46 protein-coding genes (1 of these 46 running past the window's edge) are annotated in these 55,231 nt (G+C 72.0%); 29 read left to right on the forward strand and 17 right to left on the reverse strand.

The features are described from left to right. A protein-coding gene (locus BGP73_RS18275) for a formimidoylglutamate deiminase (RefSeq protein ID WP_069816224.1) crosses the window boundary here: on the forward strand, positions 1–1,123 show its 3' portion. 236 nt of this gene lie to the left of the window's left edge; 1,123 of the gene's 1,359 nt are visible here — the last part of the coding sequence; the start codon falls outside the window, past its left edge; its stop codon occupies positions 1,121–1,123. A gap of 78 nt (positions 1,124–1,201) precedes the next feature. After that, on the forward strand, positions 1,202–2,452 hold the full coding sequence (gene hutI / locus BGP73_RS18280) for an imidazolonepropionase (protein WP_079127643.1): 1,251 nt from the start codon (positions 1,202–1,204) through the stop codon (positions 2,450–2,452). 117 nt (positions 2,453–2,569) lie between these two features. On the opposite strand, the gene BGP73_RS18285 is transcribed toward hutI, so the two are convergent. Further along, a complete protein-coding gene (locus tag BGP73_RS18285; RefSeq protein ID WP_069816226.1) occupies positions 2,570–3,496 on the reverse strand; it encodes an RNA polymerase sigma factor SigF in 927 nt (308 codons plus the stop codon). Positions 3,497–3,737: 241 nt separating this feature from the next. Between BGP73_RS18285 and BGP73_RS18290 the strand changes: the two genes are divergently transcribed. Continuing rightward, entirely contained in the window at positions 3,738–4,118 is a 381-nt protein-coding gene (locus BGP73_RS18290; protein ID WP_069816228.1) for an STAS domain-containing protein, read from the forward strand. A gap of 174 nt (positions 4,119–4,292) precedes the next feature. Next, on the forward strand, positions 4,293–4,775 hold the full coding sequence (locus BGP73_RS18295) for an ATP-binding protein (protein ID WP_069816230.1): 483 nt from the start codon (positions 4,293–4,295) through the stop codon (positions 4,773–4,775). 115 nt (positions 4,776–4,890) lie between these two features. On the opposite strand, the gene BGP73_RS18300 is transcribed toward BGP73_RS18295, so the two are convergent. Further along, positions 4,891–6,414, reverse strand: coding sequence for a peptide MFS transporter (locus tag BGP73_RS18300; RefSeq protein ID WP_069816232.1), 1,524 nt, complete (start codon positions 6,412–6,414; stop codon positions 4,891–4,893). Between the two features lie 332 nt (positions 6,415–6,746). On the opposite strand from BGP73_RS18300, the gene BGP73_RS18305 reads away from it, so the two are divergent. Both BGP73_RS18305 and BGP73_RS18310 read left to right on the forward strand, forming a co-directional pair. Then, on the forward strand, positions 6,747–7,427 hold the full coding sequence (locus tag BGP73_RS18305; protein ID WP_069816234.1) for a response regulator transcription factor: 681 nt from the start codon (positions 6,747–6,749) through the stop codon (positions 7,425–7,427). A gap of 52 nt (positions 7,428–7,479) precedes the next feature. After that, positions 7,480–8,718: an ATP-binding protein gene (locus BGP73_RS18310; protein WP_069816236.1), complete on the forward strand. Its 1,239-nt coding sequence runs from the start codon at positions 7,480–7,482 to the stop codon at positions 8,716–8,718. A gap of 38 nt (positions 8,719–8,756) precedes the next feature. Here BGP73_RS18310 and BGP73_RS18315 read toward each other — a convergent pair whose 3' ends face one another. Then, on the reverse strand, positions 8,757–9,272 hold the full coding sequence (locus tag BGP73_RS18315; protein ID WP_079127644.1) for a GtrA family protein: 516 nt from the start codon (positions 9,270–9,272) through the stop codon (positions 8,757–8,759). Positions 9,273–9,567: 295 nt separating this feature from the next. On the opposite strand from BGP73_RS18315, the gene BGP73_RS18320 reads away from it, so the two are divergent. The 3 genes from BGP73_RS18320 (at position 9,568) to BGP73_RS18330 (ending at position 12,535) form a co-directional block, all read left to right on the forward strand. Next, complete coding sequence (locus BGP73_RS18320) at positions 9,568–10,707, forward strand: 5-(carboxyamino)imidazole ribonucleotide synthase (protein WP_374701163.1); 1,140 nt, start codon at positions 9,568–9,570, stop codon at positions 10,705–10,707. A 31-nt stretch (positions 10,708–10,738) separates the two neighbouring features. After that, positions 10,739–11,266, forward strand: coding sequence for a 5-(carboxyamino)imidazole ribonucleotide mutase (purE, locus tag BGP73_RS18325; protein WP_069816238.1), 528 nt, complete (start codon positions 10,739–10,741; stop codon positions 11,264–11,266). An 81-nt stretch (positions 11,267–11,347) separates the two neighbouring features. Then, entirely contained in the window at positions 11,348–12,535 is a 1,188-nt protein-coding gene (locus BGP73_RS18330; RefSeq protein ID WP_079127657.1) for a dipeptidase, read from the forward strand. A 104-nt stretch (positions 12,536–12,639) separates the two neighbouring features. On the opposite strand, the gene BGP73_RS18335 is transcribed toward BGP73_RS18330, so the two are convergent. Further along, positions 12,640–13,980: a UDP-glucose dehydrogenase family protein gene (locus BGP73_RS18335; RefSeq protein WP_069816242.1), complete on the reverse strand. Its 1,341-nt coding sequence runs from the start codon at positions 13,978–13,980 to the stop codon at positions 12,640–12,642. Positions 13,981–14,145: 165 nt separating this feature from the next. Between BGP73_RS18335 and BGP73_RS18340 the strand changes: the two genes are divergently transcribed. Further along, the gene (locus BGP73_RS18340; RefSeq protein WP_069816244.1) at positions 14,146–15,315 is read left to right on the forward strand and encodes an acyl-CoA dehydrogenase; all 1,170 of its coding nucleotides are present in this window, start codon (positions 14,146–14,148) and stop codon (positions 15,313–15,315) included. Between the two features lie 231 nt (positions 15,316–15,546). On the opposite strand, the gene BGP73_RS18345 is transcribed toward BGP73_RS18340, so the two are convergent. Both BGP73_RS18345 and BGP73_RS18350 read right to left on the reverse strand, forming a co-directional pair. After that, the gene (locus tag BGP73_RS18345) at positions 15,547–16,035 is read right to left on the reverse strand and encodes a hypothetical protein (protein ID WP_069816246.1); all 489 of its coding nucleotides are present in this window, start codon (positions 16,033–16,035) and stop codon (positions 15,547–15,549) included. 148 nt (positions 16,036–16,183) lie between these two features. Continuing rightward, entirely contained in the window at positions 16,184–16,678 is a 495-nt protein-coding gene (locus tag BGP73_RS18350) for a potassium channel family protein (RefSeq protein WP_069816249.1), read from the reverse strand. Between the two features lie 352 nt (positions 16,679–17,030). Between BGP73_RS18350 and BGP73_RS18355 the strand changes: the two genes are divergently transcribed. Next, positions 17,031–18,038: a C40 family peptidase gene (locus BGP73_RS18355; RefSeq protein WP_069816251.1), complete on the forward strand. Its 1,008-nt coding sequence runs from the start codon at positions 17,031–17,033 to the stop codon at positions 18,036–18,038. A 121-nt stretch (positions 18,039–18,159) separates the two neighbouring features. On the opposite strand, the gene BGP73_RS18360 is transcribed toward BGP73_RS18355, so the two are convergent. Continuing rightward, positions 18,160–19,413: an LCP family protein gene (locus BGP73_RS18360; RefSeq protein WP_079127645.1), complete on the reverse strand. Its 1,254-nt coding sequence runs from the start codon at positions 19,411–19,413 to the stop codon at positions 18,160–18,162. A 139-nt stretch (positions 19,414–19,552) separates the two neighbouring features. On the opposite strand from BGP73_RS18360, the gene BGP73_RS18365 reads away from it, so the two are divergent. Continuing rightward, complete coding sequence (locus tag BGP73_RS18365) at positions 19,553–20,089, forward strand: acyl-CoA thioesterase (RefSeq protein WP_069816350.1); 537 nt, start codon at positions 19,553–19,555, stop codon at positions 20,087–20,089. 66 nt (positions 20,090–20,155) lie between these two features. Here the strand turns inward: BGP73_RS18365 and BGP73_RS22285 are convergent, their stop codons facing one another. Then, positions 20,156–20,338 (reverse strand): hypothetical protein, encoded by a 183-nt coding sequence (locus BGP73_RS22285; RefSeq protein ID WP_374701164.1) that lies wholly within the window; start codon positions 20,336–20,338, stop codon positions 20,156–20,158. Here BGP73_RS22285 and BGP73_RS18370 point away from each other — a divergent pair. Then, entirely contained in the window at positions 20,319–20,531 is a 213-nt protein-coding gene (locus BGP73_RS18370; protein WP_069816253.1) for a DUF397 domain-containing protein, read from the forward strand. The two genes, BGP73_RS22285 and BGP73_RS18370, sit on opposite strands and share 20 nt — an antisense overlap. A gap of 443 nt (positions 20,532–20,974) precedes the next feature. On the opposite strand, the gene BGP73_RS18375 is transcribed toward BGP73_RS18370, so the two are convergent. Beyond that, entirely contained in the window at positions 20,975–22,441 is a 1,467-nt protein-coding gene (locus BGP73_RS18375) for an LCP family protein (protein WP_069816254.1), read from the reverse strand. 150 nt (positions 22,442–22,591) lie between these two features. Here BGP73_RS18375 and BGP73_RS18380 point away from each other — a divergent pair, with 150 nt between their 5' ends. Continuing rightward, positions 22,592–23,620, forward strand: coding sequence for a glycosyltransferase family 2 protein (locus BGP73_RS18380; protein ID WP_069816256.1), 1,029 nt, complete (start codon positions 22,592–22,594; stop codon positions 23,618–23,620). Between the two features lie 141 nt (positions 23,621–23,761). Here BGP73_RS18380 and BGP73_RS18385 read toward each other — a convergent pair whose 3' ends face one another. From BGP73_RS18385 to BGP73_RS18400, 4 genes are all read right to left on the reverse strand, one after another. Then, a complete protein-coding gene (locus tag BGP73_RS18385; RefSeq protein WP_069816258.1) occupies positions 23,762–25,408 on the reverse strand; it encodes an LCP family protein in 1,647 nt (548 codons plus the stop codon). A gap of 50 nt (positions 25,409–25,458) precedes the next feature. Continuing rightward, positions 25,459–27,174 (reverse strand): LCP family protein, encoded by a 1,716-nt coding sequence (locus tag BGP73_RS18390; protein WP_069816260.1) that lies wholly within the window; start codon positions 27,172–27,174, stop codon positions 25,459–25,461. Positions 27,175–27,388: 214 nt separating this feature from the next. Continuing rightward, positions 27,389–28,612: an LCP family protein gene (locus tag BGP73_RS18395; protein ID WP_069816262.1), complete on the reverse strand. Its 1,224-nt coding sequence runs from the start codon at positions 28,610–28,612 to the stop codon at positions 27,389–27,391. Positions 28,613–28,884: 272 nt separating this feature from the next. Then, positions 28,885–29,640: a TIGR03089 family protein gene (locus tag BGP73_RS18400; RefSeq protein ID WP_069816264.1), complete on the reverse strand. Its 756-nt coding sequence runs from the start codon at positions 29,638–29,640 to the stop codon at positions 28,885–28,887. Between the two features lie 118 nt (positions 29,641–29,758). Between BGP73_RS18400 and BGP73_RS18405 the strand changes: the two genes are divergently transcribed. The 3 genes from BGP73_RS18405 to BGP73_RS18415 all read left to right on the forward strand — a co-directional run bounded on the left by BGP73_RS18405 (position 29,759) and on the right by BGP73_RS18415 (position 33,260). Continuing rightward, positions 29,759–31,024 (forward strand): peptidoglycan recognition protein family protein, encoded by a 1,266-nt coding sequence (locus BGP73_RS18405; protein ID WP_069816266.1) that lies wholly within the window; start codon positions 29,759–29,761, stop codon positions 31,022–31,024. 120 nt (positions 31,025–31,144) lie between these two features. After that, positions 31,145–32,227 carry a sugar phosphate nucleotidyltransferase gene (locus BGP73_RS18410; protein ID WP_069816268.1) on the forward strand — a complete coding sequence of 361 codons (1,083 nt, stop codon included), beginning with the start codon at positions 31,145–31,147 and terminating at the stop codon, positions 32,225–32,227. Positions 32,228–32,336: 109 nt separating this feature from the next. After that, entirely contained in the window at positions 32,337–33,260 is a 924-nt protein-coding gene (locus BGP73_RS18415; RefSeq protein WP_069816270.1) for a DNA-3-methyladenine glycosylase family protein, read from the forward strand. Between the two features lie 82 nt (positions 33,261–33,342). Here BGP73_RS18415 and BGP73_RS18420 read toward each other — a convergent pair whose 3' ends face one another. Further along, positions 33,343–34,743 carry a coenzyme F420-0:L-glutamate ligase gene (locus tag BGP73_RS18420; RefSeq protein WP_069816272.1) on the reverse strand — a complete coding sequence of 467 codons (1,401 nt, stop codon included), beginning with the start codon at positions 34,741–34,743 and terminating at the stop codon, positions 33,343–33,345. After that, complete coding sequence (locus BGP73_RS18425) at positions 34,740–35,762, reverse strand: 2-phospho-L-lactate transferase (RefSeq protein ID WP_069816275.1); 1,023 nt, start codon at positions 35,760–35,762, stop codon at positions 34,740–34,742. The genes BGP73_RS18420 and BGP73_RS18425 overlap by 4 nt, the downstream gene beginning before the upstream one ends. Positions 35,763–36,312: 550 nt before the next feature. On the opposite strand from BGP73_RS18425, the gene BGP73_RS18430 reads away from it, so the two are divergent. From BGP73_RS18430 to BGP73_RS18440, 3 genes are all read left to right on the forward strand, one after another. Further along, positions 36,313–36,576: a WhiB family transcriptional regulator gene (locus tag BGP73_RS18430; protein ID WP_004952403.1), complete on the forward strand. Its 264-nt coding sequence runs from the start codon at positions 36,313–36,315 to the stop codon at positions 36,574–36,576. Positions 36,577–36,797: 221 nt separating this feature from the next. Further along, on the forward strand, positions 36,798–40,586 hold the full coding sequence (locus BGP73_RS18435) for a glycosyltransferase (protein ID WP_069816276.1): 3,789 nt from the start codon (positions 36,798–36,800) through the stop codon (positions 40,584–40,586). Then, a complete protein-coding gene (locus BGP73_RS18440; protein ID WP_069816277.1) occupies positions 40,583–42,124 on the forward strand; it encodes a DUF5719 family protein in 1,542 nt (513 codons plus the stop codon). The genes BGP73_RS18435 and BGP73_RS18440 overlap by 4 nt, the downstream gene beginning before the upstream one ends. A 243-nt stretch (positions 42,125–42,367) precedes the next feature. Here BGP73_RS18440 and BGP73_RS18445 read toward each other — a convergent pair whose 3' ends face one another. Continuing rightward, a complete protein-coding gene (locus BGP73_RS18445; RefSeq protein WP_079127646.1) occupies positions 42,368–42,835 on the reverse strand; it encodes a metallopeptidase family protein in 468 nt (155 codons plus the stop codon). A gap of 820 nt (positions 42,836–43,655) precedes the next feature. On the opposite strand from BGP73_RS18445, the gene BGP73_RS18450 reads away from it, so the two are divergent. From BGP73_RS18450 to BGP73_RS18485, 8 genes are all read left to right on the forward strand, one after another. Beyond that, complete coding sequence (locus BGP73_RS18450) at positions 43,656–44,036, forward strand: DUF3499 domain-containing protein (protein WP_079127647.1); 381 nt, start codon at positions 43,656–43,658, stop codon at positions 44,034–44,036. Between the two features lie 217 nt (positions 44,037–44,253). After that, the gene (locus tag BGP73_RS18455; RefSeq protein WP_069816280.1) at positions 44,254–45,867 is read left to right on the forward strand and encodes an L-lactate permease; all 1,614 of its coding nucleotides are present in this window, start codon (positions 44,254–44,256) and stop codon (positions 45,865–45,867) included. A gap of 123 nt (positions 45,868–45,990) precedes the next feature. Continuing rightward, entirely contained in the window at positions 45,991–47,349 is a 1,359-nt protein-coding gene (locus BGP73_RS18460; protein ID WP_069816281.1) for a phosphomannomutase/phosphoglucomutase, read from the forward strand. Between the two features lie 313 nt (positions 47,350–47,662). After that, positions 47,663–47,902 carry a Trm112 family protein gene (locus BGP73_RS18465; RefSeq protein ID WP_069816283.1) on the forward strand — a complete coding sequence of 80 codons (240 nt, stop codon included), beginning with the start codon at positions 47,663–47,665 and terminating at the stop codon, positions 47,900–47,902. A gap of 96 nt (positions 47,903–47,998) precedes the next feature. Further along, on the forward strand, positions 47,999–49,156 hold the full coding sequence (locus BGP73_RS18470; RefSeq protein ID WP_069816352.1) for an SIS domain-containing protein: 1,158 nt from the start codon (positions 47,999–48,001) through the stop codon (positions 49,154–49,156). Between the two features lie 95 nt (positions 49,157–49,251). Beyond that, on the forward strand, positions 49,252–50,448 hold the full coding sequence (gene manA, locus BGP73_RS18475) for a mannose-6-phosphate isomerase, class I (protein WP_069816285.1): 1,197 nt from the start codon (positions 49,252–49,254) through the stop codon (positions 50,446–50,448). 239 nt (positions 50,449–50,687) lie between these two features. After that, positions 50,688–52,145, forward strand: a complete 1,458-nt coding sequence (gene ahcY, locus BGP73_RS18480; protein ID WP_069816287.1) for an adenosylhomocysteinase — start codon at positions 50,688–50,690, stop codon at positions 52,143–52,145. Between the two features lie 67 nt (positions 52,146–52,212). Then, positions 52,213–52,875: a hypothetical protein gene (locus BGP73_RS18485; RefSeq protein ID WP_069816288.1), complete on the forward strand. Its 663-nt coding sequence runs from the start codon at positions 52,213–52,215 to the stop codon at positions 52,873–52,875. On the opposite strand, the gene BGP73_RS18490 is transcribed toward BGP73_RS18485, so the two are convergent. Further along, the gene (locus BGP73_RS18490; protein WP_069816289.1) at positions 52,876–53,844 is read right to left on the reverse strand and encodes an RDD family protein; all 969 of its coding nucleotides are present in this window, start codon (positions 53,842–53,844) and stop codon (positions 52,876–52,878) included. It lies immediately after the preceding gene. Between the two features lie 123 nt (positions 53,845–53,967). Between BGP73_RS18490 and BGP73_RS18495 the strand changes: the two genes are divergently transcribed. Then, positions 53,968–54,975, forward strand: a complete 1,008-nt coding sequence (locus BGP73_RS18495; protein ID WP_069816291.1) for a stage II sporulation protein M — start codon at positions 53,968–53,970, stop codon at positions 54,973–54,975. Positions 54,976–55,231 lie beyond the last annotated feature (256 nt).

Genomic DNA, 55,231 nt, shown 5'->3' on the forward strand with positions numbered 1-55,231 from the left:
CTGGACCTGGCGCGAGGAGATGTACCGGGTCGCCGCCCGGCTCACCCCCGACAGCTACCACGCCCTGGCACGAGCGGTCTACGCCGAGATGGCGCTCGCCGGCATCACCGCCGTCGGGGAGTTCCACTACCTGCACCACGCGCCCGACGGCAGCCGCTACGACCAGCCCAACGCCATGGGTGAGGCGCTCGTCCAGGCCGCCGCGGACGCCGGGATCAACATCACGCTGCTGGACGCCGCCTACCTCGCCTCCGGCTTCGGCCGAGGGCGGGCCGGGGAGCCCCCGAACGACCGCCAGGCGCGGTTCAGCGACGGCACCGCGGAGGCGTGGGCCGAGCGGGTCTCCGCCTTCAAGACCTCCGCCCCGCACGCCCGGATCGGCGCCGCGGTGCACTCGGTCCGGGCGGTCCCGGCGAGCCAACTGCGCACCGTGGCCGAGTGGGCCCGGCAGCACAGCGCCCCGCTCCACGTCCACCTCTCCGAGCAGACCGCGGAGAACGAGGCCTGCCGCAGGGCGCACGGCTGCACCCCGACCAGGCTCCTCGCCGACCACGGGGTGCTCGGCCCCGGCACCACCGCCGTCCACGCCACCCACCTCATATCCGACGACATCCGGCTGCTCGGCGGCAGCGGCACCGGCGTCTGCATGTGCCCCACCACCGAACGCGACCTCGCAGACGGCATCGGCCCGGCGACCCGGCTCCAGGCCGCCGGCACCCCACTCTCGCTCGGCAGCGACAGCCACGCCGTCATCGACCTGCTGGAGGAGGCCCGGGCGATGGAGCTGAACGAGCGGCTGAGCAGCCACACCCGCGGCCACTGGAGCGCGGCGCAGCTGCTGCGGGCCGCCACCGCCGACGGACACGCGGCGCTGGGCAGGCCCGAGGCGGGAACCCTGGCGCCCGACGCGCCGGCGGACTTCACCACCATCGCCCTGGACTCGGTCCGCACCGCGGGCGTCCCGCCCCGGCTGGGGGCCGAGGCGGCGGTCTTCGCGGCCACCGCCGCCGACGTCAGGCACACCGTCGTCGCCGGGCGGCAGATCGTCCGCGACGGCGCGCACACCCTGGTCGACGACGTGCCCGCGGCCCTCGCCGAGGCGATCGCCGCGCTGCGCGACTGAACCGGCGCACCGCCGTCCCGAGCAGCTTTCGAGAACCGCGCCCCCTCCCGCACCACCGACCGACCGTAGGGACCCGCCATGTCATCCGTGCCCACCAGGACCGCCGCGAGCCAGCCGAACCACCCGGGCGCTGAGGAGGAGGCACCGAGGAGCCAGGCCGTCGTCAACATCGGCGCCCTGGTGACCAACGACCCCGCACAGGGGGACGGCGGCCCGCTGGGGCTGCTCACCGACGCCGCGCTGGTCATGGCCGGCGGCCGGATCACCTGGGTCGGGCCCGGCGACCGGGTGCCGGCCGCCGACACCCGCTACGACGCCGCCGGCCGGGCCGTCGTCCCCGGTTTCGTCGACTCCCACTCGCACCTGGTCTTCGCCGGTGACCGGACCGCCGAGTTCAACGCCCGGATGTCCGGCCGGCCCTACACCGCGGGCGGCATCCGCACCACCGTCGCCGCCACCCGGGCCGCCACCGACCGGGAACTCGCGGCCAACGTCGCCCGGTACGCGGCGGAGGCGCTGCGGCAGGGCACCACCACCCTGGAGATCAAGTCCGGATACGGCCTCACCCCGCACGACGAGGCGCGCTCGCTGCGCATCGCCGCCGAGTACACCGCGGAGACCACCTACCTGGGAGCCCACATCGTCGCCCCCGAGTCCGCGGAGGACCCGGCCGAGTACGTGGCGCAGGTCACCGGCCCGATGCTGGAGGCGTGCGCACCGTACGCGCGCTGGATCGACGTCTTCTGCGAGCAGGGCGCCTTCGACGGCGACCAGGCGCGGGCGGTCCTCACCGCGGGGGCGGCCCGCGGCCTGGTCCCCCGGGTCCACGCCAACCAGCTCTCCTACGGCCCGGGGGTGCAGCTGGCCGTGGAGCTCGGGGCGGCCTCGGCCGACCACTGCACCCACCTCACCGACGACGACGTGGACGCCCTCGCCCAAGGGGAGACGGTCGCCACCCTGCTGCCCGGCGCGGAGTTCTCCACCCGCGCCCGCTACCCGGACGCCCGGAGGCTGCTCGACGCCGGGGCGACCGTGGCGCTCTCCCCGGACTGCAACCCGGGCTCGTCCTTCACCAGCTCCATGGCCTTCTGCGTCGCGCTGGCCGTCCGCGAGATGGGGATGACGCCGGACGAGGCGCTCTGGGCGGCCACCGCGGGGGGCGCCGCGGCCCTGCGCCGCGAGGACGTGGGGCGGCTGGCGCCGGGCGCGGTGGCCGATCTGGCGCTGCTGGATGCGCCCTCGCACGTCCATCTCGCCTACCGCCCCGGGGTGCCGCTGGTCACCGAGGTCTGGCGGGGCGGCCGGTCGGTGAGCGGTGCTCGGCCGTGACCGGACCGGCCGCGGCGGAACGGGGCATGCGGGCGGCCGGCAACGTGACTGTGCGCGTGACCGCCGGCAGCTCCGGCGGTCACGCGCACAGTCCACGGCGCTGAGGGATGGCCCTGCTCAGCCGTCGATCATCAGACCCTTGCGTAGTCGGCCCAGTGTCCGCGACAGCAGCCGGGAGACGTGCATCTGGGAGATGCCCAGCTCCTCCCCGATCTCCGACTGCGTCATGTTGGCCACGAACCGCAGCGACAGGATCTTCCGGTCGCGCGGGGGCAACTCCGCTATGAGCGGTTTCAGCGACTCGACGTACTCGATGCCCTCGAGCCCGTGGTCCTCGTAACCGATCCGGTCGGCGAGCGCGCTCTCGCTGCCGTCCTCCTCGGGCTGGGCGTCCAGCGAACTCGCGGTGTAGGCGTTGCTCGCCGCCATGCCCTCGACGACCTCGTCGTGGGTCAGCTTGAGCCGTTCGGCGAGTTCGGCCACCGTCGGCGTCCGGTCCAGCTGCTGGGCCAACTCGTCGCCGGCCTTCGCCAGGTCGAGTCGGAGCTCCTGGAGCCGGCGCGGGACCCGTACCGACCAACTGGTGTCGCGGAAGAATCGCTTGATCTCGCCGATGATGGTCGGCATCGCGAAAGTGGGGAACTCGACGCCCCGGCTGAGTTCGAAGCGGTCGATGGCCTTGATCAGCCCGATGGTGCCGACCTGGACGATGTCCTCCATCGGTTCGCTGCGCGAGCGGAACCGGGAGGCGGCGAACTTCACCAGCGCCAGGTTGAGTTCCACCAGGGTGTTGCGGACGTACGCGTACTCGTGCGTGCCTTCTTCGAGCGTTTCCAGACGGCTGAAGAGCGTCTTGGACAGTGCCCTCGCATCCAGCGGCCCGACCTCGTCGTAGGGCGGGATCTCCGGCAGTTCCGCGAGGATGTCCTCGAGCGAGCCGTCGACCTCGTACTCGATCTGCTGGGGCGGGATTGTCGACGCCGCTGCCGGTGCGCTCTCATAGGAGTCGTACTCGGTATGCGGTTCGTCGAGCTGGGGTGACATGGAAATCCTCCGTCGTTCTCGGCGTATGGCCGCCGATGCCGATATCTCCTTCTTGCGGTGTGCGGCGCCTCCAAAGCCGGCGGGGTTGAAACGGGTCTCTTCTAGCCCTACCCGCTCCACCCTGACCGAAGCAAGGTCATATTCTGATAGTATGTCCGGTTTGTGGTCATGTTCGGCTACCGAGTGACGTACCGAAGGCGTATTGTTCAAAGAGCGTCACAAGCAACCAGAAGGGGTGCGCATGGACCGCGGGATGGTCGGCAGAGCCAATCGGGGCCGACTCCATGTCGAGGTTCGACACCACGGTGCCAGTGCGGTCTTAACGCCCGTCGGTGAGCTTGACCACCACACCGCGGAGCTGCTGCGAGAGCCCCTGGAAGCCTGTGTGGACGAGGGGTACCCGCGACTGGTCGTGGACTGCACCCAGCTGGAGTTCTGCGACTCCACCGGCCTCAACGTGCTGCTCGGCGCCCGGCTGAAGGCCGAGGCCGAGGGGGGCGGCGTCCACCTGGCCGGGATGCGTCCGGTCGTTGCCCGGGTGTTCGAAATCACCGGGGCCGAGGCGGTGTTCAGCGTCCATGAGAGTGTTCAGGCGGCGCTCGCCGACTCCGCCACGGAGTGATCCGGGTCCTCCTTGTCACCCCTGCGTGACCCTGACGTTATGTGCGTCACACCAACCACATCGAAGAAGTGGGTGTTCTCACGGTGCGGCAGGGCAGGAGACAGCTGAATCCGCAGAATCCGTCGGATGTCTACGTCGAGCTGTCTATGGGCGAATCGGTGAGGTGAAGCGTTGATGAGCACCGCGCGGCCGTACTCGCCGGGTGACCGTGGCCCGGATCAGAGTGTGCAGGCGGTCGTGTCCGGACTCGCCCAAGTGCGCAGGCTGCACCTGGTGGGTGTGAGCGGCATCGTGCCGGCGGCCCGCGACTTCACCCGGCAGGCGCTGTACGACTGGGGCTGGCTACCCGCGCAGGGTGCCGACCAGCGCGCCGCCGCCGAGGACGTCCTCCTGGTGGTCTCCGAGCTGGTCACCAATGCCTGCCTGCACGCCGAGGGACCCGAGGAGTTGCGGGTGGGGCACGCCAACAAGCTGCTCCGGCTGGAGGTCGTCGACCTCGGATCCGGGACCCCGGCGCCGAGGACCCCGCACCGGGCCGGACGGCCGGGCGGGCACGGCATGTTCATCGTCCAGCGGCTCTGCCTCGACTGGGGCGTTATCCGCAACCCCGGTGGAGTCGGCAAGACCGTGTGGGCGGAGCTGGCCGCCCCGGTCTGAACCCGCGGCGGGCCGGCAGGAGGAGCGCCGCTGCGGCGAGAGCGGACGACACCAGTACGAGCCGCCGCCCCGTGGTCCACGAGGACCACGGGGCGGCGGCTCGCGCCGTGTCGGTTCAGTGCACGTCGCCCGTCAGCGTCTCGACCCGCTTCCGGAAGAAGAAGACCGCGACACCCGCCAGTACCGCCAGGCCGGCCTCCACCAGAACGGCCCCCGGCCCGCTGAGGTCCACACCGCCGGTGGACAGCAGGCTGGTGACGCAGTCCCCGGCGGTCACCGCGAGGAACCAGACCCCCATCATCTGGCTCGCGTACTTGGCCGGAGCCAGCTTGGTGGTGATCGACAGCCCCACCGGCGAGAGGCAGAGCTCACCGATCGTCTGCGCCAGGTAGATCGAGAGCAGCCACATCGGGCTGACCTTGCCGCCGCCGTCCGACAGCAGCATCGGCACCACGAAGATGAAGAAGGAGACGCCGATCAGCAGCAGCGCCATGGCGAACTTCACCGTGGTGGACGGCTCCCGGTTCCGCCGGGCCAGCGCCAGCCAGGCCCAGGCGAAGAGCGGTGCCAGCGCCATGATGTAGAGCGGGTTGACCGACTGGAACCACGACGAGGGGAAGTGCACGCCGAAGACCGAACCGGCGGTCTTCGTCTCGGCGAACGCCGCCAGTGTGGAGCCGCCCTGGTCGTAGATCATCCAGAACGCCGCAGCGGCCACGAAGAACCAGATGTAGCCGTTCATCCGGCTCTGCTCGTCCCCGGACAGCTCCTTGTCCCGCTTGATCCGCACCAGCACGGCCACCGGGATGACCAGGCCGAGCACGGTGATGGGCAGCACCACCCAGTTCATCGAGAAGTGGCCGCTGAAGGCGACGGCACCGTAGAAGGCGGCGGCGACCGCGAGCCAGAGCAGGCCCTTCCGCAGCCAGCTCCGCCGCTCCTCGGCGGCGAGCGGGGCCGGGACGTGGCTGCTCCGCGGGCTCAGGTGCTTGGAACCCAGCAGGAACTGGATCAGGCCCAGCCCCATGCCGACACCGGCCGCGGCGAAGCCGAGGTGCCAGTTGATCTGCTGGCCGATGGTGCCGATCACCAGTGGTGCGGCGAAACCGCCGAGGTTGATGCCGATGTAGAAGAGGGTGAAGCCACCGTCCCGCCGCGGGTCCTGCGGGCCGTCGTACAACTGGCCCACCATGGTCGAGATGTTGGCCTTCAGCAGACCGGAACCCAGCGCCACCAGGCCGAGGCCGACGAAGAACATCGCCTCGCCGGGGACGGCGAGCGAGAAGTGGCCGAGCATGATGATCCCGCCGGCGATGGCGACCGTCTTCCGCGGCCCCCAGAGCCGGTCCCCGAACCAGCCGCCGGGCATGGCCAGCAGGTAGACCATGGCCAGGTAGACCGAGTAGATCGCGATCGCGCTGGCCTCCGGCATGGCCAGCCCGCCGCCCTGGTTCTCCGGGTTGGCGTCCGGGCCGCCGGATATCAGGTAGAGCACGAGCAGCGCCCGCATGCCGTAGAAGCTGAAACGCTCCCACATCTCCGTCATGAAGAGGGTCGCCAGGCCTCGAGGATGGCCGAAGAAGGTGCTGCCGCCGGTGGTCTCCGGCCAGGCACCGTCCTTGGTCGCGGTGGGCGCCATGTCGTTCCTCGCTCGCTCGGGACGCGTGCCACGGTGGGGTGTCCGCGCGCCGCTGTGTGGGGGGTGTGCGCGGGAACCACCGGTGGTGACCGGTCCCGCGCGTAGCCGGGCGGAGTCCTGGGCCCACGAAAGAGCGGCGGGCTTACGTCCGGCTATGGATGATTTGCCACCCTACGGCAGGATTTGGGAGTCCCGGCAGGCTTGAGAGATACCTCACAAGCCGCTCGCGCCATCTCCCATCTGCGGTTTCGTGGCCACCCTCCAGCTTCGCACAGCGGCGCCGACCCCTTCGTCCAGGACTGGCCGGGAGGCGCGCGGACTACCATCGGTGCATGACCCGTGTACTGCTCGCCGAGGATGACGCGTCGATCTCGGAGCCGCTGGCCCGTGCCCTGCGGCGCGAGGGATACGAGGTCGAGGTGCGGGAGGACGGCCCCGGCGCGCTCGAAGCCGGCCTCCAGGAGGGCACCGACCTGCTCGTCCTGGACCTCGGGCTGCCCGGTATGGACGGCCTCGAAGTGGCCCGCAGGCTGCGTACCGAGGGCCACACCTTCCCGATCCTGGTGCTCACCGCGCGCGCCGACGAGGTGGACACCGTCGTCGGGCTGGACGCCGGGGCCGACGACTACGTGACCAAGCCCTTCCGGCTGGCGGAACTGCTCGCCAGGGTCCGCGCGCTGCTGCGGCGGGGCGCTGTGGAGGGCCTGTCGCAGTCCCAGTCGACCCACGGGGTGCGGATCGACGTGGAGTCCCACCGCGCCTGGATGGACGAGGAGGAGCTGCAGCTCACGGCGAAGGAGTTCGACCTGCTGAGGGTGCTGGTGCGGGACGCCGGCCGGGTCGTCACCCGCGACCAGCTGATGCGGGAGGTCTGGGACACCACCTGGTGGTCCTCCACCAAGACGCTCGACATGCACATCTCCTGGCTTCGCAAGAAGCTCGGCGACGACGCGGCCAACCCGCGCTACATCGTCACCGTGCGCGGTGTCGGCTTCCGGTTCGAGAAGGACTGAGGGGCTTGTCGGGACGGCGCGTAGACAGCGGACACGCCCTCCGGAGGGGCCAGTGCGCCGCCGGCTGATCAACTCCACGCTCGCGGTGGTGCTGGTGGTGATCGCGGTCTTCGGCGTCTCACTGGTGATCGTGGAGACCCGCACGATCAAGAACAGTGCCCAGGAGAGCGTCGAGTCCGAGGCCGTCCGGCTGATGAGCATCGTCAACAGCCGTCTCGTCCACGACGAACAGGTCGTCGGCGGGGTGCTCGGAGAGCAGATCAGCGCCGACCGCTACGCCGTGGTGGAGGTGCCCGGCCACCCTCCGGTGCGCATCGGTGAACGCCCCGGCGGCGACGTCATACGGGCGGAGGTGACCGGTGACGAGGGGGAGACGGTCACCGTCGAGGAGTCGGCCGAGACCGTCAGCCGGGAGATCGGCCGCACCCTGCTGATCATCCTCACCGTGGCGCTGCTGGCGATCGTCGCGGCCGTGGTGCTGGCCGTGCGGCAGGCCCGTCGGCTGACCACCCCGCTGACCGACCTGGCGGAGACCGCGGAACGGTTGGGCTCCGGAGATCCCAGACCGCGCCACCGGCGCTACGCGGTGCCGGAGCTGGACCGGGTCGCCGACGTGCTGGACTCCAGCGCCGAGCGCATCGCCCGGATGCTCACCGCCGAGCGCCGGCTCGCCGCCGACGCCTCACACCAGCTGCGGACCCCGCTGACGGCGCTGTCCATGCGGCTTGAGGAGATCTCCGCCACCGACGACCTGGAGACGGTCAGGGAGGAGGCCGCCATCGCCCTCGGGCAGGTCGAGCGGCTGACCGACGTGGTGGAACGCCTGCTGACCAACGCCCGGGACCCGCAGTCCGGCTCCGCCGTCTCCTTCGACCTCGACGAGGTCGTCAAGCAGCAGATCGAGGAGTGGCGCCCGGCCTACCGGGGCGAGGGCCGGGCCATCGTCCGGTCCGGGAAGGCGGGACTGCGGGCGGTCGGCACCCCCGGCGCGGTGGCCCAGGTGCTCGCCGCCCTGATCGAGAACGCGCTGATGCACGGGGCCGGGACGGTGGCGCTCCGCACCCGGGTCACCGGCAACCAGGCGGTCGTCGAGGTCACCGACGGTGGACCGGGCGTCTCCCCGGAACTCGGGGCGCGGGTCTTCGAACGTACGGTGAGCGGCCGTAACTCCACCGGCATCGGACTGGCCGTGGCCCGCGACCTGGCGGAGGCGGACGGCGGGCGGCTGGAACTCCTCCAGCAGCACCCACCGGTCTTCGCGCTCTTCCTGAGCCGGGCCCCCGTCCCCTGAACGGCCCTTCCTCCCGGGACAACCGGGCTCCCGGGGGGTCAGCGCTCGTACGGGGCCTCGACCGGCGCCGTGCCGTTCGCCGTCAGCGAACTCTCCACGTCCGGGGCCGTCTCCGGGAGGGGCAGCGCCTGGAAGACCCAGGTCCGGTAGGACCAGAAGCGGAAGACGGTGGCGGTGCCGAGGCCGATGACGTTCTTGGCGACGTTGTCGGCCAGCGCCGAGGTGTAGCCGAGACCGTAGTGGGAGAAAGCCAGCGCGCCGTTCTCGATGATCAGACCCACCCCGCTGAAGAGCAGGAAGAGGGTGAGCTCCCGGCTGCGCCGGTTCTTGTCGCAGTGGCGGTAGGTCCAGTGGCGGTTGCCGAGGTAGTTGGTGCCGATGGCGATCGCCGTGGCGATCACCCCGGAGCGGACCACGGCCAGGCCCAGCAGGTGCACACAGAGGTTGAAGACGACCGCGTTGACCAGGAAGCCGATCGCACCGACCGCGGAGAACTTGGCCAACTCGCGGAGCAGCCGCTCCAGCCGTGAGCGCAGTGTGCGCTCTTCGCCCATAGTGCTGGCTCCGTTGCTCGGCGGTGCTGGGTCGTTCGGTGACGCCGTACGCCGACCCTCTGCTCCGCGCTCCTCCCCGGAGGAGCGCTCCGCTGATCGGCCGGGCCGCATCATGCTAACCACTGCGCGGCCCCGGGGTGTGCCGCTCTTCGCGATCAAGGACGCGATGTGCGGGGCCCGATGGGCCGTCCGGCCGCAGCTGCCGTCCGGGGGGAGGCGGATCCGCCGACCGGGGCTGGAGGAACCTCCAAGGCGGGCGACGGGGAGCCGGGCGGAGGCGGATACGCTGGGGCGTGTGACATTCCCGGTAGTCGGTATGGTCGGCGGCGGCCAGCTCGCCCGTATGACCCACGAGGCGGCCATCCCCCTCGGCATCAGGTTCAAGCTGCTCAGCAACTCTCCGCAGGAGTCCGCCGCGCAGGTGGTCAACGACGTCGTCGTCGGTGACCACCGAGATCTGCCGACACTTCGTGCTTTCGCACGTGAGTGTGATGTGATCACCTTCGATCACGAGCATGTTCCCACCGAGCACCTCCGGGCGCTCGAAGCCGACGGCGTCCTCGTCCGACCGGGCCCCGACGCCCTGGTCCACGCCCAGGACAAGGGCCTGATGCGCGCCCGGCTGGACGAGATCGGGGTGCCAGCCCCGCGCCACCGGATCCTCACCGACCCGGCGGACGCCGCGGCCTTCGCCGAGGAGGGGGAGGGCTTCCCCGTCGTCCTCAAGACCGTCCGCGGCGGCTACGACGGCAAGGGGGTCTGGGTCGTCCGGTCCGTCGAGGAGGCCGCCGAGCCGTTCAAGGCCGGGGTCCCGGTGCTGGCCGAGGAGAAGGTGGACTTCGCCCGGGAACTCGCCGCCAACGTCGTCCGATCCCCGCACGGGCAGGCCGTCGCCTACCCCGTCGTGGAGTCGATCCAGGTCGACGGCGTCTGCGACACCGTGATCGCACCGGCGCCCGGCCTGCCGGAGGAACTCTCCCTCCAGGCCCAGCGGACGGCGCTCACCATCGCCCGCGAGCTCGGTGTGGTCGGGCACCTCGCAGTCGAGCTGTTCGAGACCCGGGACGGCCGGCTGCTCGTCAACGAGCTCGCCATGCGCCCGCACAACTCCGGGCACTGGACCCAGGACGGCGCGGTCACCTCGCAGTTCGCCAACCACCTGCGGGCCGTGCTCGACCTGCCGCTCGGCGACCCGCGGCCGCGCTCCCCCTGGACGGTGATGGCCAATGTGCTCGGTGGCGACTACCCGGACATGTACCCGGCGTATCTGCACTGCATGGCCCGCGACCCGGGGCTGAAGATCCACATGTACGGCAAGGACGTCAAGCCCGGCCGCAAGGTCGGCCACGTCAACACCTACGGCGAGGACCTCGCCGAGGTCCGGGAGCGGGCCCGGCACGCCGCCGGCTATCTGCGCGGCACCATCACCGAGTAGCGGTACCACCACCCACGAGGAGCTCCCAGCCATGACAACCGCTCCCGCCGTCGGCATCGTGATGGGTTCCGACTCCGACTGGCCGGTGATGGAGGCCGCCGCCGAGGCGCTCGGCGAGTTCGACGTCCGCTACGAGGTCGACGTCGTCTCCGCCCACCGGATGCCCCGGGAGATGCTCGAATACGGTGAGGCGGCGGCCGGACGCGGCCTCAGAGCGATCATCGCGGGCGCCGGAGGGGCGGCGCACCTGCCCGGGATGCTCGCCTCCGTCACCACCCTCCCGGTCATCGGGGTGCCGGTCCCGCTGAAGTACCTCGACGGCATGGACAGCCTGCTCTCCATCGTCCAGATGCCGGCCGGTGTGCCCGTGGCCACCGTCTCGGTGGGCGGCGCGCGGAACGCCGGACTGCTCGCGGTCCGGATGCTGGCGGCGCACGACCCGGAGCTGAGCGGCCGGATGCGGGAGTTCCAGGAGAACCTCGGCGAGCAGGCGGCCGAGAAGGGCAAGCGGCTGCGGGCCAGGGTCGAGCACGCCACGGGCTTCGGCTTCGGGGGCTGACGGGACGCCGTCGGACGGTCCCTGACGCCGATCCCGAAACCGCCGCGGAGTTCGACGCCGCCGGAGGGGATGATGGGCGGCATGACCGATCACCTCGCACAGGCACGCGAACTGTTGGCCTCCCACCCCGTCGTCGACGGGCACAACGACCTCCCCTGGGCGCTGCGCGAACAGGTCCGCTACGACATCGACCGGCGGGACATCGCCACCGACCAGAGCGCGCACCTCCACACCGACCTGCCCAGGTTGCGCGCCGGCGGGGTCGGCGCGCAGTTCTGGTCGGTCTACGTACGATCCGACTTCGACGGGGACCAGGCGGTCAGCGCCACCCTCGAACAGATCGACGTGGTGCAGCAGCTCATCGAGCGCTACCCGGCCGACCTGCGCCGCGCCCTGACGGCGGACGACATGGAGGCGGCCCGCGCCGAAGGGCGGATCGCCTCGCTGATGGGCGCCGAGGGCGGTCACAGCATCAACTGCTCGCTCGCGACCCTCCGGGCCTTCCACCGCTTGGGCGTCCGCTACATGACGCTCACCCACAACGACAACATCGCCTGGGCCGACTCGGCCACCGACGAACCGCGCGCCGGCGGCCTCACCCGCTTCGGGGAGGAGGTCGTCCGGGAGATGAACCGGATCGGCATGCTCGTCGACCTCTCGCACGTCTCCGCGGACACCATGCGGGACGCGCTCCGCGTCACCGAGGCGCCGGTGGTCTTCTCGCACTCCTCCTCCCGCGCGGTCTGCGACCACCCGCGCAACGTCCCGGACGACGTCCTGGCGCAGCTGCCGGCCAACGGCGGCATCGCGATGGCCACCTTCGTGCCGAAGTTCGTGCTGCCCGCCGCCATCGCCTGGACGAAGGCGGCCGACGAGAACATGCGCGCGCACGGATTTCACCCGCTCGACACCACGGAGCCGGCGATGAAGGTGCAGCGCGCCTTCGAGGAGGCCAACCCCCGGCCGGAGGCGACCGTCGAAACCGTGGCCGACCACCTCGACCACATGCGGGAGGTGGCCGGGATCGACCACGTCGGCATCGGCGGGGACTACGACGGGGTGGCGTTCACCCCCACCGGGCTGGACGACGTGGCCAGTTACCCGAACCTGATCGCGGAGCTGTCGCGGCGCGGCTGGTCCACGGCCGACCTTTCCAAGCTGACCTGGGAGAACGCGGTCCGCACGCTGCGGGCGGCGGAGGACGTCGCCCGCGCGGTCCAGAGCACGCGCGGACCCTCGAACGCCACGATCGAGGAACTGGACGGCTGACGGCCGTCCGGTCGTCCCCGGGATCCGTCCGGCCTCGCTGGAGGCCGGGCGGACAGCCCCCAGCGGCTGGCGTCATGTCAGCTGCCGCGGCCGGGGGCGACGGGTCAGGCCCGCGGCCGTCCCAGGGCGCGGTACGTCCAGCCGGCCTTGCGCCAGAGGTCCTTGTCGAGCGCGTTCCGCCCGTCCAGCACCCGCCGCTCGGCGACGACCTCGCCCAGCACCGCGGGGTCGAGCTCCCGGAACTCCCGCCACTCCGTCAGGTGCAGCACCACATGTGCCCCACGCGCCGCCTCCAGCGCGGTGGGGGCGTACTGCAGGGTCGGGAACACCCGGCGGGCGTTCTCCATGCCCTTGGGGTCGTAGACGGTCACCTGGCCGCCCTGGAGGTGGATCTGGCCGGCGACGTTGAGCGCGGGGGAGTCACGTACGTCGTCGGAGTCCGGCTTGAAGGTGGCCCCCAGGACCGCCACCCGGGTGCCGAGGAAACGCCCGCCGAGCGCCTCCCGGGTCAGCTCGACCATGTGGGCCCGGCGGCGCATGTTGAGGGAGTCGATCTCGCGGAGGAAGGTGAGCGCCTGGTCGGCACCGAGCTCGCCGGCGCGGGCCATGAAGGCCCGCAGGTCCTTCGGCAGGCAGCCGCCGCCGAAGCCGATGCCCGCGCGCAGGAACTTCTTGCCGATCCGCTCGTCGTGGCCGATGGCCTCGGCGAGCTTGACCACGTCACCGTCGGCCGCCTCGCAGATCTCGGCCATCGCGTTGATGAAGGAGATCTTCGTGGCGAGGAAGGAGTTGGCCGCCGTCTTGACCAGCTCGGCGGTGGGGTAGTCGGTGACGATGAAGGGCGAGCCGTCCGCCAGCGGCGCCGCGTAGACCTCGCGCAGCAGCTTCTCCGCCCGGTCGCTGGCGACCCCGACGACGATCCGGTCCGGCCGCAGGGTGTCCTGCACGGCGAAGCCCTCCCGCAGGAACTCCGGGTTCCAGGCGAGCTCGGCGGCCTCCCCCGCCGGAGCGGTCTGAGCGAGCCGGGCCGCGAGCCGGGCCGCGCTGCCGACCGGCACCGTCGACTTGCCGACCACCAGGGTGGGGCGGTCCAGGTGCGGGGCGAGCAGTTCGAAGGCGCTGTCGACGTAGCTCATGTCGCAGCCGTACTCGCCCTGCTTCTGCGGGGTGTTCACACAGACGAAGTGGACGTCGCCGAACTCGCCGACCTCCGCGAACGAGGTGGTGAACCGGAGCCGTCCGGTGGAGCCCTCCAACCCGGCGACGTGCTTGCGGAGCATCTCCTCCAGCCCCGGCTCGTACATCGGCACCTTGCCGGCCGAGAGAAGTTCGATCTTCTCCGCGGAGATGTCCAGCCCGAGCACCTCGAAGCCGAGTTCGGCCATGGAGGCGGCGTGAGTGGCTCCGAGGTAGCCGGTGCCGATCACGGTGATCCTGGGTGCCATGGGTGCTCCACGATTGCGTTGGGGCCGGACTGCCGACCGAGCATATCCGGGAGCCGGCCGGGGCATTCTCCCCGCTGTCGCCAAGCTCACCTATGCCGCTCGGCCGGCGCCCACTAGAATTGGGTTACTTAACGGTAGTTAGCAGTTCTGGGGAGTGAGGGCACCTTGTCGTCCAGCGATTTCGACCTCTACCGGCTGTCCGAGGAGCATGATCTGCTCCGCGAATCGGTGCGCTCACTCGCCGAGACGAAGATCGCCCCGCATGCCGCGGAGGTGGACGAGGAGAGCAGGTTCCCGCAGGAGGCGCGGGACGCGCTGACCGCGAACGACCTGCACGCCGTCCATGTGCCGGAGGCCTACGGGGGCGCCGGGGCGGACGCGATCTCCACGGTGATCGTCATCGAGGAGATCGCCCGGGTCTGCGCCTCCTCCTCGCTGATCCCGGCGGTCAACAAGCTCGGCTCGCTCCCGGTCGAGCTGTCCGGCTCCGAGGAGCTGAAGCGGAAGTACCTCGGCCCGCTCGCCAAGGGCGACGCCATGTTCTCCTACTGCCTCTCCGAGCCCGACGCGGGTTCGGACGCCGCGGGCATGAAGACCCGGGCGGTGCGCGACGGGGACTCCTGGGTGCTCAACGGGGTCAAGCGCTGGATCACCAACGCGGGCATCAGCGAGTTCTACACCGTCATGGCGGTGACCGACCCGGAGAAGCGGAGCAAGGGCATCTCCGCCTTCGTCGTCGAGAAGGACGATCCCGGCCTCTCCTTCGGGGCGCCCGAGAAGAAGCTGGGTATCAAGGGCTCGCCGACCCGCGAGGTCTACTTCGACAACGTGCGTATCCCCGCCGACCGCATGATCGGGGAGGAGGGCACCGGGTTCGCCACGGCGATGCGGACCCTGGACCACACCAGGGTCACCATCGCGGCGCAGGCGCTCGGCATCGCCCAGGGCGCGCTCGACTACGCCCGCGGATACGTCCAGGAGCGCAAGCAGTTCGGCAAGCCCATCGGGGACTTCCAGGGCGTGCAGTTCATGCTCGCCGACATGGCGATGAAACTGGAGGCCGCCCGCCAGCTGACGTACGCCGCCGCCGCCCGGTCCGAGCGGGTCTCCGGCGGCGCCACCAAGGAGGACCTCACCTTCTTCGGCGCCGCGGCCAAGTGCTACGCCTCGGACGTCGCCATGGAGATCACCACGGACGCGGTCCAGCTCCTCGGCGGCTACGGCTACACCCGGGACTACCCGGTGGAGCGGATGATGCGGGACGCCAAGATCACCCAGATCTACGAAGGCACGAACCAGGTGCAGCGGATCGTCATGGCGAGGAACCTGCCGTAGCCGGGTGGTCAGTCCTTACACCTCGCCGATGATCACCGCTGACCGCACGTTTCCGCGCCGGCCCCCACCAGCAAGATCGTGATCAACAGGCGGAGGGCTGACCAACCGGGCGATGCCCCGGCCCGTTCAGGCGGATTCCACGGGCCGGGGTATCGCATTTCGGAACCGGGTACGGGGTGGTTGGTGTCTGCGCCGGGGCGAGGGCGCTGACCGTGGTGAGCGCTGCCTCGCTCAACTGCGTACGTGGGCCAGGACCAGGCCGACGGGGATTGTCACCGCCAGGACCAGGAGCAGTGCGCTGTAGGCCCACAGCCGCGGCCGTGCCCTTCCGCCGCGTAGCGTCGACGCTGCCAAGACGACCACGCCGAAGAGCAGTAGGCCTCCGACATCGACGACGAAGGGGAGCTGTCGAAGTGTCCCGACGACCACGAGCGCGTTGCCGACGTTCCAGGCCACAAACTGCGTCGCCCACAGTCGAGTCGAGACCGGTCGCGGCGACAGCGATTCCTGCCATCTCCCCAGAGCCGCCTGAGCCACCCCGCACACCAGGACGAGATAGGCCGCAAGCCAGCTCCCTTTCTCAAGCTGCAGGGGGCTGGCGACCGCGGCGATCAGGCCTCCGGTAACGACGAAGGCAACACCCACGGCATAGAAGATCTTGCAGGGCTGAATCCGTGCCGAGGTGTCGATCCGCAACGACGCCGATCTTGCATCGACCATGAGGCGCGTCCTTCCGTGACGCCTCAGACTACTCCGGCCCTAGATCGTGATCTTGCTGGCGGGGGCCGGTGCGCAGACGGGTGCGGTCACCGCCCACCATCGTGAGGTGCGAGGCCTGACGGCGCCCTTGCCGACCCGGCGTCGGGCGTCAGGGTCCGGAGCCGCGGTCCTGGGTCAGCAGGCGCTCCATGCGGTCGAAGCGGGCGTGCAGGGCCCGCACCTCCTCGCTGACGTCCGCCTTCCCGTCCTGCCCCGCGTGTTCGAGGGCCTGTGCCACCTGGCGGGCGCGGTGCCCGGCGCTGCCCACGAACCAGGTGGCGAGGGAGGCGGTGACGACGCTGAACACCGAGATCCCGACGAGCATCACGACGCCCGCGATGACGCGTCCGGGCGCGGTGACCGGATAGAGGTCCCCGTATCCGACGGTGGTGGCGGTCTCCAGGGACCACCAGAGCGCCAGGGGGAACGAGGTGATGCTGGCCCGGGGCGCCGAATGCTCGTAGGGGACGATGATCCAGGAGCCGAGCAGCAACACCAGCACGAGCCCCAGCACCGCCCATACGGACGCCTTCACGTGCAGCCGCTGCCAACGCTCGCCGCCCAGCAGCTTGCGCAGGAGGAAGAGCGGCGAAAGCGGAGGCATGGTCCTGAAAGTAGCGGTGGACGTATCCACGGCACGGTAGGACACTCCGCTGGTGGCAGCGCCCCGGCGGAGTGTCCTACCGGCAGCCTCACGCCGTCAGCGGCCGGTGCCCTGACCCTTCTCCGTCCTGCCCGAGCACCGCGCTGCTTCGGGGGTCCGGTATCAGCGATTTTGCTGCCTTCGCCCCTTCTTGCATGTGATGGAAGGGTGAAGGTTCAGGGGTCGTACTGGGGTGGACGTGGATTTTGAGGTGAGCATGATGATTGTCGCCGCGCGTAGGAACGTCGCCGGCGGCTCGGCCGAATTCCTCCCACATGCGTCGGCCGATATCCCCCACTCGAAGGACCGCACCATGTCACTTCGCTCACGGGTGAGCCGCCGGGCTCGCCTCGCACTGGCGTCAGTCGCCGCCGGTGGCCTCGCAGTAGCGGGCATCGCGCTCGTCCCGTCTTCGGCGACCGCCACCACGACCACTTCAACATCCCGGGCCGCCGCGGTCCAGACGCAGGCCGACACCATCACCCCGGCCGAGATGCTGCGTCGGGCCGCCACCTGGCTCACCGCCAACAACGGCTCCCAGGTGCCGTACAGCCAGACCTCCGTCTGGTCGGACGGCTACCGGCAGGACTGCTCCGGCTACGTGTCGATGACGCTCGGCCTCTGGAAGTCCGGCCCGAACACGGTCGAGCTCGCGAGCAACCGCAGCCTGACCACCCCGATCTCCCTCGGGGACCTCAAGCCGGGCGACCTGCTGATCGACGCCGAGGGCTCCAACACCACGCGCCACGTGGTCATCTTCGAGAAGTGGACCGACTCCTCGCACACCGCCTACTCGGCCTTCGAGCAGCGCGGCGGCCACGGCACGGACCACCGGGTGCTCACCTACGGGCTCAACGCGGGCAGCGAGTACAAGCCGTACCGTCCGGTCAAGCTCTCCGGCGAGACCCCGCCCGACCCGCCGGCCGCGGACTGGCCGATGCTGACGGTGGGGTCGCAGGGCGCCAACGTCACCACCGCGCAGTACCTGCTCCGCGCCCAGGGGCAAAGCCTCGTGGTGGACGGCTCCTACGGCTCGGAGACGGCTGCTCGGGCCAAGGCCTTCCAATCCGCCAAGGGCCTCGTGGCCGATGGTGAGATCGGTCCCAAGACCTGGCCCCACCTGGTGGTCGAGGTGAAGAACGGCTCGCAGGGCGATGCGGTCCGAGCGCTCCAGACCCAACTGGTGTCCCACGGCTACAAAGTCACGGTGGACGGCTCGTTCGGCCCCGAGACCCAGAAGGCCGTCACCGACTTCCAGGGCAGCAAGAAGCTGGTCGTCGACGGCCTGGTCGGCCCGGTGACCTGGGAAGCCCTGCTCTGATCCACCACGGCCGGGTGGAACGGCCGGCACCCGCCGACCGTTCCCGAGCGGCCTGAGCGTTCGACGCCCGCTCCCGCCCCCTGAATCCGGGGCAGGAGCGGGCGTCCGCGTTTCCGGCCGGTCAGGGGCTGGAGACGGTGACCTTCTCGTCGTTGTTGAGCTGGTCGACCAGCTGCTTGATCTTCGGCTTGTCCAGCTGGAGGGAGCCCAGCGGCGCCGGACCGCCGGTCGGAAGGTTGATCTGCTCGCCCTCGCCGCCGGAGACGCCCTTCATGGCCCAGAACATCGAGGCGAGGTTCCACAGGCTCATGTCCTTGTCGACGGTGAGGGTGTCCAGCCCCGCACCCATCGCCGGATAGAGCTTGAAGGGGTTGAGGACGGTCGAGGGGGTGGCGGTCTGCGAGGCGAGCGCGGCCAGGAACTTCTGCTGGTTCTTGGTGCGCTCCAGGTCGCTCCCGGCCTCCTTGCGGTTCCGGACGAAGGCCAGCGCCTGCGCGCCGTCCAGGGTCTGCCGGCCCTTCTTGAAGTCGGCACCGGAGTCCCGGTCCTTGATATCGCGCGGGATGTCCATCTCCACCCCGCCGATCGCGTCCACGATCTTCGCGAAGCCGCCGAGGCCGATCTCGACGTAGTGGTCGATCTTCAGACCGGTGTTGTACTCGACGGTGCGCGTCAGCAGCCAGCCACCCTCCTTGACGTGCACGGAGTTGAGCTTCGCCTGCTGCTCCGGGATGCGCCGGCCGCTCTCGGTGCCGGTGAACTCGGGCACGGTGACCCAGGTGTCCCGCGGCAGGCTGACCATGGTGCTGCCGTTGCTGCCCACATGCAGAATGATCATGGAGTCGGTGAGCTGGCCCTCGGAGCTGCCGGTGTGCAGCCGCTGCTTCTCCTCCGCGGAGAGGCCCTTGCGGCTGTCCGAACCCACGATGAGGTAGTTGGTGCCCTTGCCCTCGGCCGGTCGGTTCTCCACCAGGCTGAGGTCCACCTGGCGGTCGAGCTTGGAGTCGGCCCAGAAGTACGTCCCGAGGGAGACGGCGAGCAGGACCACCACGAGTGAGAGAACCGTCACCTTGAACCGGCGGCCCCAGTTCGGCCGGGACGGGCCGTACGGGCCCTGGCCTCCGCCGCCGTAGACCTGGCCGGGGCCGTAGCCGTCGATGTCCTCGTAGCCCTGGGACTGCTGGCTGGGGATGCGGCCGTGCGGAGAGAACTCGGGAGGCAGCGGCGGCTCACCGGTCGGTCTGCCGCCGTAGCGGGGATCGCCGCCGCGCTGGACGTGCCGCATGGCGCGCGCCGACTCCGGCCGGGGAGCAGCGCTGCCGCGCCCGTAGCCGTCCCTGCTGTCCTCGGTCCACCCCTGGGGCCAATCACTCATACGAGAAAGTGTGCCTGGCGGATGCGTCCGGGTGACAGAGCGGGGGAAGGGGGAGAGGGGATCTGTAGCCGAGCTGATGCAGAGCGTCCCGCGGAGGACGGTGCCGAGCCGGTTGGTACCGCCGCATACAGTGGAGGACATGACCGACCAGCCCGAAACCCCGGATTCTGCGCTTCCGGGGAAGCCGACCGCCGCTTCCCGCACCACCCTGTCGCACATCATGACCGGGGCGGACACCAACCTGCTGGGCACCGTGCACGGCGGGGTGATCATGAAGCTGGTGGACGACGCGGCCGGTGCGGTCGCGGGCCGGCACTCGGGTGGACCGGCGGTCACCGCCTCGATGGACGAGATGGTCTTCCTGGAGCCGGTCCGGGTGGGCGACCTGGTCCACGTCAAGGCCCAGGTGAACTGGACCGGCCGGTCCTCCATGGAGGTGGGCGTGCGGGTCCTGGCGGAGCGGTGGAACGAGTCCACCCCCGCCACCCAGGTCGGTAGCGCGTATCTGGTCTTCGCGGCGGTGGACGAGAACGGCCGGCCCCGGCCGGTGCCGCCGGTGCTGCCCGAGACCGAGCGTGACCGGCGCCGCTACCAGGAGGCGCAGATCCGGCGTACCCACCGGCTCGCCCGGCGCCGGGCGATCAAGGAGCTCCGGGAGCAGCGGCAGGCGGACTGACCGCGTTCTGTCTTCCGGCCCCACGGTCGACGTTGTGCGCCCCGGCCGGTAGCTGCCGTCGCCGACCTACTCGAAACGCAGGTCGGCGATCGTTCCGAGGTCGAGGCCGTACCGGGCGTAGACCCTCGTGGTGTTGATCGACGTGAGGCGGTCGCGTTCGAAGCCGAGCATTTCGGCCGCGGCCCAGACCTGCGGCTCGTCGTGTACTCGGACGGCTACACAGGCAGCTATGGACCGGTCTGATCTCACCGGCGGCGACAGGGACTGGTTCAAGAGCAGCTACAGCAACGGCCAAGCGGAATGCGTCGAGATCCGAATCGGTGCGGATGCTGTGGCGATGCGCGACAGCAAGAACCCGGGTGGCCCGGTGCTGTCGTTCTCCTCGGAGGGATGGCAGGAGTTCGTGGCCAGCGCGGCAGCAGGCGCTTTCGACCAGATGTAGTCACACAGCGCAAAACGATGCCCCTCGTCCGGCATATTGTGCCGGACGAGGGGCGTCGTTGTTCACTGGGCAGTCACGTTCGGTTTCGTCCTGCCGCACGCATCGAGACCGTGCTCAGCGACGTCGAGTCGCTGGCCTGTCCGCCCTCTGCGCTGCACCCAGACGCCAGGCCATAAGGAGTATCCGGGAGCGGCGGGGCCTGCTGGAGGACTGACGGAGCGACGATTCCGCAAGGAGCGGCCGGACGACGGCGGGAGGGGGTGGGGCCGGAGTGGGTGGGGGTGCCGGGACGCTGCCGTGTATTTGCGGGGCTCTCCAACCGAGAGGCTGCCCACCGGCCCGCACGGCCCCGTAAATAGACGGTCGCGGCACCCCCACCCGCGGAGGACCCGCCCCCGCACCATCCGCCCGGCAACCCACCAACAGCACCCGGGCCCGAACCCTCAGCAGCCGACCTCCTCGCCGTTCAACGCCCGCCCGTCCTCCTGCGAAGGATCGTCCAAGCGCACCTTGCGCACCGTGTGGTGGGCCGTCCCGAGGGTGACCGTGGCGACCGGACCGTGCCCCCGGACCGCCTTGAGCTCAGCCCCCGGCAGCGCCGCGCCCAGCGTCCGCGCGGAGCGGTCCCACTCCGGGTCGTAGGTCACCTGGGTGCGTTCCACACCGGTCCGGTCGGCGTCCCTCGGGTCGCCGGTCGTGGCGAAGCCCGTTGCGCGCAGGGCCTCCTCCACATCGCGGGCGAGCCCGTTCCGCGTGGTGCCGTTCTCGACCTGGACCCGGACCTCCCGGGGGGCCACGTCGACGAGTACGGGCGCGTTCCGCTTCTTCCCCGCCCCGCCGGACTCCTCGGAGAGCGGCCGGTCCTCCCGGAGCGCCTCGAAGAGTTCGGTCGCGCGCTTCTCGTTCCACCGCACGGTCGAGCCGACACCGGGCACCGGATACGAGGGGTCCTTGACCGGTACCGAGGCGAACTCCGAGGAGGAGGGGGAGAGCCCCTTCATGGCCCGGCCGAGTTCGAGCAGTTCCCGGCTGTCCAGGCCCTCGTCGGCGCGGACCGAGTCCAGCAGGGCGGAGGCGACCGCGTTGAACTTCACCGGGTTCACCAGGGCCCCGCTGTCGCTGACCTGGCGCAGCAGCGCGGCGAGGAAGCGCTGCTGGCGCTGCATCCGGCCGAGGTCGGCGGCGCCGTCGACATGCCGGGAGCGGACGTACTGCAGGGCCTGTCCGCCGTCCAGCCTGCTGGTGCCGGCCGGCAGGTCCAGCCCGGTGTGGTCGTCCTTGAGCGGGCGGACGGTGCAGATCTCCACCCCGCCGAGGACGTCCACGGTCCGCATGAAGCTGGTGAAGTCGACCTCCAGGTAGTGGTCGATGTGCACACCGGTCAGCTGCTCCACGGCACGCACGGTGAGGCCGGGGCCGCCGACCGCGTAGGCGGCGTTGAGCTTGGCCGGTCGCGCGGGGGTGTCCCGGCCGGTCTCCGGGGCGCGCTGCGCGGGGAGCTCGACGTAGGAGTCCCGGGGGATGCTGACGATCCTGGTGTGCTCCCGGTCCGCCGACACGTGGACGAGGACGATGGTGTCCGTGCAGTGGCACGGTTCGCCGCCGAGGCGGTACTTCTCGCGCTCCCGGGCGGTGATCTGGTCCCGGCCGTCGGTCCCGACCACCAGGAAGTTCAGGGCGTCGCCGGTGGCCCGGGCGGGGCGGTGGTGGAGTCCGACGAAGGGGTCGAGGCGGCGGATGCCGGTGTCGAGCCGGCCCACCACGGCGTGCCCCACCCCGGATGCGGCCAGCACCAGCACCGCGGCGCCGCCGGCCAGCCGCAGGCCCCAGCGGCGGGGGCGTCGGGGACGCCCGCGGCGGTGGGGCCGCTTTCGGGACCGGGAACCCAGGGGGCGGTGCGGTGCGGGCATGGAAGAGGCTCCTCCGCGGTGGCCGGGCCAGGGACCGAACCGACCATAAAGCCATATGATCAGCTCTCCGCCACCCCACGCCGCCGCGCGAATCCCGGCCACCCGGGCGCGTGCCGCCCCCGTCCTCCGTTCGCGGTACCGTGAGACGCGATGAACGCATCCCCTGAACAGTCACCGCCGGCTGTCTCCGTGATCATGCCGGTGCTCAACGAGGAACGGCATCTGCGGAACTCCGTCCGGCACATCCTGGAGCAGGAGTACGCCGGCGAGCTGGAGGTGGTGATCGCCCTCGGTCCGTCCAGCGACCGGACGGACGAGATCGCCGCGGAGCTCGTGGCGGAGGACCCGCGGGTGCACACGGTGCCGAACCCCACCGGGCGCACCCCGGCCGCTCTCAACGCGGCGATCAGGGCCTCCAGGCATCCGGTCGTGGTGCGGGTGGACGGGCACGGCATGCTCTCCCCGAACTACATCGCCACCGCCGTCCGGCTCCTGGAGGAGACCGGTGCGCAGAACGTCGGCGGCATCATGCACGCCGAGGGCGAGAACGACTGGGAGCGGGCCGTCGCGGCCGCCATGACCTCCCGCATCGGTGTCGGGAACGCGGCGTTCCACACCGGCGGCGAGGCTGCCCCGGCCGACACGGTCTATCTCGGCGTCTTCCGGCGTGAAGTGCTCGAACAGCAGGGCGGTTACAACGAGGAGTTCATCCGAGCCCAGGACTGGGAGCTGAACTTCCGTATCCGCGAGGCCGGTGGCCTGATCTGGTTCTCACCGGAGCTCCGGGTCTCCTACCGCCCGCGGCCCAGCGTGCGGACGCTGGCCAGGCAGTACAAGGAGTACGGGCGGTGGCGCCATGTCGTCGCCCGTTACCACCGCGGTTCGATCAACCCCCGCTACCTCGCCCCGCCGACCGCGCTGCTGGCCATCGCGGCGGGACTGGTCGTCGGTGCCACGCTCACCCCTTGGGCCTTCGTGGTGCCGGCCGGCTACCTGGCGGGCATCGTGGCGGGTTCGCTGGCGGCTGGTCGCGGCTTGCCGGTCGGCGCGCGGCTCCGGATCCCGGTCGCGTTGGCGACCATGCACATGTCGTGGGGCTGGGGCTTCCTGACCAGCCCCCGAGCGCTGGCCCGCAAGGTGAGCGCCAGCCGCCGCCCGGCCGTGGTCCAGCCGGGCTGAGCCGACCGGGCCGGACCTGCGCCTCCGGCATCAGGTCTTCCGCACCGCGGGGGCCGGTCCACGACGGAGTGAGTTCCCTCCGGCCGTGGACCGGCCCCCGCGGTGCGTGGCGGCGGCCCGACTCGGCCGCCGGGCCGCCGCTCACCAGGTGTGCAGCGGATTCACCGTCATGCACGCGCCCTTGTCGTCGCCGTTCAGCGCGTCCGCGCTGTCCGGAGCCTTCTGGTCCCCCTCGTCAGCGGAGCGCTGGTAGGTCGTACCGCTGCGCCAGTCGGCGCCGACGACCAGCGTGATCTGCTCGGTGGAGGCCGACTGGCGCACCGCGCTCGGCGGCAGGCCCAGCTCCCGGGCCACCGCCTCGGCGTTCCCGCGCTGCTCGGGGCTCGGATACGAGACGGAGCTCTCGGCCTGCGACTGCGGCGCGGAGTCGACGGTGGTCCGGGCGAAGCCGAGTTGGGTGAGCTGGTCGGCGACGACCGAGGCCCGACCCGTCACCGGCGGCTGGAGATCGCTGCCGGTGCCGTTCCGCACGCTGACCGGGATCTGGTCCTTCGGGTCCGCCGGAGCGCTCGGCGACCGCTCCTCGCCGGCCCCGGACTTCTTCGCGTCCTTGCCGTCCAGGGCGGTGTCACCACGCACCAGGGAGAAGATCTTCTCGGCGTCCCCCGGCTTGGGGACGACATGGGCAGGGTCCTGCGGGTCCTGCGTCCAGGGCATGGTGACCATGGTGATCCGCTCGGTCGGCACCTGCTTGAGGTCCTCGCCCAGGTCGTAGAGCTTCTTCACGGTGCCCAGCCCCTCGTCCACCGTGAGCGCCTTGGTCGCCGCCTCGGCGAGCTTCCGCAGCTTGCCGGGGTCGGTGAGCTTGGTACCGGCCTTGAGCTGGCGCACCATCGAGCTCATGTACATGCGCTGGGCCTTGGTGCGCCCTATGTCGCTGCCGTCCTCGAAGCCGTGCCGGGTACGCAGCCACTGCAGCGCCTGCTCGCCCTTGACCAGCGAGTCGCCCTTGCGTAGCCGCAGGCCGGACTTGGAGTCGTAGACGTTGGCGTCGACGCAGACCGGAACGCCGCCCACCGCGTCGGCCATGTTCACCACACCGGCGAAGTCGATCATCATGAAGTGGTCGATCGGGATGCCGGTGAGCTGCTCCCAGGTGGCCACCGTGCAGCCCGGGCCGCCGTTCTGGAGGCTGGCGTTGATGGTGCCGTCGTACTCCGCGTAGACCCGCCCGTCGTCGCCGTCGGTGCACTTGGGGATGGTCACCCGGGTGTCCCGGGGGATGCTGATCACCGACATGTTCTCCCGGTCGGCCGACACGTGCATCAGCATCTGCACATCGGCCAGCGGTTTGCGGTCGCGGTCCGCTCGGGCGCCGCCCAGCCGGATGTTCTCCTCGCTGTTCCTGCTGTCGGAGCCGAGCAGCAGGATGTTCAGCGGCGTCCGGCCCTTGTGGTCCGGGGCACCGTGTTCCAGCTTGTGGTCGCCGAGGTTGAGCGAGTCGCTGACGATGTTCCCGTTGAGGTGCCGGTAGTACAGGTAGCCGGCCGCGGGGAGCAGGAGTATCAGCACCGCGAGGGTTACGGCGAACCAGCGCAGCACCCTGCGCCCGCGCCGTCCACGGCCGGACGCCCCGGCGGGCTCGGCGCTGGATCGCTCCTCGTCCCCCGAGCGGTCCGGCGGCGGGCCGTCGCCCGGTTCCTGGTAGAGGCTGTCGTCCCAGCCCAGGTCACGGGCGTTGGGGACGCGCCGCCGCGCTCCCCGGTGGTGAGTGCTGCTCTGCCGCATCGAAGTCCCCCGTCATTCCGGTCGAGCGTCGGGACCGACGGACGGCCGGGTCACTTGACGCACTGCTTCTTGTCATCCGCCTCGATCCTCGAAATCTCCTTCGGAGCCTTGCTGGGCGCCGCGATCGGGGTGCCCGCGCCCTTGAAGTCGGCGCCGAGAGTGAGCGTCATCGGCGTCTTCGGATCCGCGTCCTCTGTGCTCTGCTTCAGCGCCGAGGCGGGCAGCCCCATCAGGTCGGCGAGTTGGCGGGCCTGGTCGGCCTGGTTGGGCGCGAACTCCAGAACGGACTTCTTCAGCTTCTCCCCGGTGGCGTTGCCGCCGTTGGTGGAGAGCGGTACCCCCTGGGTGTTCTGCAGCCAGTCGACGGTGTCCTGTGCGGCGCCGAAGGGGCCGCCGCCGTTGAGGACGTCCACCCTGACCTCCGCGGGCGGGGCCTTGGGGCCTTCGAGCAGGGCTTTCTGCTCGTCCTTCGCCGCCTTCTCCTTCTTCTTCACCTCGGTGAGGGAGACGTCCTCCCTGACCATCGCCAACAGCGGGTCGGCCACGGATTCGTTCACCGAGACCGTCGCGCCGTCGGTGTTGTCCACTACCGGCAGGGTGGTGAAGGTCACGTTCTTCAGATCGACCTGGCCGATGTCCCGGGCCATGTCGGCCAGCTTCTTGGGGGAGCCGATCCCGGTGTCCACGGTGAGCGCCTTGGTGGCGGCGCTGCTCAGCTTCCACAGCTTGCTCGGGCTGGTGAGTATCTTGTCCGACTTCACCTTGCGGAGCATCGAGCTGAGGAACTGCTGCTGGAGCTTGATCCGGTCCAGGTCGCTCTCGAAGCCGACGCTGTGCCTGGTCCGTACGAAGGCCAGCGCGTCCTCGCCCTCCACCAGTGACACACCCGCCGGCAGGTCCAGTTTCGACTTGGGGTCCTTTATCGGCCTGGTGAGGCAGACCTCGACGCCGCCGACGGCGGTGGACAGCGTCTTGACCGCGTTGAAGTCGGCCATGAGGAAATGGCTGATCTCCAGGCCGGTCAGCTTCTCCACGGTCTGCCAGGTGCAGCCCGGGTCGCGGTCGGATTGGCCGAGGCTGGTGTTGAAGCGGGCCTGCTGGCTGCCGGGAATGGTCTTCTCTTCACCGTTCTCCAGCTTTACGGTGCATTCCGGGATATCCGTTATCACATCACGCGGAATGCTTATCGCGGTCGCGTTCGTCCGGTCCGCGGAGACGTGGTAGAGGATCGTGGTGTCGGCGTGCCCGACGCTGCCGTTGTCGCCGTAGCCCTGGTTGCCCTTGCCCGTCCGGGCGTCGGTGCCGATGACCAGGATGTTCACCGGTCCGTCGGTGACCGCGGCGTTCTCCTCGCCGACGTCGACCTTGGTGATGTTGCCGTTCAGTTCCTGGTAGACGATGTAGGCGGCCGCCGAGCCCCCGACGAGTACGAAGGCGGTGGCGCCGGCCACCCAGTACAGCGCCTTCTTCTTCCCCGACTTCTTCGGCTTCTGCCTGCGGCGGCCGCCCGAGGCCGCCGGGGCCGCGGACCGTTTTCCGGCTCGGCGGCTGCGCTGCCGGGGGACGTCGGGGCGATCGCCGTCCGGAGGTTCTTCGGGAGCGGCGGAGCGTTTGGGGGGCGGTGTGGAGGCGGTGCGCTGGGCGGGGGGAGTCGGTCGCTCTCCGGTCGGCTCCAGTCGCAATTGGTAATCGCCGGTATTCGGATCGAACACCCACTGGTCTGCGGGGTCGATTTCCTCGTCCCGCCCCGGGCCTTGCGCGTCCACGGTTGTCTGAATCCTCCGTCGGTGCCACGCGGCGCCTACCCCAAAGGCGCTCGGTCATCCTCACACAGTGCGCGCACCCCCGGTCAGGAGCGCGGAAGCGCTCACACTATCCGGCTGGTTCTTCTGTGAGCGACGCCGGTGGCGCCGTCGTATCCCTACAACTGGGCAATCTGCCCATTCCTTTCGTTTTCTTGGTCACCCCTTTTGAAAATCTTCATCCGCACACGCCGTCGCCCGCCGTTCCGCCGCCCTCTGCCGAAGGGGCGTCGGGCGCACCGCTCGGCCCGCCGCCGGGGGTGGTCCGCGGCAGCGGCGGCTCCTCGAGTTCGACGCGCAGCGACTGCGGATGGTTCACCGAGGCCTCGACCGCCGCCACCGGGCGGTCCTGGCGCAGGCTCTCGAAGAGCTCGGTGGCCTCGGGCTGGACCAGCTCGTCGCGGTTGGCGTCGAGGGCGTACGGCTGCCGGGGTGCGGTGAGGAAGCGTATGCGCTCCGGCGGTATGTCCGCCATGCCCCGCACCAACTGGTAGAGGTCCTGGAGCGAGGCCAGCTGCTCGTCGGTGGTGAGGGAGGAGGTGACGGCCTCCAGCAGCGAGTAGAGGCGGGCCGGGTTCCGCAGTGTTCCGCTGCTGTGCGCGCCTTCCGCCAGTGCGCCGAGGAACTCCTGCTGGCGGCCCATCCGCTCGGTGTCGCTGCCGTTGCCGAGGCTGTACCGGGCCCGCACGTACCCCAGCGCCTGCTCGCCGTCGAGCCGCTGGCGACCCGCCGGGAGGTCCAGGTGGGCCGCCGTGTCGTGGATCGGATCGGGCAGGCAGAGCTCCACCCCGCCGAGCACGTCGACGACCTGTTTGAACCCGGTGAAGTCGACCACCACGTGGTGGTCGACGCGGATGCCGGTCAGGTTCTCCACCGTGCGGATGGTGCAGGCCGGGCCGCCGATCTCGAAGGCCCAGTTGAACTGGGCGAACCGGGCGCCCCGCGCGGTTCCGTCCGGGCCCCGGCAGTCTGGGATGTCCACCATGAGGTCACGGGGGATGCTGACCGCGGTGGCGCTCTTCCGGTCGGCGGCCAGATGGAGCAGGATCGTCGTGTCCGAGCGCTGGGTGCCGCTGTCCCGCCCGTACCCGCCGTTCTCTCCGCCGCGGTCGTCGGAACCCATCAGCAGGATGTTCTCGGCCTCCCGGGCGACCGCGACGGGCTGGGGGCGTTCGTCCTCGTGCCGCGCCAGCTCGTCGGCCGTGGCGGTGTCGACCGTGATGTTCCGGTCCAGTCGCTGGTACAGCACCCAGCCCGCCCCGCCCCCGGCCAGCAGCGTGATCGAGGTGCCCAGCGCGACCCAGCGCGGCCAGCGCCGGCTTCGCCGCCGTGCTCCGCCGTCCGCCGGGTCCGTGGTCCGTTCGACGGCCGGGGCGGGTATGCCGGAGCTGCTGTCGGTCACCTGTGGGTCCATTCCTCGCCGCGTCGGCCGGCCGCTCGGCGTCCGCCCCCGGAGCGTCGGGGGCACCGGCGTCGCAAACCGCTACCTACCGACTAGACCCGTGGCCCGCCCGCAGGGTTGTAGGGAGACGACCCCCACGCCCGGCGCCGACTGCCCCGCACTCGCCCCATCTGGGACTCCGTCGTCAGGGACGGAGCCGACGCTCCGTCACCCGATGGCGAGTCGCCCCTACGGAGCCACCCGACGGGGAGTCAGTCGATCGGCCGAGCTCGTCAGCCGGCGGTCGCGGTGATCCGTTCGCTGTCCCGCCGCTGCTCGAGGGCGTCCGGTGCGAGTCGGTCGAGGTGCCGGCAGAGCACCACGGAGCCGCCGGCGGCCAGCGGCGCCAGCAGCCCGGCGGAGAGCCCGCTCCACCCGTCGTACGGCAGTCCGGAGAGCAGTCGGGAGCCCGGGGCGAGGCCCAGCGCCGAGGCGTCCTCCCGCGCCCGTGCCACCACCTGGGAGCCAGTCAGCTCCCGGGCGCCGCCGAAGGCGAGTGCTCCGGCCTCCGGGTCCACCGGGGTGTAAGGGGTGAAGTGGTCGCCCTGTCCGGGCACCTCGACCGCGTAGTCGAGGAAGCCCTCGGGCGCCTGCGGGAAGCGCGCCCCCATGGGCCGCAGGCTGAGCGCCACCCGTTCCCCCGGGCAGCTCCGCGCCTCGACCAGGGTGTCCGGTCCGCTGACCACGAGATCCGCGGCGGCCGGGTCGCCGGCGACGTCGACCACCACTCCGGTGGAGAAGCCGGCGAGCAGCCAGACGGCGGTCTGCCAGTGTGCCGGCAGGAGCAGTGCGAGACGGTCGCCGGGCTCGGCGCCGAGGTCGTCCTGGAGCAGGTTGGCGGTCTTCGCCACCCAGTTGGCGAAGGTGGCCACGGAGAGTTCGACGCGCTCCCCCGAGGAGTCGTCATAGAAGGTCACCAGCGGACGACCGGGGTCTCCGGTGAGAGCGGTCCGCAGCAGGTCGGCGGGGGTGCGTTCGGTGGCGTTCATCTCCGCAAGGGTACGCGCCGCCCCGGTTCGGCCGGACGGCCCGGCCTGCCCCGAACGGTCGACAGGTCATCAGATCCCCGTTAGACAGATTGAAATACCCGTGTCCAGTATTTCTCTTATGCGTGCATTTCTTACTCTCTCCGTCGCCGTGGCCGGCTCGGCCGCACTCGTCCTGCCCGCCTCCTCCGCCGCCACCGCGGCCCCACCAGCACCCGCCGCCTCCCCGGCCGGGGCCACCCGATCGCTGCCACTGGGCCCGCTGGAGCAGTCGGCCGACCGCGCCGGCGCCGCCGTCCGCGGGCTCCCCGCCCGCCAGGTACAGCCGTTCTCCCTGCTGGGTGTGGTCTGGAAGGACCCGGACACGGAGTTCCACGGCAAGGTGCAGGTGCGCACCCGGTCGGCCGCCACCGGCGAGTGGTCCGGATGGCGGGAACTCACCTCCCACAGCGACGACCGCCCGGACTCCGAGTCCGCCGAGCAGCGCGACGGCCGGACCCGGGGCGGCACCGCGCCGCTGTGGGTGGGCCGCTCGGACGGCGTGGAGGTGCGGGCGGTACCCGAGACCTCGGCGCACCGCACGGCCGCCGCGGCCCTCCCGAGCGGCCTGCGGCTCCAGTTGGTCGACCCCGGCGAGACGACCGGCACGACCCCCGAGGCCGCCGCCGCGTCCGCGGTCAACGCCCGGCTGGCACCGCTGGGCGCCACTGAGATCGAACCGCTGGACAGGCAGGCGACCGAGGCGATGTCGCGGCGCGACATCAAGGCCGCGGCGAAGTCGCACATCGGACCCCGGCCCGGCATCGTCACCCGGTCCGGCTGGGGAGCCGACGAGCGGCTCCGCGAGCGGGAGTTCCTGTACACCAGGACCGTGCGGGCGGCGTTCGTCCACCACTCGGCGACCGGCAACGACTACGCCTGCAAGGAAGCTCCAGAGGTGCTCCGCAGCATCTACCGCTACCACGTGCAGAGCCTGGGCTGGCGCGACTTCGGCTACAACTTCGCCATCGACAAGTGCGGGACCATCTACGAGGGCCGTGCCGGAGGGGTGATCGAGCCGGTGATGGGGGCGCACACCGCCGGGTTCAACGACGACACCATGGGCATCGCCGTCCTGGGCACCTTCACCAGCAGCGAGCCGACCAAGGCGGCGGTCGAGGCGGTCTCCAAGCTCACCGCCTGGAAGCTCGGCCTGTTCGGGGCCAATCCCAGCGGTGACGTGAACCTGGTCTCCGGCGGCGGGAACAAGTTCCCGAAGGGCACCTCGGTGAAGATGAAGGTGATCTCGGGCCACCGGGACGGGTTCGCCACCGAGTGCCCGGGTGCCCGCCTCTACAGCAAGCTCGGGGAGATCCGGAAGCTCGCGTCCAAGCTCCAGGGCCGCTGAGGGAGGCCGGGGCCCGGCCACCGGATCCGGCGGCCAGTGCACTGCATACACTGGCCGCCGATCTTCCTCCGGCCCCGGCGCGGAGGACGCCCGACCCTGGCAGGAAGCAGAGAGCGACAAGTGACTGAAGCGATCCTCCTGGTCGGGGGTGAGGGCACTCGGCTGCGACCGCTGACCGTGTACACGCCCAAGCCCATGGTCCCCGCCGCGGGCGTCCCCTTCCTCTGCCACCAACTGGGACGCGCCCGCGCTGCCGGCGTCGAGCGGATCGTGCTCGCCACCTCCTACCTCGCGGAGGTCTTCGAGCCGTATCTGGGTGACGGGTCGGCCCTCGGCCTGCAACTGGAGTACGTCACCGAGAAGGAGCCGCTCGGCACCGGCGGCGCGATCCGGAACGCCGCGGCACGGCTGAGGTCGGCACCGGACGAACCCGTCCTCGTCTTCAACGGCGACATCCTCACCGGTCTGGACATCCGTGCCCTGCTAGCCGGTCACGAAGCCTCCGGCGCCGACGTCTCCCTCCACCTCAGCCGGGTCGACGACCCCCGCGCCTACGGGCTGGTGCCCACCGACGCTGACGGCCGGGTCACCGCGTTCCTGGAGAAACCGCAGACGCCGCAGGAGATCGTCACCGACCAGATCAACGCCGGCGCCTACGTCTTCACCCGCTCCGTCATCGACGCCATCCCCGCGGGCCGCCCCGTCTCGGTGGAGCGCGAGACCTTCCCCGGCCTGCTGGCCGCCGGCGCCCATCTGCACGGCATGGTCGACTCCACCTACTGGCTCGACCTCGGCACCCCGGAGGCCTTCGTCCGCGGCTCGGCCGACCTGGTCCTGGGCCGGGCGCCCTCGCCGGCCGTACCCGGCCGCTGCGGTGAACGGCTGCTGCTCCCCGGAGCACGGGTCGCCGAGGACGCCAAGCTGAGCGGCGGCACCGTCATCGGGGCCGGCGCCAGCGTCGGCCCGGGAGCCCGCGTCGAGGGCAGCGCCGTGCTGGACGGCGCGGTGGTGGCCGCGGGGGCGCGGATCCGGGACTCGATCATCGGCGAGGGAGCCGGTGTCGGCGAACGGACCACCGTGGAGGGCTCGGTCATCGGGGACGGGGCGCAGGTGGGCGCCGACAACGAGCTGCGGCACGGCGCCCGGGTATGGTGCGGTGCGCGGATCCCCGCCGGAGCGGTGCGCTTCTCCTCCGACCGTTGAGGAGAGCCCCCGAAGGAGCGGGAGGACGATCCGCCGTATCGCACGGGGCCCGGGCCGGAAGCGCCCGGTGAGTTCAGGGAGAGTCGTTCGCCGTCGTGAGAGCCGCCCCGTGACCCAGCACACCGCCGCCGCGGCGCGCGTCCGCCGCTGGACGCCGCCCTGGCCGCTCGATCTCGGGCTGACCCTCCGCCCGCTGCGCCGCGGCCCCGGAGACCCGGCGTTCCGGGTCACGGCCGACGGCTCGGTCTGGCGGGCCAGCCGAACCCCCGAGGGGCCCGGGACCCTGCGCGTGGCCTCCGGCGCCGGACAGGTCGTGGCCGAAGCCTGGGGGCCGGGCGCGGAATGGCTGCTGGAGCGGCTTCCGGCTCTGCTGGGCGCCGACGACGACCCCGCCGCCTTCACCCCGCGCCACCGGCTGCTCCACGAGGCGCACCGCCGCCATCCCGGCCTGCGGCTCACCCGTACCGGGCTGGTGCTGGAGTCGCTGATCCCGTCGGTCCTGGAGCAGAAGGTGACCAGCGACGAGGCCTACCGGTCCTGGCGCCGACTGCTGCAACGGCACGGTGAACCGGCCCCCGGACCGGAGCCGATGCGGGTCATGCCGACGGCCCGCGGCTGGGCCGTGATCCCCTCCTGGGAATGGCACCGGGCCGGCGTCGACAGCAAGCGCTCGCAGACCATCGTGCGCGCCGCGCAGGTCGCCCGCCGCCTGGAGGAGGCCACCGGGATGGAACTGGCGGAGGCCTCCCGGCGGCTCCGCCTGATCCCGGGGATCGGCCCCTGGACCGCCGCCGAGGTGCTGCAACGCAGCAACGGAGCCGCCGACGCGGTGACCGTCGGCGACCTCCACCTGCCGCGCATCGTCGGCTACGCCCTCACCGGGCTCCGCGGTGCCGACGATGCCCGGATGCTCGAACTGCTCAGCCCCTACGAGGGCCAGCGCCACCGGGCCTGCCGGCTGATCATGCTGTCCGGCCGGATCCCGCCGCGGCGCGCACCCCGCTTCGCGCCGAAGGACATCAGCACCATCTGAGGGCTGTCCCGCGAACCCGACGCCGTGCGCCCAGGGGGCGCGCCACCGCCCGCCCACCCGGGCGGTGGGAGCCGCCCGGCGCTCAGCGCACCTCGACGAAGGCCTCGGCGGTCCGTGCCGGGCGCGGCCGGGGCGGAGCGGCGGGGTACCCGACCGCGACCGCGCCCATCGGGTCCCAGTCGGCGGGCAGTTCGAGCACCTCCCGCACGACTTCCCGGCAGAACATCGTCGAGGACACCCACGCCGAGGCGAGCCCCTCCCCGGCCAGGCCCACCAGGAGGTTCTGCACCCCGGCCCCGGCGGCGACCACGAACATCTCCCGTTCCGCGGCGGCCCGCCGCGCGTCGGGATATCGGTGCGCGCCGTCGGCGACCAGACACGGCACCACGAGGTAGGGGGCCTTCCGCAGCACATCGCCCCGGCGGATCCGGCGGGCGATCCGCTCCTCGGAGAAACCGTCACCGCGCAGATCGGCGACCCAGGCGTCCCGCATGGCGTCCAGCAGTCGCAGCCTGGCCCCCTCCGACTCCAGCAGCACGAACCGCCAGGGGGCGGTGTGGTGCGGGGCGGGGGCCGTCACGGCCAGGGCCACCGCGCGCCGCACCGCGTCGCCGTCCACCGGTTGCTCGGTGAACTCCCGTACCGTGCGGCGGAGCGTCACCGCCTCCCGCACCGCCTCAGAGGTACCCAACCGGAACATGTCGTCCACCGCGGAGCGCACCAGAGCCCGGGCGCCGGAGTCGTCCCCGTCCGCGCCGGCGGTGCGATCCGCCGCCGGGTCGACGACCCGCGGCAGACCGCGCAACACGGCGACCGGGAGCCCGTCGGTCTTGCCCTTCACGAGGTCGCCGGCGGCGGCGAGTTCGTCGGCGGTGGCGACCACCGTGGCGCTGAGCGGGTTGCCGTGCGGGTCGCTGCCGCCGCGCAGGTCGTCGAGGACCCGCACACCGGAGGCGCCGACGGCCACATCGGTGAGGCCGTTGCGCCAGGGCCGGCCGAAGGTGTCGGTGACGACGACGCCGACCTCCACCCCGAGCAGTTCCCGCAGCCGGAGCCGGAGCGCCCGCGCGGAGGCGTCCGGGTCCTCGGGCAACAACAGCACGGTGCCCGGTTCGGTGTTGGAGGCGTCGACCCCAGCGGCGGCCATCACGAAGCCGTGCCGGGTCTCGACGATCCGGGTCGGCCCGCGGCGGGCCACCACCCGGACGGTCTCGGCGTCTATGGCCGCCTCCCGGTCGGTGGCCCGCAGGAGTCGGCCCTCCGCCTTGCTGACGATCTTCGAGGTCACCAGCAGCACGTCGCCCTGGGCCAGGCCCGGTGCGCCGGCGGCGCCGGCGGCCCCCGCGATCAGCTTGGCGAGGTCGTCGCCGGGACGGACCTCCGGGATGCCCGGCAGCGCCCACACGGTGTACGAGGGCGCGGTGTCCGAGGGCGCGGTGTCCGAGGGTGCCGTGTCCGAGGTCGCGGCGGCTTCGGCGTTCATACGCGCACCTCCTCGGCGAGGGCGAGCGCCGCGGCGGCCATCCGCTCGGTCGCGTCGACGTCGCGCATCATCAGCGGCACCGCCTGGCAGCGGATTCCCGCCGCCTCGACCTCCGGGACCGCGTCGACGTCGACCGTGTCGACCAGCCAGCCGTCCAGCAGACCGGAGCCGTAGTGCCGGGCGACGGCGGCGGCGGTGGCCTCCACGCCGACGGCCGCGAGCACCTTGTCGGCCATGCCGCGCACCGGTGCCCCGCCGACGATGGGGGAGAGGCCGACAACCGGTACGCCGGCGTCCGCGATCGCCTCCCTGATGCCCGGGACGGCGAGGATGGTGCCGATGCTGACCACCGGGTTGGAGGGCGGGAAGAGCACCACATCGGCCCCCGAGATGGCCTCCAGTACCCCGGGAGCCGGTTTGGCCTGGTCGGCGCCGACCGGCACCACGGCGTGCGCGGGCACCGAGGCGCGTAGCCGTACCCAGTACTCCTGGAAGTGCACCGCCCTGCGCCGGGGCGCACCATCCGACGCCGCCGGGCCGCCGGAGCCGTCCGGCTCTGCCGCCGGGCCGTCCTGGTCTTCCGGGGCACTGATGAGCACATGGGTCTCGACCCGGTCGTCGGTCATGGGCAGCAGCCGCACGCCGGGCTGCCAGCGGGCGCAGAGCGCCTCGGTGACGGCGCTCAGTGGATAGCCGGCGGCCATCATCTGGGTGCGGACGATGTGCGTGGCGAAGTCCCGGTCACCGAGCCCGAACCACTCGGGGCCGACGCCGTAGGCCTTCAACTCCTCCCGCACGGTGAAGGACTCGTCGGCCCGGCCCCAACCCTGCTCCTCGTGGATCCCGCCGCCCAGGGTGTACATCACGGTGTCCAGGTCGGGGCAGACCTTGAGCCCGAAGAGATGGATGTCGTCGCCGGTGTTGCCGATCACGGTGATGTCGGCGTCCGGGGCGGCCGCTCGTAGGCCGCGGAGGAAACGGGCGCCGCCGATACCGCCGGCCAGAACCACAATGCGCATGGGGCCAGTCTGTCAGCCCGGTGCTGCCGGCCGGGCGGGCCGTGGGCCGAACCACCCCCGGGCGTGCCGCTCCGGCACGTCCTGACCGGCCGGCTGGCGGGCCGTCAGCCCCGTGCGGTCTTCACTTTGCGAACGGATGGGTGCTTTGGAGTGAAGGTTTCACTCCATCCGGTCATGGGGCGTGGTGAAAGGTTTGTGCCGCGCGCCGGGCGGACAGGTGGCGCAGCAGTCCGGCGGTGAGTGGCTGTTGCGCTTCTGTGATCTGGTCGTGATCAGCCATCCGGCGGTGTGCGGACTCAGGTGGTTCGAGTCGCGGGCGCGTCCCTCCCTCTGCGAGCCGCATCATCGGTTGATGGAGTTGTTGTGTCATGGTTTCTGGCGATATCAACACTTTCCGTCTGGGCTTGGTTCCGCAGAGTGAATAAGGGGCCTAATAGCAGATCTCGGCTTGACTGGCCCGGATCGGCGCACTTGTAATTTCACTCGTGTCGTTCGGCCGCCATCGGTAACGACGAGATCACGGGGACGCGAAGACAGACGAGGGGCGTACATGACCGAGCTGTTCCAGCAACTGCTGGTCGAGGAGGCGGACGAGGAGCTCGGGTGGCAGGAGCGGGCGCTGTGCGCGCAGACCGATCCCGAGTCGTTCTTCCCCGAGAAGGGCGGTTCCACCCGAGAGGCGAAGAAGGTCTGCCTCGCCTGCGAAGTGCGCTCCGAGTGCCTCGAGTACGCCCTCGCCAACGACGAGCGGTTCGGTATCTGGGGCGGTCTGTCCGAGCGTGAGCGGCGGAGGTTGAAGAAGGCCGCGGTCTGACGGCTCGGTGCGCTCGTTGTCGCGCGCCGGGTCGTAGGGGGCGCCGGCTGGCCGGGGAGGCCGGGAGCCGGGTTCCCGGAGCGCCGGACTGGCCCGCGGCGGACGTGGCCGGCAAGAGGTCGCCGCGGAGCCGATAGTGTGGGAGCCCGTCCGAGACGTGCCGCCGCCCCCGCGGGGCGTGCGCGTCCACCGCAGTCCAGTGAACCGGGGCCCGCACCTCGATGTCCGTGCACAGTCACGCGGCTGCCCAGTACAACGCAGCCACTCCTGAATTCCCACGGCACGTCGTCACCGCCGTGCTGGTCTCCCACGACGGCGCCCGCTGGCTGCCCGAGGCGATCTCCGGCCTGCTGGCCCAGGAACGCCCGGTCCAGAACGTGATCGCCGCCGACACCGGCAGCGCCGACGACTCCGCCGCCCTGCTGGCCGAGGCCTTCGGGCCGGACCGGGTGCTCCACCTCGCCCGCCGCTCCAGCTTCGGCACGGCTGTCGACGAGGCGGTCCAGAACACCGAGGTGCTGACGCCGGATCAGCTGCCCTACCTGAAGCGGCCCAGTGGCTGGGACCCCGCCACCCGCACGTGGCGGGACGACATATACGACTTGCCGGAGCTGCCGCACGGCGAACCCGTCCAGTGGCTCTGGCTGCTCCACGACGACTGCGCACCCGAACCCGACGCGCTCACCGAGCTGCTCCGGGTGGCCGACTCCAGCCCCTCGACCGGGATCGTCGGACCCAAACTGCGCGGCTGGTACGACCGCAGGCAACTCCTCGAAGCCGGCGTCACCATCGCCCACAGCGGCCGTCGCTGGACCGGCCTCGACCGCCGCGAACAGGACCAGGGCCAACACGACCAGGTACGCCCGGTGCTCTCGGTCTCCAGCGCCGGCATGCTGATCCGGCGGGACGTGTGGGAGGAGCTCGGCGGCTTCGACCGACGGCTGCCGCTCATGCGTGACGACGTCGACCTGTGCTGGCGGGCGCAGTCCGCCGGACACCAGGTGCTCATCGCCCCCGGCGCGGTCTTCCGGCACGCCGAGGCGGCCGCCCGCGAACGCCGGCCGATCGACTGCGCCGGCCGTTTCGCGGCCAGCCCGCACCGCGTCGACAAGGCCGGTGCGGTCTACACCATGCTGGTCAACACCCGCGGACCGGTGGCGCTGTACGTGCTCCTGCGGCTCGTCCTGGGAACCCTGCTGCGCACCCTCGCCTACCTCGTGGGCAAGGTGCCCGGTCAGGCCCTGGACGAAGTGTCCGGACTCTTCGGGGTGCTGCTGCGGCCCGGCAGGATCCTGGCCGCCCGCCGCCGACGGGGCCGACCGGTGACGGAGGCGAGCGAGCTGCGGCCGCTCTTCCCGCCCCCCGGCGCCACCGTGCGGGCCACCCTGGAACAGGTGGTGGGCAACTTCAGCGGGCGCTCCGAGCCCGAACTGGCCTCCAGCGGACGCCACGGCGCGGTCGAGTCCGGTCCCGGCGTCGACGACGACTTCCCGGAGGTCGAGCAGTTCGCCCGGCTGAAGCGGGTGGCGCGCAACCCCGGCCCGGTGCTCTTCCTGGTGCTGCTGGTGGTCTCGGTGGTCGCCTGCCGGGGGCTGTTCGGCTCCGGCGCGCTGGCCGGGGGCGCCCTGCTGCCCGCGCCCGAAGGGCTCGGCGAGCTGTGGTCGAGCTACACCTCGGCGTGGCAGCCGGTGGGCGTGGGAGGCACCGACCCGACGCCCCCGTACCTGGCCGCCGTCGCGACGCTGGCCAGTGCGCTACTCGGCAGCACCGGGCTGGCAGCCACCCTGCTGCTCGTCTGCTCCGTGCCGCTGGCCGGCTTCACCGCCTACTTCGCCGCCCGCCCGCTGGTCGACTCACGGCTGCTCAGGGCCTGGGCGAGCGTCGCCTACGCATTCCTGCCGGCCGTCACCGGGGCGCTGGCCGGCGGCCGGCTCGGCACGGCGGTGCTGGCCATCCTGCTGCCGCTGCTGGCCCGTGCCGGTGTCGCCGCGAGCGGCCTCTCCCTGGCGGAGAGCGGCGCTCGGTCAAGCTGGCGCGCGGTGTGGGCCTTCACCCTGCTGGTGACCTTCAGCACGGCCTTCACCCCGATCGTCTGGCCGATGGCGGTACTGCTCGGTCTGGCCGTGACCGGCATCCACCTCCGGCGCGGCGCTGGACTGGCGGGGTATCTGCCGCGGCTGGCCGCGGTGGTCCTGACGCCCATGCTCGTCCTCGCCCCCTGGTCGCTCTCGCTGCTCGGTTCGCCGGGCGCCTTCCTCCGCGAGGTCGGAGTGGAGTTCGGGGTCGGCAGCGCCTCCGCCCTCGACCTGCTCACCCTCAGCCCCGGCGGCCCCAAGACCACCGGGGGGCTGCTGTTCGTCGGCCTGCTGGCCGCCGCGCTGGCGGCCCTGCTGCGCGAGGAGCGGCAGCAGACCGTCCGCGCCGCCTGGGCGGTGGCGCTCGTCGGACTGCTGTTCGCGGCGGTCTCCAACGGTTCCGCCTGGGCGGGCCCGGCCACCCTCGTCTACGGTCTCGCCCTGCTCACCGCCGCGGCGGTCGGCGCGGAGAACGTGCGGGAGCGGGTCACCGCCCAGGACTTCGGCTGGCGGCAGCCCGTCGCCGGCCTCATCGCCCTCGCCGCCGCCGTGGCCCCGGTGGTGGCAGCCGCCGGCTGGATGGTGCGCGGTGCGGACGGGCCGATCTCCCGACGGGACCCGGTCCAGGTACCGGCCTTCGTCGCGGAGGAGAGCGGCACCCGCGACCAGCCGCGCACCCTGGTGCTCGGCGGCGACTCGATGGACGAGATCGCCTACATGCTGGTCCGCGGCTCGGGGGCGCGGCTCGGCGACGCCGACGTGGCCGCCGCCGCCCACGGCGGCAACCGGCTCGACGGCGTGGTGGCCAACCTGGTCGCCGGCTCCGGGGCCGACCAGAGCCGCCAACTCGGTGGTTTCGCGGTGCGCTACGTCCTCCTCCGGGAGGACGCCCCGCGGGAGATGGGCAGGGTGCTGGACAGCACCCCGGGGCTGACCCGGCTCAGCCAGGAGGACGGCAGCGCGCTGTGGCGACTGGACCGGCGCGTCTCGCGGGTGACCGTCGTCCCGCCCGAGGAGAAGAGCGGTACGACCGAGGAGCCGGTGGCGGTAGCCGCCGGCCCGGTGGAGGTGCACACCGAGGTGCCGGATGGACCCGAGGGCAGGGTGCTGCGCCTCGCGGACCAGGCCGACCCCGGCTGGCAGGCCACCCTGGACGGGAAACCGCTGACCGCCACCACGGTCGACGGCTGGGCGCAGGGCTTCGCCCTTCCCGCGGGCGGCGGACGGCTCGACGTGACGTACCAGGCGCCGTTCACGCACACCCTCTGGCTCTGGGGCCAGGGGCTGCTCGCCCTGGTGGTGCTGGTGCTGGCCCTGCCCGGCAGGCGCCGGGAGGTCGACGACGATCTGCCGGAGGCGGTCGCCGCGGTGCCCGCCCAGCCGGTGGAGGGCGAAGGGCGGCGTGCCCGCCGGTTGCGCGCCGCTGCGGAGGCCGAGGCCGCCCGGAACGACGGCGCGGGTGAGGCGGCCCACCCCGCCGAAGCGCCGGCGGACGGGGCCGTCGGTCCGGAAGCGCCGGTCGCCCAGGAGGCGTCGGAGGCGCATGTCGGCCCCGCCGAGGAGGTCCCGGGCGCGCCGGGCCCGGCCGAGCAGCAGCAGTTCCCCGCCGAGGGCTATCCGGGCGGCTACCAGCAGCCCCACCAGGACTGGACCGGCGCACAGCCCTACGACACCGGCTACCAGCAGCCCTACCAGCCTTACCAGGAGGTCGGCGGGCAGCCGTACCAGGACGGCCAGTACCCGGTCCAGGAGGGCGGCTACCACTCCGACCCGTACGGGGCCGGCGGGTACGGCGGCGGGCAGTACGCCGATCCCTACTACGGAGGACTGCCCTACGACCCCTACGCCGAGGGCGGCTACCCCGCCCAGCCGGGCGACAGCACGTACGGGACCGGCGGCGAGCCCGGGACCCGCCGCGACGGGAGCGACCAGTGAACCGCACCACCATGTCCCTGATCGGCGCCGTGGCGGCGCTGGCCGCCGTCACCGGTGCGGCCTCGGTGTTCGGCACTCCGGACGACGACGGGAAGAGCGGCCCGGCCGCCGCCGAGCGGCTGCCCGTCCAGCGGTCCTCGCTGCTGTGCCCGGTGCCCTCCGATTCGGAGCTGGCCGAGACGGTTTACACCTCCTTCACCCCCGCGGGGTCGGCCGGCGCGCAGGGCAGCGACCGCGCGGAACTGCTGCCGGCCGAGAACCACTCGGCCGACCGTGCCGAAGGGGACGAGGGCGAGAAGGCCGGCAAGGGGAAGAAGGCCAAGAAGCCCAAGGGCGAGGCCAAGCCCGTCGCTCCGCTGAAGAAGACCGGCCAGCCCGTGGTGGCGAGCGCGAGCAACTCCGACGCCCCGGCCCTCATCGGCAGCGCGGACGGGGCGTTCGCCCCCGGTTGGACGGTCCAGCAGACCACGGTGATATCGGCCGGCCCCAACCGCGGCGTACTGGGCGTGTCCTGTTCCGCGGCCGACACCGACTTCTGGTTCCCGGGGGTGAGCACCGCCGAAGGCCGACAGGACTACGTCCAGCTCACCAACCCCGACGACAACGCCGCCGTGGTCGACCTCGAACTCCACGACAAGGAAGGGCGGGTCACCGCGCCGACCGGCGAGGGCATCACCGTGCCGCCGGGCTCGTCGGTCTCCGTGCTGCTCTCCACGCTGACCGCCAAGCCGACCACCAACATCACCGTGCACGCCGTCGCCCGCGCCGGCCGGGTGGGGGCCTCGGTGCAGGCCTCGGACGACAAGCTCGGCGGCGACTGGCTGCCGGCCGCGGGAGAGCCCGCAGGCAGTGCCGTCCTGCCCGGCATCCCGGCCGACGCCACCTCCGTGCGGCTCGTCGCCATGGCCACCGGTGACCGGGACGCCGACCTGCGACTCCAACTCGCAGGGCGGACCGGCAAGCTCACCCCGGCGGGCCACGAGACCCTGCATCTGAAGCGGGGCATGACGGCGGCGGTCGACCTGGCCGACGTCACCAAGGGGGAGGCCGGCTCGCTGCTGTTGAGCCCGTCCGACGAGGGCCGGCCGGCGCCTTTCGTCGCCGCGCTGCGGGTCACCCGGGGTGAGGGCGCCAGTCAGGAGATGGCGTTCATCCCGGCTACCTCGGCGATCGAGCGGCACGCCAGCGTCGCCGACAACCGGGCCAAGGGCACCAGCCTCTCCCTGGTGGCGCCGGAGAAGACCGCGAAGGTGAAGGTCGTCAGCTCGGCCGGGTCGAAGGGCGGCGAGCCAACGGAGAAGACCTACACCGTGAAGGCCGGTACCACGCTCGAGGTTCAGCCCTCACCCCCGACCGAGGGCAAGGGCGCCTACGCGCTGAGTGTGGAGCGGGTCTCCGGCGGTCCCGTGTACGCGGCGCGGATGCTGGAACTCCCCGAAGGCGGCATTCCGATGTTCACCGTCCAGACCCTCCCGGACGACCGCGGAAGCGTCGTGGTGCCCGGAACGAGGCAGGACCTGTCGTTGCTGACCAGCTGACCGGTCGGGCTCTGCGCGCCCAGGCCCTTCCACGTCAGGGCCGGAGGCCGCGACGCCGCGGAGAGCCGAACGCGAGGGCATGAGATTTGTCCCGTAATCCCTGGCGGGCGCACGACGACAGCTGCGGCACCTCGCCGCGTCGTCGGAACATCCCGATACGCCCAGTACCGGGGCGTCCCTCCGCCTTGCGATGCACCGCATCTGACGCCGTGCGCTGATCCACCGGGGACTACGGGACAACCCTTAGTCCTCTCCGTACTTGGGGTCGATGGACTCGGGGGAGAGCCCCAGGAGTTCGGCGACCTGCTCGACCACGACCTCGTGCACCAGCAGGGCCCGCTCGTCCCGACTTCTCGCCCGCATCTCCACCGGCCGTCGGAAGACCATGATCCGGGGAGGCTCGCCGGCGCGGGCCGTCGTCAACCCGCCGAGCGGCACCACGGAGTCGTCATGTGCCCAGCCGTCGGAGAGAGCGTCCGGCCGCCCCTCGTCGAGGGGCACCTCCCGCACGGTGAAGCCGATGTCGGCCAGCTGCGGCCAACGCGGTTCCAGTCGCTCCAGGGAGTCCCGCACCAGGTCCTCGAAGGACTCCGCGCGGCTGATCGCGAGCGGCACCTGCGGGGGAGCGATCGGTCCGCGCACTCCGCGACCGTGACGGTCGCGTCGGCGCGGTCGTGGGCCGGAGGGCTGGGGCGGTCCGGGGCTGTTCAAAATGGCTCCCTGGCCGGAGGCGCCCCGGTCCGGGGACCGGGGCGGTGAGGACGGCCCCCGCCCCGGGCAGGGCGGGGACTTTCGCGCGGCGGGGCGGCGGGAAGCGGCGAGCCGGTCGCCCGGCCGGTCGGGGCCGGCGGCGGACCGGTCCGTTCCGGAACGCCGCGCCGCGGTGCCGACCGCGCCGTCTGTCGGAGGGGCCGCCGCGAGGTCGGCCGACCGCTGCCGGTGGCGCTGACACAGTGCCTCAACGACATCCTCCGGGACAGGCCGGTCGGTGGCGGAAACGGTATACCCGCGGCGCGGGCCGTCGGCCCCCTCGGCTCACGAAGGGGGTGATCGACGACCCCCGAGCCTAACCCGAGGCAGCTCCCCCAGGGCGGAGCCGCCCAGCATGGCCCGAGGGGCCCCCGAGCCGCTTACCCGCCTCGGGGGTGGGCCGGCGGCCCGCGGTTTCGGACATTCTGTTGGCTGATTCCCTCGGTCGCGGATCAGCCCCGGCGATGAGTGGCCCCGGGTGTGCGGGCGGGTCCGCCGCCGGGAACCCGGCCTCGGCCGGCGCAAGTCCGCTCCACCGCGGAAGGCGTGTACACCGAACCACCGGACCGGCCGCTTGCTCCCGGTATATGCGCTCCGGCGGCCCAACCGCTCCGTCCGGTACGACGAAGCGCGGTGCGCCCGGAAGACTCTCCGCGGCGCCTCCGCGGTCGTCCTCTGAGCTGATCCCGAATCAGTAACTAACGGGCGGACCGGGCGACACGGTGCGGGTGAGCATCAGGGGAGTCGTCGCGGCCCGCTCAGGAGTGCGGTACCGTCCAACATCGTGAGCCCTGTACGTCGATGTTCGCGCACCGCGTGTGGCCGTCCCGCCATCGCGACACTCACGTACGTCTACGCGGACTCGACCGCGGTTCTGGGGCCGCTCGCCACCTACGCCGAACCGCACTGCTACGACCTCTGCGCCGAGCACTCCGAGCGCCTGACCGCGCCGCGCGGCTGGGAGGTCGTCCGCCTCGCCGTCGACACCGGTCCGGCGCGGCACAACAGTGACGACCTGGAGGCGCTCGCCAACGCCGTTCGGGAGGCGGCCCGCCCCCAGCAGCGCACCGCGGAGGGCCCCGGCCGCGCCGGCCGGGAGACCGACCCCATGGAGACCGCCCGCCGGGGCCATCTCCGGGTGCTGCGCTCGCCGGAGTCCTGAGCCGCGCGCCGCCGGGGGCCGGGCGGCCCGCGGCGGTTCGTGCCGGAGGCGACCCCCTTCCGCGGGTACGTCCCTCCCCGAATCCCGTTCGTCAGGTGCGAAAGCTGTCCGAGTCATTGACTCGTCTTGTTGTGGACACGACCATGCCTTCCACTCCCGGGAGATGTCTTTCCACTTTGCGGAACCCCCCGGGTGTCAACCATGTCGGGAGGCCCGCGTGTTCACCCAGCAACTGCAGCCCGTAGCCGATTCGCAGACACTCTCCGCCCTGGTCGCGGTGGTACCTCTGCTCACCGTGATGGTCCTGCTCGGCGTCGTCCGGATGAGAGCCCACTACGCCGGGCTGATCGGTCTCGCGGCGGCGGTCCTCGTCGCCTGGATCCCCTACGGGATGCCGCTGGACCAGACGCTCTCCAGCGGGGTGCAGGGCGCCCTCTTCGGCCTCTTCCCGATCATGTGGATCGTCATCAACGCGCTCTGGGTCTACCGGATGACCGTCCGCACCCGACACTTCGACGTACTCCGCCGCTCCTTCGGCCGGCTCTCCGACGACCCCCGCATCCAGGGCCTGGTCATCGCCTTCTGCTTCGGCGCACTGCTGGAGGCGCTCGCCGGCTTCGGGGCGCCCGTGGCCATCAGCGCCGTGATGCTCGTCGCCCTCGGCTTCGACCCGGTACGCGCCGCCGTCGTCGCCCTCGTCGCCAACACCGCCCCCGTGGCCTTCGGCGCCATGGGCACACCCGTGGTGACGCTCGCACAGGTCACCGGGCTGCCGCTGGACTCGGTGGCCTCCGTCGTCGGACGGCAGACCCCGCTGCTCGCCCTGGTCGTGCCGCTGCTGCTGGTGATGCTCGTCGACGGCCGCCGCGGGCTGCGGGAGACCTGGCTGCCCGCGGTGGTCTGCGGGGTGGCCTTCGCCGCCGCCCAGTTCGTCGCCTCCAACTTCGTCTCCGCCCAGCTCGCCGACATCGCCGCGGCGCTCGTCGGCGCCGGCGCGCTGGTGGCCCTGCCCAGTGCCCGCAAGCCAGCCGACGAGGCGGTGCGGGCGGCCGTCCTCACCGGGGCCCGCAGCGACGACCTGGACCGCGAGGACGCCCGACCGGAGGTGCTGCGGGCCTACGCCCCGTACGCGCTGATCGTCGCGATCTTCTCGATAGCCCAGATAGGCCCGGTCAAGGAACTGCTGGAGAAAGCCACCCAGAGCCTCCGGTGGCCGCTGCTCGACGTGGCCGGCCCGGAGGGCGAACCCGTCTCCGGCAACGTCTTCTCACTGCCGCTGGTCGCCACCGGCGGAACCCTGGTGCTCTTCGCCGGGATCGGCACCGCGGTGATCCTCCGTGTCCGGCTGCGCACCGCGCTCTCGGAGTGGGGAGCCACGGTCCACGAACTGCGGTTCGCGATCCTCACCGTGACCTCGGTGCTCGCCCTCGCCTATGTGATGAACCTCTCCGGACAGGCCGCCGTCATCGGCCACGCCGTCGCCGCGGCCGGCGCGGGGCTCGCCTTCTTCTCCCCGGTGCTCGGCTGGTTCGGAGTCGCCGTCTCCGGCTCCGACACCTCAGCCAACGCCCTCTTCGGCGCCCTGCAGGTGACCGCGGCCCACCAATCCGGGCTCTCCCCCGAACTGCTCGCCGCCGCCAACAGCTCGGGCGGGGTCCTCGGCAAGATGATCTCACCCCAGAACCTCACCATCGCCTGTGTAGCGGTGGGGCTCAAGGGCCGGGAGGGCGACCTGCTGCGCAAGGTGCTGCCGTGGAGCCTGCTGCTGCTGATGATGATGTGCCTGATCGTCGTCGCCCAGAGCACCTTCCTCGCCGTCATGCTCCCCTGACCCCAGGCCCGGTGACACCCCGTCCGGTCCAAGCGGGAGCGGGCGGGGTGCCGTGGTGTCCGGTCGATTCCCCGCCCGGAAGGTAGCTTGGATCCGAACACCGGACTCCAGGAGAGGTTGGCTGTGGCTGATCTGTCGCAGATCGTGAAGGCGTACGACGTCCGCGGTGAGGTTCCAAGCCAGTGGGACGAGGGACTGGCCGAGCTCTTCGGCGCGGCCTTCGCCCGGGTCACCGGGGCGAGCGAGGCGGTCGTCGGCCACGACATGCGGTCTTCCTCCCCGGGACTCTCCCGGGCCTTCGGCCGCGGCGCCGCCGCCCAGGGGGTGGCGGTCACCGAGATCGGGCTCTGCTCCACCGACGAGCTGTACTTCGCCAGCGGCTGGCTCGACCGCCCCGGGGCGATGTTCACCGCCAGCCACAACCCCGCGCGGTACAACGGCATCAAGATGTGCCGGGCCGGCGCCTCCCCGGTCGGCCAGGAGAGCGGACTGGGCGAGATCCGGTCGCTGGTCGAGGACTGGATGGAGACCGGAGCCCCGGAGCCGGTCGACACCCCGGGCCGGATCGGCTCGCAGGACGTGCTGGCCGACTACGGGGCCCACCTCAGGTCGCTCGTCGACCTCACCGCCGTCCGCCCGCTCAAGGTCGTGGTGGACGCCGGCAACGGCATGGCCGGACACACGGTGCCGACGGTCTTCGACCCGCTGCCGATCGAGCTGGTGCCGATGTACTTCGAGCTGGACGGCACCTTCCCCAACCACGAGGCCAACCCGCTCGACCCGGCCAACATCGTCGACCTCCAGGCCAAGGTGCGGGAGACCGGCGCGGACGTCGGCCTCGCCTTCGACGGCGACGCGGACCGGTGCTTCGTGGTGGACGAGCGCGGCGAGCCGGTCTCCCCCTCGGCGGTCACCGCCCTGGTCGCCGCCCGGGAGCTGGCCAAGCACGGCGGGGGGACGGTCATCCACAACTGCATCACCTCCTGGTCCGTGCCGGAGGTGGTCCGAGAACAGGGCGGCGACCCCGTCCGCACCCGGGTCGGCCACTCCTTCATCAAGGCGGAGATGGCGCGCACCGGCGCGATCTTCGGCGGTGAGCACTCCGCGCACTACTACTTCCGGGACTTCTGGAACGCCGACACCGGCATGCTCGCCGCCCTGCACGTGCTCGCCGCCCTCGGCGGGCAGGACCGGCCGCTCTCCCAGCTCGTCGCCGAGTACGACCGGTACGCCGGTTCCGGGGAGATCAACAGCACCGTCGACGACCAGCCGGGCCGCATGGCGGCGGTGCGGGCCGCCTACGCAGACCGCCCGGAGACCGAACTCGACGAGCTCGACGGCCTGACCGTCACCACCGCCGACTGGTGGTTCAACCTGCGTCCCTCCAACACCGAGCCGCTGCTCCGCCTCAACGTGGAGGCCCGCGAGCAGCCGGTGGTCGAGCGGGTCAGGGACGAGGTCCTGGCCATCGTGCGCGGCTGATCCGCACCGGGCACCGCCGAACCGGGGGAGCGCCGCGGGCCCGGGTCCGCCCGGCCGGAGGCGTACCGGCAGGGCGCGGCCGTCCAGCGGTACGCTGAGGACCGCCCAGTGATCCCGGCGGGCACACGACGAGAGCCACGGGGCCTCACCGCGTGGGCCGTAGCACCCGAACCCGTCGCGGTCGGGTGCCCACCGCTCCGCGAGGCACCGCGTCCGACGCCGTGCGCCGATCCGCCGGGGGCCACCGGGGCCCCGAGCCGAACCGAACACCTCTCCCCGACGCAGGAGAGTTCCGCCCCCGAAGGGACACCCCATGCCGCTTGAAGCCGGTCTCCTGGAGATCCTCGCCTGCCCGGCGTGCCACGCGCCGCTCCGGGAGGAGGGGTCGGGCGCCGGGCGGGAGGGCGGCGACCGAGCGGAGCACGGCGAGGAGGGCCCCGAGGGCGGGCGCCGCACCGAGCTGGTGTGCACCGGCGACGGCTGCGGACTGGCCTACCCCGTCCGGGACGGCATTCCAGTGCTCCTCGTCGACGAGGCCCGCCGCCCCGCCTGAGCAGTCGCGGCGCCGGCGCGCCGCAGCCCCAGGCGGGCCGCCGGGGCGGACCAACGCGGGCGAGGAACCGCCCAGGTGATCGGAGGCTCCACCACGATGCTCGACGACTCGCTGCTCGAGAGCCCGGAAGCGCTCGCCCGCGCCGACGCCGGCGGACTGCTGCGCGGTGCGGCGGAGTCCGGCGCCCGGGTCCGTACCGCGGCCCGCGACGCCACCGAGGCGGGGCTCGCGGACCTCAAGCCCGACGGCCGGCCCCGGGCCGTGCTCGTCGCCGGCCCCGGCCCGTCCACCGGCTGCATCAGCGATCTGCTGGCCGCGCTCGCCGGCGGCGCCGCGATGGTCAGCCTGATCCCGCCGACCGGCCCGCAACCCGCCCCCAGCGCCCTCCGCTGGACGCTCCCGGGATGGGTGGGCCCGCTCGACCTGCTCCTGCTGGTCACCGCCGGGGGTGCCGAACCAGGGCTGACGGCACTGGCGGAACACGCCTACCGGCGCGGTTGCACGGTGGTCGCGGTGGCCCCGCCCCGCTCCGAACTCGCCCAGGAGATCGGTGCCAGCCGAGGGCTGGCCATACCGCTGGCGCCCCCGCCCCACGACCGGCCCGAGCCGCAGCCGTGGGCCGAACCGGCGTCGGATCCCGGAGCCGAACCCCCCGGGACCATGTGGGCGCTGCTCACCCCGCTGCTGATCCTCCTCGACCGCATCGGCCTCCACCCGGCCTCTACCACCGCCGTCCAAGGGCTCGCCGACCGCCTCGACAGCGTCGCCGAGCGGTGCGGCCCGGCCGTCCCCACCTACTCCAACCCCGCCAAGTCCCTGGCGGCTGAGCTGGCCGAAGCGATGCCGCTGATCTGGACGGAAGGCCCGACGGCCGCCGTCGCGGGCCGCCACTTCGCCCGCCGGCTGGCCGCGGTGTCCGGCCGCTCCGCGCTCTGCGCCGAACTGCCCGGCGCGCTGACGGCCCACGGGGGCCTGCTCTCCGGACCGTTCGCCGCCGGAGCCGGCGAGGACGACTTCTTCCGGGACCGCGTCGAGGACTCCGCCGTGCCCCGGGCCCGCGCTGTGCTCCTCCGCGACGGGACGACGGTCTCGGACTCCGCGATCCCCGCGGCCCGGGAACTCGCCCACGCCCACCACGTCCCCGTCAGCGAGATGAGACCGGCCGAGAACGGGCCGCTGGAGTCCGCCGCCGAACTCATCGGGACGGCCGACTTCGCCGCCAGCTACCTCCGACTCGCCTCCGTAGCGCCGTAGTGCGCCGGGCCGGACCCGGGCGACCCGCCCGGCCGGGCCCGGGCAGGCACCGAACCGGCGCGCCAAGCCAGTGACACAGTCAGGGAGCCGTACCCATGGACCGCCTCAGCAACACCGTGCGCCCCTACGCCTGGGGCTCCACCACCGCCATCCCGCAACTGCTGGGCACCGAGCCGAGCGGTGAACCGCAGGCGGAGCTCTGGATGGGCGCCCACCCCGGCGCACCCTCCGTCGTCGACCGCGGTACCGGCCCGGTCCCGCTCTCCGAAGTCATCGCGACCGACCCCGCCGGGGAACTCGGCGGCGCCACCGCCGAGCGCTTCGGACCACGGCTGCCCTTCCTGCTCAAGGTGCTGGCCGCCGCCTCACCGCTCTCCCTGCAGGTGCACCCCGACCTCACCCAGGCGGCCGAGGGCTTCCAGGCCGAGGAGGCCGGAGGCGTCCCGGCCGGAGCGCCGCACCGCAACTACAAGGACTCCAACCACAAGCCGGAGCTCATCTGCGCCCTCAGCCGGTTCGACGGCCTCTGCGGCTTCCGCCCCGCACCCGAAGCCGCCGAAATCCTCGCGGGGCTGGAAGTGGACTCCCTGGTGCCGTACGTCGACATCCTGCACGCCGGCCCCGAGGACGCCGCGCTCCGCGAGGTGCTCACCGCACTGCTGACCGCCGAGCCGGCCGCCATGGCCGAGTCGGTGCGGCTCGCCGCCGAGGCGACCACACGGCTCGCCGAGCGGAGCGGCCCGCACCAGACCTCGTACGCCGCCTACGCCGCCATCGCCCGCCACTACCCGGGCGACCCCGGCGTCATCGCGGCCATGCTCCTCAACCACGTGCGGCTGCAACCCGGCGAGGCGCTCTTCCTCGACGCCGGGGTCCCGCACGCCTACCTCGACGGCCTGGGCGTCGAGATCATGGCCAACTCCGACAACGTGCTCCGCTGCGGACTGACCCCCAAGCACGTCGACGTCCCCGAACTCCTGCGCGTCACCCGCTTCGAGTCGACCGTTCCGGCCGTACTGCGACCCGAAGCCGTCGATGGCGAGGAGGCCTACGAGACACCGGCCGAGGAGTTCCGGCTCTCCCGCTACGTACTGCCCGAAGGAGCGCAGCCCCGCCCGCTGGCGGCAGGTGCCCCGCAGATCCTGCTCTGCACCTCCGGCAGCGCCCTGCTGCGCGCCGCGGACGGCGCCGAACTGCGTCTCGGACGCGGTGAGACGGCCTACCTCGCGGCCGCCGAACGGGTCGAACTCTCCGGCGACGGCACGGTCTTCCGCGCGACCGTACCGCTGTGACCCGGACCGGGGGAGGCCGCGCGGCCACCCGCACGGGCACGGAGGTGCGCCCTGGGACCGAAGGGCGGTTCGAGGTAGATTCGTCAGCGGACAGACGTCGCTGCTGATGGCGGTCGGCCGGCCGCCAGCGCGGACCGGCCGAGGGAGAGAGGGATCCGACGGACTGCGCTGCGCGGGGGACACCTGTGTCCACCGCCGTCTCAGCCGTACCACTTCGCCCGACCACGAGGAGCAGCCGAATGACGAACGCCGCAGGCGGCCAGGACTTCAAGGTAGCCGACCTCTCCCTGGCTGACTTTGGCCGCAAGGAGATCACCCTCGCCGAGCACGAGATGCCGGGGCTGATGGCGATCCGCGAGGAGTACGCCGCCAGCCAGCCGCTCGCCGGGGCCCGGATCACCGGATCGCTGCACATGACGGTGCAGACCGCCGTGCTGATCGAGACCCTGGTCGCCCTCGGGGCCCGGGTCCGCTGGGCCTCCTGCAACATCTTCTCCACCCAGGACCACGCCGCGGCCGCGATCGCCGTCGGTCCGAACGGCACCCCGGAGAACCCGCGGGGCGTGCCGGTCTTCGCCTGGAAGGGCGAGACCCTCGCCGAGTACTGGTGGTGCACCGAGCAGGCGCTGACCTGGCCGGACGCCGCCACCGGCGGCCCCAACATGATCCTTGACGACGGCGGTGACGCCACCCTCCTGGTCCACAAGGGGGTCGAGTTCGAGAAGGCCGGTGCCGTTCCGGACCCGTCGACGGCCGACAACGACGAGTACCGCGAGATCCTCACCCTGCTGGGCCGCACGGTCAGCGAGAACCCGCAGAAGTGGACCCAACTGGCCTCCGAGATCCGCGGTGTCACCGAGGAGACCACCACCGGGGTGCACCGCCTCTACGAGATGCAGCAGGCCGGCACCCTGCTCTTCCCGGCGATCAACGTCAACGACGCCGTCACCAAGTCGAAGTTCGACAACAAGTACGGATGCCGCCACTCGCTCATCGACGGCATCAACCGCGCCACCGACGTGCTGATCGGCGGCAAGGTCGCCGTGGTCTGCGGCTACGGCGACGTCGGCAAGGGCTGCGCCGAGTCGCTGCGCGGCCAGGGCGCCCGGGTCGTCGTCACCGAGATCGACCCGATCTGCGCGCTCCAGGCCGCGATGGACGGCTACCAGGTCACCACCCTCGACGAGGTCGTCGAAACCGCCGACATCTTCGTCACCACGACCGGCAACAAGGACGTCATCATGGCCTCCGACATGGCCAGGATGAAGCACCAGGCCATCGTCGGGAACATCGGCCACTTCGACAACGAGATCGACATGGCCGGCCTGGCGAAGATCCCGGGCATCGTCCGCGACGAGGTCAAGCCCCAGGTGCACACCTGGACCTTCGCCGACGGCAAGGTCCTCATCGTGCTCTCCGAGGGCCGGCTGCTGAACCTCGGCAACGCCACCGGACACCCGTCCTTCGTGATGTCCAACTCCTTCGCGGACCAGACCCTGGCCCAGATCGAGCTCTTCACCAAGCCGGAGTCCTACCCGATCGGCGTGTACGTGCTCCCCAAGCAGCTCGACGAGAAGGTCGCCCGGCTCCACCTCGACGCGCTCGGGGTCAAGCTCACGGCCCTCCGCCCCGAGCAGGCCGCCTACATCGGGGTCAAGGTCGAAGGACCGTACAAGCCCGACCACTACCGCTACTGACCGCACCCAGCAGCCGGAACCAGGCCCCCGCCGAGCAGGCGGGGGCCTGCCCCGTCAAGGAACCCCGATGCCCCGCGGCCGCTACTCGCTGCACGACCCGCACGACCGCACCCGCCTCGCCGAGGAGCGGTTCCAGTGCGCCCCCGGCCCCTCCGGATGGCGCTACTCCGCCCAGTTGTCCACAGCCTCCGGCGATCCGTACGGCGCCGTCGACCTCACCGTCGACCGGCTCTGGCGCCCGATCCGGCTGGAGCTCCAGGCCCGCGGCTGGCAGGTGCGGGGCGCCGCGCTGAACGGCGTCACCTGGGTCCGCACCGACGCCGGGGGCATGCACGCCAGGGAGGGCAACGCACACGCACCGGCCTTCAGCGGCAACTCCCCGGCGTTCCTCGTCACCACCGCACGGCTGCTGGGCCTCACCCCCTCGGCCCCCTCCGGCCGGATTCGACTGGTGGCTTTCACCGAGCCCGTCCTGGCGCCCCGCACCGTCGACCAGGACTGGACCCTGCTGAACAGCCGATCACACCCCACCGACAGCGGGCCGCTGATCGTTCGCGAATACCGGGTCACCGATCTGAGCACCGGTGAGTCCGGATCGGTCCACCTCTCCGGGGACGTGGTGCTCGCCGCCCCCGGAGTGGAGTTGGAGGAGCTGGAATCCCCGCCCTCCACACTCACCGAGACGGGCTCCGAGGAGGGGCCGGCCGCGGACGGCGACGACCCCCGGTGATCAGGCCGGCGGCGCGAACCCGGTCGCGGCCGGCCCCGCCGGGCCCTCCGGCGACCGGCCCGCGGGGGACGTCGCCGCCCGCCCGGCCGCCTCGTCGACCGTGAACCCGGGGCCCCAGGGCGTCCCTCCGCCGGCCCCGGGCGCCGCGGCGGTCGGCCCCGCGGGCGGCGGGGGCTGGGGCTGCTCCGAGCGCTCCCGCCCGGCGGCCGGAGCCGGTGCGGCGGAGCCGAAAGCCCGCTGAGCCTCCCGGGCCTGCCGCTCGGCCACCACCCCGGCGAGATAACCGGCGGGCGGGACGCCGGGTGGCACCGCCACGCCCGTACAGGCCGACAGATCCAGCGCCAGCCGCTCCGCCATCGCATGGCTCACCTGCGGATCGAGCTGCCGGGCCCGGGTCGTGTACTGCCGGACGGCGAGCCACAGGCCGTCCGGCACCGAGGACAGGTCCAGCGCCCGCAGCTCCTCCGCCAGCCAGTCGGGCGGCGCCGGCAGAGCGGACCGCCGCATGGTCGGGACCCGCTCGCGGACGACCAGCGTCCCCGCGAACACATCTCCCAGCCGCCGTCCCCGGGCGGAGACCAGCGAAGCGGTCATGGCGATCACCCCGAAGGTCAGCAGGATCTCGACGAAGGCCACGGCCCCGCGCACCAGCGCATGCCGGAACCGGATCGGCCCGCCGTCGTCCCGCACCACCCGCAGACCGCAGATGGCCTTGCCCAGGGAGCGCCCGTGCGACAGCGTCTCAACCGCGATCGGCAGGCCCACCAGCAGCAGGACGAGGGCCGCCACCGAGACGGCGGCACGCGCCGCCTCGTCCAGCGAGGAGGTGGCGGAGACCAACAGCACGGTGCCGGCCAGATAGATGGAGACCGTCACCAGCAGGTCGATCAGCACCGCCAGCGCCCGGCTGGGCAGCCTCGCCACCCCCAGCTCCAGCACCACCGCGTCTCCGGTGACCAGTCCGCTCATGCCCGCCGCCCCTCCCGTTGCCTGACTCCAGTCTGCCGAGCCCCGCGGGCGGTCTGCCAAGCTGGGGGTCGACCGCACGGCCATGTCGCGCGACACGCCGATGCCAGCGAGGAGCAGCCCCCGATGGACCTGGACGTCTTCCTCTCCGCCCACCAAGCCGAGTGGGCGCGCCTGGAGGCGCTGTCGCGACGCCGGCGCCGGCTGACCGGGGCGGAGGCCGACGAACTGGTCGTTCTCTACCAGCGGGCCGCCACACACCTCTCCCAGGTCCGGTCGACCGCGCCCGACCCCCAACTGCTGGGGCGCCTGACGCAGCTCGTGGCCCGTGCCCGGGGTGCCCTCACCTCACCGCGGCAGTCGAGCTGGCGGGACGCCGGGAGGTTCCTCGCCGCCGGCTTCCCCGCGGCCCTGTACCGCATGCGCCGCTGGTGGCTGACGACGGCGCTGGTCTCGACCCTCCTGGCCGCGGCGATCGGCTGGTGGATCGGAACCCATCCCGAGGTCCTGCCGACCATCGCGGCGCCGGAGGAACTCCGCGGGCTCACCCGGCCCGGCGGACAGTACGAGACCTACTACTCCAGCCATGCGGCGACCGCCTTCGCCGCCCAGGTCTGGACGAACAACGCACAGGTGGCGGCGCTCTGCCTGGTCCTCGGGATCTTTCTGGGGATCCCGGTCCTCTGGGTGCTCTTCCAGAACGTGCTCAACCTGGGGATAGGCATCGGACTGATGTCCTCGGCCGGCCGCCTCGACACCTTCCTCGGACTGATCCTCCCGCACGGACTCCTGGAGCTCACCGCAGTCTTCGTCGCGGCGGGCACCGGCCTGCGGCTGGGATGGACGGTGATCGACCCGGGGCCCCGGCCCCGCCGCGCGGCCCTCGCCGAGGAGGGCCGCGCCGCACTGGGCATGGCCATCGGGCTGGCCCTGGTCCTCTTCGTCTGCGGGGTCATCGAGGGCTTCGTGACCCCCTCCGGGCTGCCGACCTGGGCGCGGATCACGGTGGGCATCGTGGCCGAGCTGCTTTTCCTGGCCTACGTCTACGGCCCGGGGCGCCGGGCCGCGCGGGCCGGGGAGATCGGAGATGTCGAGGCCGCGGACCGCGGCGCGCGGCAACCCGTCGCGGCCTGATGTGCATTCGACGGTGCCGAGCTGCTACTGTCTCGGTTGCCGCCAATCCAGCCGTTGACACGGGTGGGGCGTTGCGGTAGATTAGAACGGTTGCCACGAGCTGGACAAGCTCACTGAAGGTGGCCTAGGATAATCTCCGCTTCCAGGGAAGGTCCGCCGATAGGGTCGACTTCCACCTGGGCAGCAATCCGCCGAAAGGCAAAAGGCTTTCCAACGGCCTCTGGAATGGAATTCGGTCCGGTTATCGGGTCGAGGG

The sequence above is a fragment of the Streptomyces sp. TP-A0874 genome, assembly GCF_001748085.1.
Classification (GTDB): domain Bacteria; phylum Actinomycetota; class Actinomycetes; order Streptomycetales; family Streptomycetaceae; genus Streptomyces.

Coding starts and splice junctions, on each gene's coding strand:
- hutI (WP_079127643.1), top strand. CDS start 1,202: ATGTCATCCGTGCCCACCAGGACCGCCGCGAGCCAGCCGAACCACCCG.
- BGP73_RS18285 (WP_069816226.1), bottom strand. CDS start 3,496: ATGTCACCCCAGCTCGACGAACCGCATACCGAGTACGACTCCTATGAG.
- BGP73_RS18290 (WP_069816228.1), top strand. CDS start 3,738: ATGGACCGCGGGATGGTCGGCAGAGCCAATCGGGGCCGACTCCATGTC.
- BGP73_RS18295 (WP_069816230.1), top strand. CDS start 4,293: ATGAGCACCGCGCGGCCGTACTCGCCGGGTGACCGTGGCCCGGATCAG.
- BGP73_RS18300 (WP_069816232.1), bottom strand. CDS start 6,414: ATGGCGCCCACCGCGACCAAGGACGGTGCCTGGCCGGAGACCACCGGC.
- BGP73_RS18305 (WP_069816234.1), top strand. CDS start 6,747: ATGACCCGTGTACTGCTCGCCGAGGATGACGCGTCGATCTCGGAGCCG.
- BGP73_RS18315 (WP_079127644.1), bottom strand. CDS start 9,272: ATGGGCGAAGAGCGCACACTGCGCTCACGGCTGGAGCGGCTGCTCCGC.
- purE (WP_069816238.1), top strand. CDS start 10,739: ATGACAACCGCTCCCGCCGTCGGCATCGTGATGGGTTCCGACTCCGAC.
- BGP73_RS18330 (WP_079127657.1), top strand. CDS start 11,348: ATGACCGATCACCTCGCACAGGCACGCGAACTGTTGGCCTCCCACCCC.
- BGP73_RS18335 (WP_069816242.1), bottom strand. CDS start 13,980: ATGGCACCCAGGATCACCGTGATCGGCACCGGCTACCTCGGAGCCACT.
- BGP73_RS18345 (WP_069816246.1), bottom strand. CDS start 16,035: ATGGTCGATGCAAGATCGGCGTCGTTGCGGATCGACACCTCGGCACGG.
- BGP73_RS18350 (WP_069816249.1), bottom strand. CDS start 16,678: ATGCCTCCGCTTTCGCCGCTCTTCCTCCTGCGCAAGCTGCTGGGCGGC.
- BGP73_RS18355 (WP_069816251.1), top strand. CDS start 17,031: ATGTCACTTCGCTCACGGGTGAGCCGCCGGGCTCGCCTCGCACTGGCG.
- BGP73_RS18360 (WP_079127645.1), bottom strand. CDS start 19,413: ATGAGTGATTGGCCCCAGGGGTGGACCGAGGACAGCAGGGACGGCTAC.
- BGP73_RS18365 (WP_069816350.1), top strand. CDS start 19,553: ATGACCGACCAGCCCGAAACCCCGGATTCTGCGCTTCCGGGGAAGCCG.
- BGP73_RS18370 (WP_069816253.1), top strand. CDS start 20,319: ATGGACCGGTCTGATCTCACCGGCGGCGACAGGGACTGGTTCAAGAGC.
- BGP73_RS18375 (WP_069816254.1), bottom strand. CDS start 22,441: ATGCCCGCACCGCACCGCCCCCTGGGTTCCCGGTCCCGAAAGCGGCCC.
- BGP73_RS18380 (WP_069816256.1), top strand. CDS start 22,592: ATGAACGCATCCCCTGAACAGTCACCGCCGGCTGTCTCCGTGATCATG.
- BGP73_RS18385 (WP_069816258.1), bottom strand. CDS start 25,408: ATGCGGCAGAGCAGCACTCACCACCGGGGAGCGCGGCGGCGCGTCCCC.
- BGP73_RS18400 (WP_069816264.1), bottom strand. CDS start 29,640: ATGAACGCCACCGAACGCACCCCCGCCGACCTGCTGCGGACCGCTCTC.
- BGP73_RS18405 (WP_069816266.1), top strand. CDS start 29,759: ATGCGTGCATTTCTTACTCTCTCCGTCGCCGTGGCCGGCTCGGCCGCA.
- BGP73_RS18420 (WP_069816272.1), bottom strand. CDS start 34,743: ATGAACGCCGAAGCCGCCGCGACCTCGGACACGGCACCCTCGGACACC.
- BGP73_RS18425 (WP_069816275.1), bottom strand. CDS start 35,762: ATGCGCATTGTGGTTCTGGCCGGCGGTATCGGCGGCGCCCGTTTCCTC.
- BGP73_RS18430 (WP_004952403.1), top strand. CDS start 36,313: ATGACCGAGCTGTTCCAGCAACTGCTGGTCGAGGAGGCGGACGAGGAG.
- BGP73_RS18435 (WP_069816276.1), top strand. CDS start 36,798: ATGTCCGTGCACAGTCACGCGGCTGCCCAGTACAACGCAGCCACTCCT.
- BGP73_RS18465 (WP_069816283.1), top strand. CDS start 47,663: ATGCCGCTTGAAGCCGGTCTCCTGGAGATCCTCGCCTGCCCGGCGTGC.
- BGP73_RS18470 (WP_069816352.1), top strand. CDS start 47,999: ATGCTCGACGACTCGCTGCTCGAGAGCCCGGAAGCGCTCGCCCGCGCC.
- manA (WP_069816285.1), top strand. CDS start 49,252: ATGGACCGCCTCAGCAACACCGTGCGCCCCTACGCCTGGGGCTCCACC.
- ahcY (WP_069816287.1), top strand. CDS start 50,688: ATGACGAACGCCGCAGGCGGCCAGGACTTCAAGGTAGCCGACCTCTCC.
- BGP73_RS18485 (WP_069816288.1), top strand. CDS start 52,213: ATGCCCCGCGGCCGCTACTCGCTGCACGACCCGCACGACCGCACCCGC.
- BGP73_RS18490 (WP_069816289.1), bottom strand. CDS start 53,844: ATGAGCGGACTGGTCACCGGAGACGCGGTGGTGCTGGAGCTGGGGGTG.
- BGP73_RS18495 (WP_069816291.1), top strand. CDS start 53,968: ATGGACCTGGACGTCTTCCTCTCCGCCCACCAAGCCGAGTGGGCGCGC.